Raw genomic sequence first — 57,671 nt, 5'->3', positions numbered from 1 at the left:
ATCACTAGCTGCTAATGTCAAAGCCAAACCTTTAGAGAAAGGCTGTGACCAAAGTTTGATTATTTGTAATGGTTCTCGCTTAAAAGGTCAAATTGGTATTAGTGTTGATGACCTGATTCGCAGTAGCACAGAGTTAGCTACTTTGTACAACGATCCAAAATTTTATCAAAGAGTTAACCGACTTTTAGAAAGTTCCGCCGCCGCCGCCACCAGTGTCGCCGCCCTCAGTCAAGATGCTAGAGGTTTAACAAAAGGCTTTCAAGGACAGCTAAATACATTTAGTGCAACCGCCAATTCTGTACAACGCGCCACAAATGAACTCACTGCATCTACCACTAAAACAGCTAATCAATTAAGCGTAACTGCTAGTCAGTTTGGTGCAACCGCCAAAGAATTTGCTTCAACCGCTACGACAGCCAATCGTTTGCTAACTAACTTGAATGATTTGGTCACTACTAATCGTTCATCTTTAGTCGGTGCTTTGAATAATATTACCGAAACTAGCAATCAATTACGCGCTACAGTCGCTAGTTTATCACCATCATTAAATCGCCTAACCCAAGGCGAAGTAATCAAAAATTTAGAAACACTGTCAGCTAATGCCGCCCAAGCTTCTGCTAATTTACGAGATGCCACAAAAACTTTAAATGACCCCAAGAATGTCTTATTACTACAACAAACATTAGATTCAGCCAGAGTCACTTTTGAAAATACCCAAAAAATCACCTCTGATTTAGATGAATTAACAGGTGATCCCAAATTTAGAGATAATCTCCGGCAATTAGTTAATGGTTTGAGTGGTTTAGTTTCTTCTACACAAGAAATGCAGCAACAAATTCAGTTTGCCACAACTTTAGATGCGATGAAACTAGCAGCAATTAAACAAAATATAGTATTTCCCACAGCAGTGGCATCTGAACCATCAACCTTAATTAATTCGACAAATCCTGTTATCAAAACTTTAGAAAAAGAACCTCAAACTACCACTTTAGAAACGCTGAATACCTCCCAAGAAAAGTTATTACAGCAGCTACGAGAACATAGTAAACAACAAGAACCAAAATAGGAAGTTAAGGTAGATCAGGACTTACGCAAAAATTCTCGAAAGGCTTAATTTATCGTAGACGCGAAGCGGCTTCCCGCAGGGTACCGCCAAGTCGCCGAGAACGCCAAGAAATCGTAGAGTCTGCGTAAGTCCTATAGATATAGCAGAAGGCAGTGGTTCGACTACGCTCACCAAACGGATGTAACTTCGCTCAACCCTTTTTTAGTAAGGCTACTGAGCATTGAGCGACTTGCCTTGAGCGTAGTCGTTCGCGTTAGCGTCTCCGCAGGAGAAAGGAGTCGAAATGCGTCTTATAAATAAATAATTGTGTCTACCTACTTACAACGTCTCTACAGCAACTTGATTAAATCTAGAAATTGTCAACCTCTCCACTGCTATACATCTCAAGATATAGAAGCAATATAATTTTTTGATTTAAATCTATTCTCAAGATAGTAGATATACTTGCGGCAACATTCTAATCTAGTTCTCGAAGCTATGAAACAACATACTTTTCTTTAAATTCGAGGGCATAAATTATGGCTAATGAAAAATTTAAAAAAGCAGTAGATTCATCCGAAAGAGCAGAAGTAGATACTTATGATAGAGGCATTATACCTGCTGAAACTGCTGCTCGGAAAGAAAGAGAAGGAGATTTATATAAAACATTACCCACAGAAGAAAGAGAAGCAGCAGCCTCTACTGATGACCAAACCGACGCAGAAAGTATCCACACTACAGACGGTTACACAGTAGATAAAGAAGGTTTATTAAATAACTACGCAGTTGAACCAGAAATGTATTACGAAGTTCCTGGTGATGCACGTCAAGAAGCCGCCGAAGATAGCACACAACGAATGAACGAACTTCAAGAAGTCAATGAAGATAAAGCAGGCGAATTAACAGAAAAAGGTGACAAACGCGGTAGAGGTCAAGGAATAATTTAAGTAAGTGGACATAATTATCTTAGAAGACGCATTTCGACTGACGCTACGCGAACGCTCAATGCTCAGTACGTAGTGGCGTGGCAAGGCTAAAGTAGTGCATTAGATTTGGATAAAAACGCAGATAAACGCTGATGAACACAGATAAAATCTATTTTTTAATGCAACATTTAAGGCTTGCCACGCCAGTAGGATGTATTAGCGACAGCGTAACGCATCTACGCAAAGTTTTCGGTGCGTTACGCCTTACTCTAAATCCTTGGCTCTCTTCGCGGTTTGTTTCTTAAGATTCTGTGCATCTTCATACAGAATTAGTATCACTTGCCAACTGTTTGATAAAACTCCATCAATAACCTCTCTTAAACTTTTTAAGAGAGGTTTTATTTCACAGCACTTTCAACTCAGCACTCAGCACTTTTATTAAGTACTGCTTTTCCTAAAGATTGACAAATCACATCATGTTGTGGTGTGTGAATACGACTGCACAAAACATCACGATAATGTCTTTCTAAAGGATTTTTCTTCATTAATCCAGGATTACCGATAAGTTCTAAACCAATTTCTACTGCACGAATTGAATTGGTGGTGCTGAGATATTTTACAGCTTGTGCTTGTAATTCTACATTAGGTTCAGACTCGCCTTTGTCGACTGCTTGGGCTAAGTTGTAAATTAGTTGGCGGTTAGCATACAGCAGTGCTTCGATTTCACCGACAGCTATTTGAAAGCGTGACAAACTAGCAAGTGGTGTTCCCAAATTTGACGGAGTGCGATCGCCCAGGTATTCTATTAACCAGTCTCGCCCAGCTGTGGCAACTCCCAAATACAAAGCACTCAATGTCAAGCTGTTCCACACGGCTGTCATCGGGTCTGGTGGTGATTTAATAGAGACAGGACGAATATCTAAAGCATATTCATCGGGAATTAGGACATTTTCTAAGATTAAATCATGACTCCCAGTTGCTCTCATTCCCAAATGATCCCAAGTTTCGACAATTCGCAACCCAGGTAAATCACAAGGAACTAAAAAATTACCAACTTGGGGTTCATCTTCATCTGTTTTTGCCCAAACCACAAAGTAGCTGAGAATTGGACTACCTGTGGTGTATTGTTTATGTCCAGTTAACAGCCAGCCTTGTGGTGTTTTTTGGGCGGTTGTTGCTGGTAAACCGCCTCTGGCTGGTGTACCTAACTCTGGTTCTACACGGGCGGCGTTGATGAGGGCGGAGTTGGCGATCGCTTCCCGACAAACTTTCTTGTATACTTCAGGATGCCAGGAACGACTACGATTAGCTTTAGCATGTTGTAAATAGTGCATATTCAACACTAAAGCCGTAGAAGCATCACCACTGGCTATCCCCTCAATAACTTGACAAATACTAGCCAGCCCTAAATCCTGTCCACCCAAATCACGGGGAATAGTTAAACCCAACAGTCTTGCTTGATGCAGCGCCGTAAAATTTTCAAAAGGAAATGAACCATCTTTATCATGCACTGCGGCGCGAGTCGCAAAATCTTGTGATAGGGTTTTAACTTGATCAAAAAGTGACAAAGAAGTTTCTAAGCCTTGATTTACAAAGGTTTCTAATACTACTTGCTTCATTTTAATGCCAGCCCAAAATGGACTTAAAATTACAGATATTAGTCAATAAATCGCAAATAACAAAGTTGATATTTCCTCACTCAGCATATCTGAGTGAGGAGCAAAAACAAGAATTGGATAGACGCTTAGAACTACATTGACAAAACCCAAACCGGGGTTCCAGTTGGGAACAGGTTAAACAGCGACTGGGTTTTTTAGGACTTACGCATAAAAACGAAAAATCAAGGGTTTTGGCGAGGGTGCAAGGGTACAGGGTATAGGGGTGTATATAAGTAACCACGCAAAATTAATTACAGTCATTGCGAGCGAAGCGAAGCAATCCCAGCCCTTGCGATTGCTTCATTTCGCTTCGCTCCATTCGCAATGACTTTGTGTAATTAATTATGTTTAACTACTTATCTAAAACCCTTAAGCCACACACCCTTACACCCTTACACCCAATCTTCATAGACAATCTTTGTGCGTAAGTCCTGTTTTTCTCAAAAATATATCAGTTAATAGTTGCAATTTATGACAAATATCTGAGAAAATGAGAAGAATATGAAAAACTCCTAGTAACAAAAATCTGCCTGTGAAACTTGACACTGCGCCTGTGGTTATTTCTGCGAAAGACCTGCCAGAATTAAAAGAAAACGCTAAATCTCAACTGGATGCTGCAAATATTGAGCCTCTGCAATCTGTAATTACGGAAAGTCCCAAAAAGCGAGAATCGACATTTGTTGTTTTCAGCACAACATTCATTACGATATTTCTCGCAGAAATTGGTGATAAAACCCAGCTATCAACCTTATTAATGAGTGCAGAATCTCACGCGCCTTGGGTAGTGTTTCTGGGGTCTGCTGCTGCATTAATCAGCACAAGTTTACTAGGTGTACTTTTGGGAAGTTGGATATCTAGCCGCCTCAGTCCCAAAACTGTAGAAAAATCAGCCGGAGTTATGTTGCTGTTAATTTCCGTCATGCTGTTTTGGGATATATTGCAAGGTTAATTTATATCCCTATTCCCCACTCACCATTCCCTACTCCTCTTAACATTATGGATTGGCATCTTTTAGGACTAAGTTTTATTACAGTTTTTTTATCAGAATTAGGTGACAAAAGCCAGTTAGCGGCGATCGCACTTTCTAGCCGTGGCCAGTCTCAAAAGGCGATATTTTTTGGCACAGCAGGCGCGTTATTATTAACCAGCCTTTTAGGCGCATTGGCTGGCGGTGCAGTTGCAGAGTTATTACCTACACGGATATTAAAAGCGATCGCGGCTGTAGGTTTTGCAATTCTGGCTGCAAGGTTATTATTTTTTAACAATGAAGAATCACCCGAATCGGAATAAACACCTTGAAGAAGCAGTCAGAATCAATTTAATAAATTTTGACTAAAAAATGAGAACCCCAGTTTTTCTAAAAAGCTGGGGTTTTTTTACCTTCAATTTTCACCGACGGATTAGTTTTTCAATTCAAAGACAATATTTGTAGCACTTTTGAAGTTAGTGAGGTACACCATGAGTAATAAGTAAATTTCTGACTCATTACTTTTTTCAATCAGTTGCTGTAACTCATAAACATCGAATCTGCTGTAGGTGAGTTTCCTGTTATCGACTCCCAATTCCCTATTATTCAGCCTGCATCCGCCAGCATTGACCTAACAATATTCCGCCAGTCAACAGCTTCACTGCATCCAATACCCAGTAACCACCATGTAATAAATCCATTGCTGCGGGAATTGTGGATGTTTCAAACAAATTGAGATGAACACCAGCCGCGCACATATTGGGAGTTAAAAAATAAGTTTCTAGAAGAGATACTGTGAGTAAAATAACCGCAAACACAATAGTGTTAGGATGCCAGTTATGTTGAGTTTTACTCAAAGCCAATACACCAGTTAAAATGATCGCCGCCGATAACAACTCTATGCGATTAAAATTCCAAAAAATTGCGTAGCCTGCTGTAGTAAAACCAGCTTCATTCATCATGCCAGAAAAATAAAGGGTAGGCATTATTACCCAATCTAAAATCAGACTAGCACTTAACCAAAAACCCAAGGTCAACATAATGGCGGGTTGCCAAATTGACCGCTTGAATGCAAATGTAGAAAGTGTATTCATAATACGAAATAATTACTGTGCTTTTACTCTTAGTTTCTAACTTTAAGAGTAACTTTGACAACAAATATCAATTAAATTTTGCAAAATAGTATTAACTAAGACCAGAAATAAGTAACAAAGATGTAATAAAAATATTTATGCTTGTGCTTGTTTAATGCTGAAGATGATGGCAATAATACAGGCACGACGCACTCAACTTACAATATAAATTAAGTAACCATCCCAAAAATTTATGCGTCCTAAAGTATTATTGGGTGCAGTGATCGCCAGCATAACCTTAATCAAGGGCTATCTCCTGCCAAGTTACGCCATTCAATTACAAGATGGCACAGTGTATTTTGCACAACCACCCCGGTTAGTTAATACCGTCACTACTTATAACGAGATTTACGCCTGGGGTGCGACATATTACTTTACAATCAGTTTGCCAGAAAATGCGGGTGAACCACTACAACGCCTAGCGATTAATCAGCATGAAGGTGTAGACAATATTACTTTTGATTTAAACGACAGTGTAGCTTTTGAAGGTAAACCTTCTGGTAAGGGACAAAAGGTAGCATTACAAACTGTAACAGGCGATCGCAAAACCAGGACAATCACCTTGACATTTGACCCGCCAGTGTCTCCCGGTAAAACCATTACCATTGGTTTAAAACCCTGGCAAAATCCCCGCAGTAGTGGTGTTTATCTGTTTGGAGTCACGGCTTTTCCTACAGGTGAAAAATCCCACGGACAATTTTTAGGTTATGGCAGATTACACTTTTACAATAGCGGTGACTCAGCTTGGCGGCCTGGTTTCTGGCGCTAAAAAATCGTCATCAATTAATAAATAAGCTTGATAATTTATGTTTAATTTACCAGCGATCGCCATCAGATATCTTTTGTGATTATGGAGGGCGATCGCTTTGGTAAAATAACAGACATTATCCGGCGTAAATCATTTAAATAATGACGAGATTTATTCATGATCAATTCTCCAAAGACTATTTAGAAGAACTACTAAAACCCTTCGGACAAGTCCAAGCACCAAGCCGAGTCGCAGCCGAAGTCAAAGAAATAGACGTGTTATTTACACCAATTCCCAACCAAACAGCTAACTTAAACACCTTGGGAATATTAGGCAGAATGGCGACAACACCAGCCATCTTTGAACCCTTTCGCAACCCAGTATCCATCGAAGAAATTAAAGATTGTCTTTCAAAATCATTAGAAGTAAACAAGGCAATTCAGCGAGAAGCAAATCGCAGCAAAAGCAAAATCTCAGACTCAGAAATTCCTCAACAATGGATACTCACACCCACTGCATCAGAGTCAATCCTTACTGGTTTTGGTGCAGTTCTCAAATCAGATTGGGTGGAGGGAGTATACTTTTTACCTGAATATTTGCGAACAGCTATAGTCGTAATTCATCAGTTACCATCTATTCCCGAAACACTATGGCTGAGAATCCTGGGGCGTGGGAAAGTGCAGCAACGAGCGATTGATGAATTAACAGCACTACCAGCAAATCACCCCTTTCAAAAAGTGACGCTAGAATTACTTTATAGCCTGCAACAAAATTTACGAATTAACCAAAATATCGAAACAGATGATCGGGAGTTAGTGATGAGATTAGCACCACTGTATCAGGAAGACAGAGAACGCGCTAGACAAGAAGGTTTAAAACAAGGCTTACAACAAGGCTTACAACAAGGAGAACAACAGCTAATTCTGCGGCTGTTAAATCGGCGTTTAGGAGAAATCGATCTATCTTTAATCGAGCAAATTCAAGGACTATCTATTGAACAATTAGAATCTCTGGGAGAAGCATTGTTAGATTTTGCCACAGTGGCAGATTTAGAAGCTTGGTTAAGCCAACACAAAGATAAAACGAATCAGTAAACCGATTGAAAAAAGTAATGAATAATGAGTAATGAGTTAGAAATTTACTTATTACTCACTATTTATTACTCATAGTGTGATTCACTTACTTCAAAAGTGCTGTAATACCTGATTGTAGAGAATTGTAGAGACGTTGTATACAACGTCTCTACAGTATTTAATAGTAGTCACATATATCAAATATGAGTCCTATATAACAATCCTAAATGATATGTGAGAGTTCAAAAAGCCTCAAACGCTTATAAAACAAGGATTTTTATCTACGTATTTTCTCACGTTTGGGGTAGGATTGCTATAGCAGTCATATTTGATTTCTGAAAAAAAATCAGTACACTCGGATCAGACTTCTTTCCTACTCCCTACTCCCCATTCCCTACTCCCTACTCCCCATTCCCTACTCCCTACCTACACAAATTCAGGAATCAAACCTTATTCCTATAAATTGCATCTGCTCATATTACACAAATAATTTTACTTTTCATTAAACGTCCAAACGCCGTCATCCCAATCGAAATCAGTTGGGGGTGATTGTAGCCAATGCTGACAACGCAAAAGATGTAACATTGCTGCTTTATCTTGGTTGTCAAATGCTAAAACTTTGGCAAATTCAGCCCTCGCATAAGTGAACTGACGCTTGAGATAATACTCACGTCCTTTGTGATAGTGTTCGATAACTTGCAATTTTTCACTGGGAATTGGGTCAGAACGTAAACCAACTAATTCATAGATAGATACTGGTTCGTTTCTACCTTTGACACGAATGTAATCTAATTCTCTCGCCCAAATATATTCTTGGCAGGGTTTAAATGTATTGTCACTCAGAATAATATCGCAACCATATTGTTTGCTGACGCTTTCTAAGCGAGAACCCAGGTTAACACCATCACCAATGGCGGTAAATTCCATCCGCTTACTTGAACCGATATTGCCACTAATCACGGTATCGGAATTAATGCCAATGCCAATATTAATTCTTGGTTTATTCGCAGCGTAACGACGTTGATTAAATTCGTGCAAGCGATGACGCATTTCTATGGATGTTTGTACCGCCATCCAAGCATGTTCTTCTAAAGGTAGAGGTGAACCAAACACGGCCATAATGGCATCACCGATGTATTTATCGAGAGTGCCTTTATGTTTAAAAACCGCTTCTACCATTGATTCAAAATATTCATTTAGCATACTCACCACTTCTTCTGCTTCTAGGTTTTCTGTCAAAGTGGTGTAGCCGCGAATATCCGAGAACAAGATGGAAACTTCTTTGCGATCGCCTCCTAATTTGGCATCATCTAACTTGAGTAATTCTTCCGCCAATTCCTGAGTCATGTAGCGGTACATAGTACTCTTGAGGCGTTTCTCATCGCTAATGTCTTCCATCACCACCAACGCACCCCGGACTTGCTGTTGGTCGTTGACATCGGCTATGGAGTTAATTGATAAATTAATACTGTGTTGTTCTTGTTCTGTACCAGTGCTGATGAGCGTGCGGTCTGGATAATATTGCTGACGGCGTTTGATATCATCTCCGTGTAGAGCGTCTTGAAACCATTTGCTAAAGTCGCCTTCTTTAATTGCGATCGCTTCATCAATTGATTTCCCTTCTAAACGTTCTTCGGCTTCTACACCTAGCAAGCGTTTCGCACTTTCATTGGCAGCAATAATACAACCTGATTTATCGGTAGAAATAACACCATTAGAAAGACTCCGCAAAATATCTCGCTGCATTTGTTCTTGTTGCTTAACTGTGGCAAACAATTGAGCATTTTGCAGCGCCACCCCCGCTTGAATATTAAAAGCTTCCATAAAATCTTCGTCGTTGCGGTCGAAGCTGGCTTGGAAGCATTCTGGCGCTTTTGGCCAAGTTGCAGGATTATAAGGCGGAAATTCACCCGATTTCTTTTTATTGACCAACTGTGTAACACCAATCAATTGTTGATCGGCGTTAAACACTGGCATACACAATAAGCTACAGGTACGGTAGCCATTTTGTTGGTCAAGTTTTTTGGCTGTTTCTGAGTCGGGATTATCGTACAAATCAAAGGGAATATTTAGGGTTTTGCCAGATGCAGCCACTATCCCCGCAAAACCTTTACCGATGGGTACACGTAATTCTCTTTTTGTCCCATCATCTTGAGTAATTTTCGTCCATAATTCATGGCGATCGCGATCAATTAACCACAAGGTACTGCGATCGGCGTTCATCAGTTCCTTAGCTTCGTCCATTACCCGCTTCAGGGTATCTTCTAAATCCAAACTGCTTTGGCTCAAAGATTTGATGGCTTTCATCAACGCCGCCGCCGCCCTTTGTTTTTGCGTCGCCATGTAAAAAGAGCGCGAAGATTCTAAAATCAGGCGAATTGATGGCGCAAATTCTTGAAATAACTGTTCGTCACTGCGTGTAAAACCTACTGTATCAATTCGCTCTGCTAATGGGGCGTTGATATCGTGGATAGACTTTAATTTGTTCAGTAACTGCACTACTGCTACTAACTGCCCTTGTTCATTTAACAGTGGCAAAGCCAGCATTGTATAGGTACGGTAGCCGGTCACTTTTTCTTGGGCTTGGGCAAAGATTGACCGGGGGTCGCTATAAAAATCAAACGGAATATTAACTACTTGTTTGAGGGTGGCGACTTCACCCGCAATGCCTTTATCGGCTGGGATGCGAATTTCTAAGGAGCGATCGCCTTCTCCCGCCGCTACAATTGACCATAATTCTTGTTTTTCTTCATCTAACAAAAATATAGTCGTCCGGTCTGCTCCTAATAATTCCCCAGTTTTTAAGGTAATGGACTGCAACATTTCTTGCAGGATTGTCTCAAACCCATGAGAATCTAGCATTGACAGGGTTTGGTGTACAATCTGTAACTTATGCTCAACTTCAGTCACCACTTGTTTAAAAGTGTCCTGAGTCAAAGGAGCCAGAAAAGTAGAAATAGTTCCTTTTCTTCTAGCAAGGGCACCCACAGGAGCTGAATTGGGTTGTAATTGTTGATTTTCTTGGTTGTGAACACCAATAATTAAATCAGCGGTCTCCCCAACACCACGTTGATGCACTGTCATAAGTAGTTTTTTTATAGCAAGAATTAGACTTTAGGAATAATTAACAATGTCATTAGTTTTATTTATGTATAGCTCAAAGCTATACAAGGATTGACATTACCCACAGTTTAATCGCTTGTTGAGCAAGCGTCATCCTGCTTTACCCCTGTCTTTGCCAATCCTCGGTTTGATGGAATTTGGGCGTAAACAAATATAGTGCTTTTTCTGGCCATGTTCTTTGCTGAAGATACGATAGCGAAAACTCAGCTGTCATGCGGAATTTTCGTGGATGAGACCAAATTCCGTCAGATGTGATTGATCTGGCAGACAATATCTATGAGACTAGTATTTTGATAATTCCCAAAGTTTTGGCTAAACTAACAGCCCTAGTTTTTGGAAAGATGGTAGTTCCCTGTAATACTTTAATTTTATCAATTTTTAGATTTTTCTGGAGTTGACTCAATTTTGTACAAATTGCCCAGTGGCGATGATACTGAGTTCGACAAGGTAGACAAGGTAAATTGTTGAAATTATCTGTAAAGGCGGGGAGTAGGTAGGGGCGGGTTTACTCAATCAATCTGTACATAAAATTCTTCATCAACCCGCCCTTACATAAGTAGGAAAGAGCATTTTATTAGAGATTTTTGATTTATCAAGCATAGAAACTAGCGTTGATTATTGAATAAATCTAGATATCTGTGAATTACTAGAAATCTATCTTTAGACAAATGAAATTTCCCCAAAATTTCGTATTAAGTTTAAATTACTTTTTAATTGCTTGTTAAAGAAATATAACATTATTGAGGTCTGTAACATCGCTCTAGACTGACTTTACAGCTAGGCTTTGCCGCCGCGAAAGAATCTCCAGCCTAATACCGTAGTTTAAAAGCTGAATAGATTAATTATTTGCGAATAAACATCACTATTTTAGGGGTTATTGTTGAGTAATTCCGGTAAATTTATCGGAATTAATGTCTTCAAAAAATGATAAAAACGTCTATTGACCCCTGAAAAATATCAGATTAATGTTGTAGGTAAGTCCGGCAAAGGACGCGATAAAAGCATCAAAAAATCAGGAGATTTTTCTTATGATGATGATGATGATGACTGAATCCATGACTGCGGAAATGCAAACCTGTATGAACGCTTGCATGGAATGTCAGAAAATGTGCATGGAAACTATGACTTACTGCATGAGTAAAGGCGGTATGTACATGGATATGGCTATGATGGGCATGATGCGTGATTGCTCTGAGATGTGCATGATGTGTATGAACATGATGATGGGTGGTTCCGAATTTATGGGACGCACTTGTATGTTGTGTGCTGAGATGTGCGATCGCTGTGCCATGACTTGTGAAAAAATGAGCGATGATGCCAAAATGATGGAATGTGCCGCAGCTTGCCGTAAATGCGCCGAAGCCTGCCGTTCTATGAACATGATGCCTGCTTAATTTAATTACTTCGCAGAAGTTTCTCTGCAACCTATTATTCAAACGCCCAGACTGATACAGCCTGGGCGTTTGAAGTTGTTTTGGAGCAGAAGTCAGAACTTGTCATACCAAATTTAAAAATGATTGCGACAAATGAATTGCCCAAAAGCTTATACCATTTCACGAAATTACTGATAGAAATCGCTTCCTCTGCAACTCTGCTTCTGGTCGCCGAGCGTTCGCGCAGCGTCTCCGTCAGGAGAAGTCGAGGCGCTACTTGCATATCCGTATCATTTTTAAAGTGAAATGGTATTACCAGTAAAGCCTGTCTCAATCCAAAATCTGTCTTGAAAAGTTTGCTCAAGTCGGGGAACCCGCCCACGCAACTTTTCGCAAAATCTAAAATCCAAAATGGTATAACCTGCTATAAATTGCGGAAATTGTTGTGGAAAAGTTGGAGCTATTATTTCTGGATAGTTTAAAAGATCAGATTCCCAGGAGTGAATTATGCAAATTCACAACAAGCAAATTCAGCAATGGATTTTGTCACCAATTTTGATGAGTTTAGTCGCAGCAGGAACAATTGCTTACCAAGTTCCAGTTAATGCTTCTGTAACTAACCAAGCGATCGCAAAACCAATAGTGACATTAGCACAAGCTTCAGGAGTTTACCGCAGCGATCGCTTTCGTTTTCGCTTTGGTTACTCCAACAAAGATTTTGTCATAGATAACAAGATATCAACTCCGAAAAATAATGTTGGTGAGCCTCTCGCAGCTATTGACATCTGGACTAAACAACACGCCCAAAAAATTCGCGCTGGAGCTTATGCAGGTGGTACAGAATATCCTGCTAATGTTCAAGTTGCTGTATACAATAATCCCCGCAAATTCTCTTTGCAGCAGTGGATAAAACAGAGTAACCAGTTTTCCGCAACCCGTGACTTTAAATCTGCGAAAATTGCCGGACAAACGGGCGTAAAATTTTATTCTAGTGGGTTATACGAAAACGAACACGTTGCTTTTATTAGTCCTAAAGATTCTCGAATTATTGTTGTGTCATTATCCAAAACTGGTTACGGTAACAATGATGCTGTTTACAGACGAGCATATCAACAAGTTGTAAACTCCTTCACGTTCCTGAAATAGATCAAAAGGGATAGGGATGTACTTGCTCAAAACCCTTACACTTCATACTCTTTCACCCTTACACTCATTCTTAAATAGGACTTATACCAATTTAATATGAAGACGCATATAAAAATCAATTACCCCCCTTAATCCCCCCTTTCCAAGGGGAGGGTTAGGGAGGGGTAAAATACTGTGCAGCTTTACATAAAATTGGTATTACGCATCAAAACGAAAAATCAATGGTTTTGGCGAGGGTGTAGGGGTATAGGGGTATAGGGTGTATTTATTCAAAATCCTTACACCTAATCTCCACAGATAATCTTTGTGCGTGAGTCTTGAATAAAAAACAGCAGGGGAAAGGTGAATCCATTTTCCTCTGCTGTTGAAAAAGTCTGTGATTTAATTAATTGCTAATAAGATTGAGTCGACGAATCATTCAAAGGCATTTGATGTTGTAGCCAATCTTTGCCTACTTGAATGCTGACATCAGAATATAGGCTACCAGTGCTTTCGACACGGACTTCGCCAATTCCTAGAAGATCCCGTATTGATTCCGCACTACTGCCGTCTCCTTGTTGAGCAACAATGTGGGTGACTTCTAATGGTTCAGTCCAAGGCTTGGCGATATAAACATTCCGATAACCAGCCCTTTCTAAAGCGCGAATTAAAGGACGTAGGGCGGCGCGATCGCTTCCTGTGCTATCTTGAATGGCAACGCGCACAGAACCAGGATCACTCGCTTGTGGCTCAGTATTTTCAGCCTCTGATTCTAAGCCGAATTGTTTAGCCATAAGCTTGGCAATGCCATTTTTGCTAGGCAACCAATAGCTGGCATCATACTCGCCTTTCTCGCTAAAGCGTCCTGGCAGCATTAACATCTCCATGTTGGAGCGATTAGTCCGCACACCAAAGCCTAATAAAGCAACTAATTCTTCTACCGTTAAGTTAGTGTCAATGTGTTCTTTGACTACATTCAGAACTTTGGGTAATTGCGCTAAGGTTGCAGGGTTGAGGCTTTGATCAGTTAAAGCTCGGATGACCATTTGCTGGCGTTGAATCCGACCAATATCACCTAATTCATCATGACGAAAACGCAGCAATTGTAGTGCTTGGTCGCCGTTGAGATGTTGCTTACCCGCTTTTAAATTAATATATAGATGTTGAGATTCATCTTTGTATTTCATGTCTTTGGGAACATAGACTGTAACGCCACCCAAAGCATCAATGAGTTTAGCAACTCCCAAAACATTAATCCGAATGTAGCGGTCAATACCAACACCACCCAAGAGATTGCTGACGGTTTTGGCTGTTAAAGCCGGGCCGCCTTCCACATTGGCGGCGTTAATTTTTCTTGTGCCATAGCCTTCGATTTCTGTGCGAGTATCTCTGGGAATCGAAAGCATGACTATTTTTTTGGTCTGTGGGTCAAATTTGACCAATAGCATGACATCCGAAAGACCATCAAAAGAGTTGACTTGGGGCAAGTAGCGGAGGTTTTTAGCTTCTTCGGGAGGATTTTGAACATCGGGGGGTAGTACGCTCATCCCCATGACTAAAAGATTCACCGGACGAGTTAATTCAGAAAAGCGCAACCCACCACCGGCGATCGCATCGCTGTCAAAGACGGCTTCTTCTTGGGGACTGAGATCGGCTTGCTGCAATGGCGTTCTAGTCAAAGAAACCGCCAATAAAGCACCAGCCATTGCTGATACCATTGCAATGCCGCTCATCCCCACCCAGAACCACAACCAACGTCCCGATTTAGGGTTTATCGACTTTCTACCCTTCATATTGGGGGTTTTTGAGTGGTTTTCTTCCGCCGAAGTTCTTTGAATGGTCACAGACTTCCTCACACTTGCTGATTAAATTCGGTAAATTTGCAGATTATCAGTATGCAAATAATCAACTCATAGTAGTTAACTCTTAATTAACCATGTTGACTTTTCGCTATTATGTCAACCACAACACTTATAGCAGGATTTTTATTTTTTGGGGCAAATCCTGATATGTTTTATTGAAGTATGACAACAATAAGTCACTTTGACTAGATCCGCTAGAAGATAATTTGTAATTAGATAAAAATTCAGTAAAAATACCGTCTAGAGATTGACAAAACAGCATCACGATAAATACTTGCCCAAGACTCGCTCGGCTAGGTAGCTCAACCCTGGTAAACGACTAGATTGACCGCGAATAATCCGAAAAATTAGCCAAATACTCACTAAAAAATAACCAGATGTCAGAAAGCTATTGAGTATTAATAAACGCAAGGCAAAAAATTCCGAAGATGCTGATCCAGTTGCTAATAAGAGATAAGCTAAAAGCCAAGCAAATGTCATAGTAACAGACTGGCGGCTAACTATTAGTTGTTCCCGACTTCCTTGACGACGGTAGAGAGTCCACAGAGATGGCAGCACCCCAATCACGGGAATAACATAAATCACTAAATTTATTTTATTGGGGCGGGAGTTTTGACTAAAAATCTCAGGTGAGGTAGGGTGATCCCTGTCCTCTCTCCCGAAAGAATCATGAATTGGGTCAAAATTTTCCATTTGGCTGAGTCTAATCCTAAACTAGAGGGATGAAAGACTGTAATGTAGTTAGAGATAATAGGCTTTAGAGAAAGATTTTATTTAGTTTTATCTCGCAAGCGGCTAAAGATGCAGACACGCAAGCTAATCGACTGGTGGCAGACCCTAACACCAATAGCGCGAATCGGAGCGATCGCTCTATTCGCACCAGTGCTAGTCCTCAATGGGTGGGCAATTTCCGCAATTTTTGATTATTTCCATTCTCTAATAGTTATTTTAGTCGGAGCCTCAGTACTGGCATTTCTCCTCAACTACCCTGTTAGCTGGATGGAACGCCACGGGGCAAAGCGAGAGCAAGTTGCTGTGCTGGTGTTTTTACTAGCATTATCAATTTTGTTAGCATTGGGCGTGACTCTGTTTCCCCTGGCCCTCACCCAAGCGCAACAACTGGTGGCGCGTATACCAGAGTTAATTGACTCTGGGCGATCGCAGTTGATGATGTTAAACGAAAAAGCAGAACTCCTCGGCTTACCAATTAACCTTGATGCACTTGTAGTCCAAATCAACGATCGCGTCAAGGGACAATTACAAGCGATCGCGGGACAAGTCCTCAACTTGGCTGTTGTCACCTTCACCAGCTTGCTCGATTTTCTGCTGACGATGGTTTTGACTTTTTATCTTTTGCAGCACGGTGATGAACTCTGGCAAAGTTTAGTAGAGTGGCTACCCAGCCGATTTCGGGAACCTTTCTCCCAAACAGTCCGCCTCAGTTTCCAAAACTTTTTTATCACCCAGCTAATTTTATCTACCTGTATGGCATCCGCCTTAATTCCTGCCTTTTTATGGCTCAAGGTGCCATTTGGGTTGTTATTTGGCTTGACAATCGGGATTATGGCGCTTGTCCCCTTTGGCGGTTCTGTGGGGATTATTCTCACGACTTCATTGGTGGCGTTGCAAGACTTTTGGATGGGAACCAGAGTTTTACTTGCAGCTGTAATTGTGCAGCAAATTTTAGAAAATTTAATTGCGCCCCGCATCTTGGGCAGTTTTACTGGCTTAAATCCAGTGTGGATACTAATTTCTGTCTTGACTGGTGCCAGAGTTGGCGGATTGTTGGGTGTAATTGTCGCTGTACCTACGGCTGTGATTGTCAAAACTGCATTAGTCGCCCTCCGTCCTGGGAAGTTTAGTGAAACCGATGACAGCACGGCAAAATGCGATAAACAAACCACCAGCGTAGTTGATGAATCACCCAAAGCTGAAGTCAACAACCCCCTCAGCTTTTCGGAACCGACTTTACCTTAATAATTCAGTTGGTTTTTAAAGGGTAAATAAAATTTATGTATTTTTGTGATGGCGATCGCATAAGTTGGGTGCGATCGCCATATTTTTATTTTACTGGCGTATTTTAGAGATAATTTCAGTTTATAAATGTCACCACGCACCTATATTGATCCAGAAGATAATGACTGGGTAACTGAGGAAGACTCAGGAGAAATAAGAGAAGCAACCCCAGAGGAAATTGACGAAACAATCCAGCAGTGGGAACAGTACGAACAAGATGGTAATGAAGCAAGCAAGCAAGGATGATTTGATTAGCGGTAAGCAAATCTACTTCCGTGGTTATATTTACAATGTGCTGTGGGTATCAGAGAGTAAAGTCAAAATTGTCTTACCCGGACATCACCCTAATTCCTGGGTTTCACCTTATCCGGCTGGGACATACACGATTCCTGCGTCTTGGGAATTACCAATAACACATCCTGAACTCTATGTGATGAACTAATACATTACAGTGGTAATTAACCGCAGATAAACGCAGACGGACGCAGATGATTATGGAACAACAACCGATACAAGTAATTGGAGGTGGACTAGCTGGAACAGAAGCAGCATGGCAAATTGCTCAAGCTGGAGTACCTGTCATTTTCCATGAAATGCGCCCTCAACGCTTCAGTCCTGCCCATCACACAGAACATTTGGCAGAGTTAGTTTGTAGTAATTCTTTTGGGGCGATGGCCAGCGATCGCGCGGCGGGATTACTGCACGAAGAACTGCGACAATTAAATTCTATTGTCATATCTAAAGCTGATGAACATGCAGTGCCGGCGGGTGGGGCGTTGGCTGTAGACAGAGGCCAATTTAGTCAAGATTTAACCGCAACTTTATCGAACCATCCTTTAGTAGAATTTCGGCGCGGTGAAGTCAAGGCTATTCCCGAAGGTATTGTGGTGTTAGCAACCGGGCCGTTAACTAGTCCTGAATTGGCAGAAGACTTGCACCGCTTCACGGGAATGGAGTACATGAGCTTTTTTGATGCGGCTAGTCCTATTATTGTTGGTGAGTCGATTAACCGTGATGTTGCTTTTATGGCATCGCGCTATGACAAGGGTGAAGCCGCCTATCTCAACTGCCCGATGAATAAAGAACAGTATTTGCAGTTTTGGCAAGCTTTGTGTCAAGCAGAACAAACAGAATTGAAAGATTTTGAACGGGAAACAGCCAAGTTTTTTGAAGCTTGTTTACCAATTGAAGAGTTAGCACAACGGGGCGAAGATACAATGCGTTACGGCCCCTTAAAACCAGTCGGTTTATCAGATAGCCGGACTGGGGAACGTCCCTATGCTGTGGTGCAGTTGCGTCAAGAAGATAAAGCTGGGCAACTGTGGAATATGGTAGGTTTCCAAACGAATCTGCGTTGGGGTGAACAAAAGCGAGTTTTTCAATTGATTCCAGGTTTGGAAAAAGCAGAATTTGTGCGGTTGGGAGTAATGCACCGCAACACTTTTATTAATGCACCCCAACTGATGCAGCCTACTTTGCAATTTAAGCAGCGTCCTACATTACTAGCGGCTGGACAGTTAATTGGTACGGAAGGTTACACGGCGGCGGCGGCTGGTGGTTGGTTGGCGGGAACTAATGCCGCCCGGTTGGCTTTGGGCAAAGAACCGTTGATTTTACCTCCTACGACAATGCTAGGGGCGTTATTAGAGTTTATTAGTTCAGCTTCACCGAAACATTTTCAACCAATGCCGCCTAATTTTGGAATTTTGCCAGATTTAGGTGTGAAAATTAAAAGTAAGCCAGAGCGTTATGGACGTTACCGCGATCGCTCTTTGGCAGACTTAGCTAACTGGAAAACTCAATTAGAGTGCTGAGTGCTGAGTAAAAATTCCCCTGCCCTCTTCAAGCACTCACTAACGACACCAGCACACCATTCAAATCGCGCACACGCGCAACTGTCTGTCCTCCTGGTATGGCTTTAGGTGCATCTAAGGGTTTTGCCCCTGCACCTATCGCTTTCATATAAGCTGTGCCAACATCCGATGTGACAAATGAAAGTTGCATTAGTGCTGGTGGTTGTGCAGGATCATGACTGCGAAAACCACTCGGAAATAATGTTTCCGCTTCACTGGTTGAGGAGAATGCTAAGATGGTTTCGCCAGTTTCCATTTCAGCCCAAATTGATTTATCTGTTTCTTTGAGAGTACGACGCACTAGCCCGAATGCTTTTTCGTAAAATTCCACGGTCTTAATGACATCGTTGACCCAAATAATTGTATAACCCAGTTTCATTGTTGATTCTCCTATCAGCACAGTAAGTAGTTGCCCAAAATTAAATTCATTAATTTAACTTCCTAAAATATTTCCGTCGGTGGCGAGGGTTTTCGCTGCTGTTTGCACTAAATTGATATCTGCTTGCGACCAAATGCGGGGTGCTTGACATTGATGCGCGACTAGCAGCCCCCATAAACCTTTGGGAACTAAAATCGGCACTACTAAATTGGCACGTACCTGGATGCTGTGGAGAAACTGACGGTGACAAGCTGGTAAAGGTTCAAGGTTAGTATCTGCGATCGCTCTCACTCTACCAGCTAAATATAAAGCTGCATATTCATTGGTAAAACAATTATCTGCCCCTGTGGAACCCAAAATCGAATATTTATCAGAACTTAAGGATTCAAATGTAACTTGGCCATGCCATTGCCAATAAAAGTAATATAAGACTACGCGATCAGCCTGGAGTGATTCTCTCAATTCATGAGTTGTTTGCCGAATCAAAGCATCGCGCTGCATTGTTCTGACAAGGCGCTCTAAAACTCTTCGTAACCCCTGCTCAACAGGCTGGTTTGATCTAGGATCAAATTCTGAGTGAGAATGAATTTGCACAGTTCTACTAATGACGAGTTAGGTCAAGTCTGTAGAAATTTTATAGTAATTTATCCAACATCTGAGAGTCGATTTCTAAAGTAAATATTAAGTATGTTATTTTACAGCTAAATCAGGATTAGCAGTCGAGTAACAGAGTTTTGGGTGCGTTAGATTAATGATAATTTAAGCTTTGCTAGATAAAGTATCTCTGAAATAAACAACCTTAAAACATACATCTTACTAATTTGATGTTAATCGAATTACCTATGGGAATAATATTTTATTCTGAAAAAATGTCAGTAGGGTATGTTAGGTGTAAGCCGTAACGCACCGAAAACTTTGCGTAGATGCCGTACTCTCGCCAATAAAACATCCTAAGTACATTTCAGAAATAAAATCATAGTTCTATATTACTTACCCAGCAGCATATTCAAGGAGAAGTCAGACCACATTATATGTGCATAATAAACAAAAATAAAGCTAAATTTCAATTATAAATTACAGATAAAATCTAGCATATCTAAAGGTTGATTCGGATTTTACGCAGTTTCATTTTTGCAAACATTGATAATTATTATCTTCTAGCAAATACCAACTTATACTAGTTAGCTATAAATTTAACAATCTCTGATTTTGAATATCATAAAAATTGCTCGGCTAGTTTTTATGATATTTTTCCTAGTACTCAAAATAACTGTTTTTTATTGATTTAAATGATATTTCTAGAAGAACCGCTTCACCTCTAGTGAAGTTGACAAATAACTGTTAACTCGCAGAATCACATTTCGATGCGTAAACCTAAAATTTTTAATAATCCAGAGCGTTTTATTGAGGGCTGGTATTGGGTAATGCCATCTCAAAATCTGCGAATAGGAGAGGTAAAGCCTGTTACTATTTTAGGAAGAAATTTAGTTGTTTATCGTGGTCAAGACAAAAGAGTAGTTATTTGTGATGCTTACTGCCCTCACATGGGCGCTCATCTTGCAGAAGGTAGAGTAGAAGGTAGCGAATTACGCTGTTTTTTCCATCATTGGAAATTTAATGAACAGGGGATTTGCGTAGAAATTCCTTGTTTAGATGAGCCATTACCGATTAAGTTAAAAACTTGGCCGACAGATGAAGAATATGGAATGATTTGGATTTGGACTGGAGAAACACCACAACACCGATTGCCATATATTCCAGATTTAGCAGCTTATGAATTTGATGTGGCTTTTGGGTTTCATTTTGTGAAAAACTGTCATCCGAATGTGGTGATGTTGAATGCTATTGATGCTCAACACTTTAATACAGTTCATCAACTAGGATTAGACATTGTTTTTGACAAACATGAATATCATCACAATGCCATCATTTTCACAAAAATTACAGACCCAAGGAGAGATTTTAACTTCACTAAACTGATTCGTGTTTTTTCTAAACACCCCATTACCTATAGTATTTGTTATTGGTATGGCAGTACTAACATAGTCACTCTTGGCCCTGATTTTTTAGGGTTTCATATTATGTTTGCTCTACGTCTGTTAGCAGAGGGCAAAACAGAAGGGCGAACTATTTTTATGATGAAAAAACGTCGGGGAATTTTGGGCAGGTTGTTTAATAAATTTGCGTTGTGGTTAGCCAAGCTTGTGGGTACACATTTTGTTAAAGGTGATAGTAAGATTTTCCAAACTATTCGCTTTGACTTAAAAACACCCATCAAAGCAGATCACTCTATTGTGCAGTTTATTAACCATGTTGAAAAACAAAAGCCATTGATGTGGGGAACTTGGCAATTAGCAAGAGTACGTGAGGCTGAACCTCCAGAAAATCTCAATAAATGGCGTGATGATTTGACTAATGATTAGGTAATGCGAAAAAGTGAAAAGTTAAATCAGACTTTTGACTTTTATATGGGATATGGCTCAAATAAAAAGAAGTGGCAGAGCCACTTCATCATTCCCAGGTAGAACCTAAAAATAAGTATAGCGATTTCCAAAATCAAAAATGGTATAAATAGACACTAATTAACTTGAGCTTCCGTTTTTTCTGTCGGTAAGCAATAAAATTTTCATTCCTACTAACGTGCCAGCGAAACTCCAAAAAATAAACATTCAATGTTCTGACTCAACAAGACTTATATCTCCCTTGTCTTCTTTGTCTCCCTTGTCCCCCTTGTCCACCTTGTCTTCTTTGTCTCCCTTGTCCCCCTTGTCCACCTTGTCTCCCTTATCTCCCTTATCCACCTTGTCCGTAAATGATGAAGTCCCTTAATACTGACTGGGGTTAAGTATGACAATCATCTCAGAAACTCTCATATCTAAAGGTTTCCAGTGAGAATTGCTAGAGGAAAAAGTGCTGTCACCGAGGACGGCTTGATAGTCTTGGGGGTATTTTTGGTCAGCATTAGGCGCAGAGTCTACGCGGAGGATGAGTTTACCTTGATAGCGGGATAGTTTACTGCTGTCTAGCAAAATCGTACCGCTATAGTCCCAACCCAATCCATAAAGCTTAAAGTTACCTAATTTTTGGCGTAACTCGCGCCACGGCGTACCCATACCAATACCTTCGCGGGTTTTCCACGCTGTACCTAAGTTACGCACATCTAGGGGTTTAGTGCGCGTGTTATCACTCCAGACTACCAAAAGCGATCGCTCTCGGCCTAAGTTTACCTGAGTAGCGGCAAAACGACCGATTCCTTCTGGGCCATAAATGGTTTTATCAGTTAAGCGCGATGTACCAAATAGCTTGACTAAATCTTTTTTGGTGGTTTTGCGGGTAATTAGCCCGACTCTTTCACCAGGCACAATTAAAGTATCGTTTAAAGGTTTTGATTGAGCAATGGTGAAATTATGAGTGTTACTTTGTGGTAATGCAATTGCAGGGTTGGCTGAGTAGCTAATTAATAAAGCTAACATAGCAGTTGTGATGTTTTTGATTGGTAGATTCACTTGATTTCTCTATTAAGTAGTAGGAGTTAAACTGACGACTTTTATAGCAGACAGTTCCCTGACTACTTCATAATTCTGGTGGCGTTAAAAATTGCCAGCAAGGCTACACCAACATCAGCAAATACAGCTTCCCACATGGTTGCGACACCTAAAATTCCTAAGCCAATAAATGCAATTTTAATTGCTAAGGCAAAACTAATATTTTGCCAAACTATTTGGCGAGTTTTTCTGGCAATTTGAATTGCTGTGGCTACCTTAGAAGGTGCATCTGTCATGATGACGATATCGGCAGTTTCAATTGCTGCATCTGAGCCTAACCCACCCATAGCCATACCAACATCGGCTCTAGCAATCACAGGTGCATCGTTAATACCATCACCAATAAAAGCGACTTTATTATGTTTAGGATTAGTGCTAATTAACTTTTCAATTGCCGAAACTTTTTCTTCTGGTAATAACTCGGCAATATAAGCATCTATACCAATTTGTTGAGCAATTCGAGCCGCGATCGCCTGATTATCTCCTGTTAACATAACTGTTCTTTCTACGCCGATTTTTTTGAGTGCTTGTATCGCTGCTTTCGCATCGGCTTTTAACTCATCTGCAATAATAATATATCCAGCGTAAATATTATCTACCGCTAGATGTACAACTGTACCTTCTACGTCGCAGGTATGATGGGTAATCTGCTCTTGATGGAGTAGGTGATCGCTTCCTGCTAATACTAGTTTATTGCCTACAGTTGCCTTAATTCCCTGTCCTGCTATTTCTTCATAATTTGACACTTCGGAAATATCAAAACTCTCAGTATATGCGGCTCGAATTGATTGGGCAATGGGGTGATTAGAATGAGCTTCTACTTTGGCTGCTAATTCTAGTATTTCTTGTTCGCTATAGCCATTATATGGTACAATTTCTACTACTTTAAATACCCCTTTTGTTAAAGTGCCTGTTTTGTCAAAAACTACTGTTTTAACTGTAGTTAAGGTATCCAAAAACATCGAGCCTTTAATCAAAATACCGCGTTTGGCTGCACCACCAATCCCCCCAAAATAACCCAGAGGTATACTGATTACCAATCCACAGGGGCAAGAGATTACTAATAATATCAAAGCCCGATAAACCCATTCAGAAGATGTCGCCCCAGGAATTAGTAAAGGTGGTAATATGGCGACTGCTAGAGAGATAAAAACAACTATGGGCGTGTAATAACGAGCAAATTTTGTAATGAATTTTTCGGTTTCTGCTTTTTTACTTCTGGCATTTTGTACCAAGTCTAAAATCTTGGCAATGGAAGATTCATTAAATAGTTTTGTGACTTGAATTTTGAGCAATCCAACTTGATTGATGGAACCAGCTAATACTGTATCGCCAACCCTAACGGTTTGTGGTACTGATTCTCCTGTTAAAGCTGATGTATCAATTTGGGAATTTCCTGTAATAATTTCCCCATCTAAAGGGATTTTTTCTCCTGGTTTAATAACTACGATGTCGCCAATTTTTACGGCTTCTGGAGATACTTTATTGATAGTACCTTCTGTTTCCAGATTAGCATAATCTGGGCGTACTTCTAATAAAGCTTTGATGGAGTTACGCGAACGGCTTACAGCTATATCTTGAAATAATTCGCCTATTTTGTAAAATAACATCACACCTACAGCTTCAGGTAATTTATGAATTGCTAAAGCTCCTAGTGTAGCGATTGTCATTAAAAATGTTTCATCAAAAATTCTGCCTTTGAGGATATTGCGTCCGGCTGTTTTTAACACAGTCCAACCACTCAAAAGGTAAGCAGGAATAAAAACTAAATATTCACCAATTGCATAAGGTGTGTTATGTAATTGTTGTTCAAAAATTAGCCCAGATATATACAAAACACCAATCACAATTAGAGAATATATCTCATTTTTTAAAATAAATTCTCCGTCGTGGTCATGGTTATGATTATCATCGTGATGATGCTCATGGTTATGGTTATGATTATCATGATGATCGTGACCGCAACAATCGGAATGGTCTGAATGTATTTTATGTTGCATTTTGGCGAAATCCCGGTTTATTTAATATATGAGCGTATATTCAAATTTATGAGAAATTGCTATTTTATGCAAGTTGAATTTTTTAAGAAAGAGAATCTTTATCAAATTCGGATGATTTGAATGTTATTAGTTAAAATATGGAAAATTACTGCAAATATGAAGGGGTGAAGTTGATGAAGTATATCCAGCAAAAAATTGCAGTTTTGGGAATTACAATTTTGTTTGGTGCAACACCTACACTTGTCTATGCAAATACACCAAATGATCAAACAAGTTTTCAAGTATCTTATCAACAAGGGGTACAGAAGTTAGAACAAGGCGATTTTCGTGCAGCGATCGCAGATTTTGATAAAGTAGTACAGCAGAATCCCAAATTTTACGAAGGTTTTTGTCTGCGGGGTTTAGCCAAATCACAAATTGGAGACTTAAGCGCCGCAATTACCGACTTTAACCAAGCACTCAAACTCAATCCCCAGCACATAGACGCTTATAATAGTCGTGGAACAGTTTATGCCCAAATGGGAAATTTACCAAAAGCAATTGCCGACTTTAACAGCACAATCAAAATTGATCCGCAGTCTGTAGATGCTTACTATAATCGGGGACTGGCTTACTTTAAACAACAAAATCCCCAAGCCGCAATTGCTGACTTTAATCAAGCAATTAGCTTGAATCCAAATTTAGCAGATGCTTACGGTAATCGCGGACTGGCTAAATATGCTTTAGGAGATCAGCGTAACGCGATCGCGGATTTACAGCAAGCCGCAACACTTTTCCGTCAGCAAGGCGACACCGTAAACTATCAACAAACACAAAACTTAATTCAACAGGTACAACCTTAGACTTGCCGTGTCAGCTTGACTGGTAATTGCGGTTTACTAGCTTCAGCCTCAAAAGGTATAATTTGACTAATTGGCGGTTCCGTAGTTAATTGCACCCTTGGTTGGGGTGACTGAGACAAACCCGCAGAGTGATGAAAGCCAACACTCATCAACCCAACCGCTCTACTAACGAGTAGATAAACCTTAAACTTTTTGATTTTCAGCATATATCCAGAAGCGGCTAGACTAGCTTTTTTAGCCCTAGGGATCGCCATCATTTTGATAGATTTTGTCATTAGTAGTCATAGTAGTAACCAAGGCTTACCCCATAATTTAGTCAACTTGACCCTAGAGTTACCACTTGTTATTGTCCGAAGCATGAAATACCATTAGGACAGTTAGGACAGCCTTAGTAATCTTAGAAGGTGAAGCCTTAATGGAGAATAGGAGACTCGAACCCCTGACCTCTGCGGTGCGATCGCAGCACTCTACCAACTGAGCTAATTCCCCTTAAAATAGTGCTGAGTGCTGAGTTGTGAGTGCTGAGTTAAGAAGAATATCAGCAATTTAATCAACGCTCTGCCACCAAATAACATTTTAACACTCACTTACCCTTGGCTGCGGTTCTTTGCCAGAAAACACGTTCTGGACTCGTTCGAGTTCTAAATCAGTCAAATAATCTACAGTCCAGTTACAGCAACGCTGAAGTATATGGAAAGGATAGGTATTGGCTACACCCACAACTTTCATGTTGGCTAGTTTTGCTGCTTGGATACCTGCGGGGGTGTCTTCAATGGCGATACATTCTTGGGGTTGCAAATTTAATTCGGGAGATTGTTGGTTGAAGCGTTCCACTGCTAACAGATAACCATCTGGTTGGGGTTTACTGGTGGTGATGTCGTCTCCTGCAACAATAACTGTAAAGTATTCTGCGAGTTTGGCGCGGTTGAGGACTAATTCTATTTCTTTACGGAGTGCGCCACTAACTAAACCTAAATAGAGATTTTGGGAACGTACTTGATAAATTAAATCTTCTACACCTGAATATATGGGCAGTTTTTCTAATTTTTCCAGTTCCAGCACATAAGCTTCAGCTTTGCGGTGAAGTAGCTGGTTGAGATACTCTTCCGTGACTACTCTACCGCGATTTGCCAGCAGTTCTTGAAAACAAGCGCGATCGCTCCTGCCCAAACAAGTCTGACGCTCTTGGGGTTTTTGGGGTTGGAGATTCTCATTCACGAGAATCTCATCGATTAATTGTAGGTGAATACGTTCATCGTTAATGATGACACCATTAAAATCAAACAGAACTGCCTTTAAACTCATGCCGTTATGCCAAATACTGGAGATTCTAAACCCTCCAAATCATTATTATCTATTGTGCTGTCTGTTGATCCCTGACTATGCTGGCGGACTGTGGCTTGCATAGCTGAACCTGTGATTAGAGTTGGTTTTATCCCGCTACTTATTTGATGTATCCACCAAACATCTTCGGTGCGTACTCCTTGAAACCCCGCCGCACCCAGCCGCGCATCTACACTGTCAGCAGCATACTCATGAATATAAGGTTCCTCAAAGATATTATTCAGCCAATCTAACTGACGCAGGGTTTTTTGATTGCCATCTAAAATTAAAACCTGTCCACCAGCTACTAATAACCGAAAGCTTTCTTGCAAAATTGCTTGGGTAACTGCACTTGGTGTTTCGTGAAATAGTAAAGACGCGGTAACTAAATCAAACGAAGCATCGGGGAAATCAGTTTGCGCGGCGTTGCCATGTCGCCAGATAATATTTAAATTGGTAGTTCTGGCTTTATCTTCTGCCCTCACCAGCATATATGGAGACAAGTCCAAACCAATCACTTCCGCTTGGGGGAAAGCTTGTTTTAACATCAAAGTTGTGGAACCCGTACCACAACCTAAATCAAGTATGCGCCTTGGTTGAACTTTCACCGCATCAATCAATGCTTGACGCACCCAAGTTTCATTCGGAGGTAAGACGTATTCCGTAATTGGGTCGTAACTTACCGCCGCACTAGAATTGAGATATCCGCCTTTGATACCGTGAAAATTTTGCTTGTAGTACGCAGGAATTGTAACATCGGCAGAACGAATTACATCGCCCTCTTTTTCCCAATCAATACTCAGTGCGTATCTTTGTAACTTCTCCTCATCAATCAAAAAACGCACTACCGGAGATAAAAAACGTTCCCAGATGGTATCTTGAGCCGTTGCCATAATATTTATTTAGTCATTTTCTTGACAAATTTTAATGTATCTTGCCAAATCCTGCTTTGCTCACCAAGCACCAGGATTGACATCCATCTATTTTTTGTACTACAAATATATTACAAGTGATATTATGCAGGTAATTTATCGAAACTCAATGCAAAACTTGATTTACAGCAGAATTATCACCATCCAATATATCTAAAACAACAAAATGCCTTACGAAAACTTAGAAATTAACACACAAACACCCGTTTTGTCTTGGGCAAATCATCCTTTAGCAAGTGATGAAACCAAGATGGCGCAGAATGTGGCATCACTACCATTTGTATTTAAACACGTCGCCTTAATGCCAGATGTACATTTAGGTAAAGGTGCTTTAGTTGGTTCTGTAATTGCTACTAAAGATGCCATCATTCCTGCTGCTGTGGGCGTGGATCTTGGTTGTGGTATGTGTGCTATCAAAATGCCATTTAATGGCGATAAATTAGAAGGCAAACTTAAAAAAATTCGCCTTGATATTGAAGCAGCAATTCCCACAGGTTTCAACGAAAATAAAGAGATTGAAAAATCAGTTACTAACTGGCAACGTTGGCATGATTTCCAAGATTTGCACCCTGGTGTGCAGGACTTAGAAAATAAATCTATGAAACAAATGGGTTCTCTTGGTGGGGGTGAAAGATTGCCCCTTACTGTAGTAATACAGTAATCAAAACTCGTCCAAATCGGTGAAGGCTGAGATTGCTAATACCGAGGGAAGCGGTAAAACGCCCCGTAGAGAGCAGAGGGACTTGGGCATCCTAAAGAGCTAATAATTTAGGATGAAGGTGTGCTCCGAACTATACCGAATAAGAAGGTATAGAATCAAGCAGAAATGACTTGATCGATTGCTACTTTTATTTATGATATTGTGGTTTTATGGAAACCACTAATATTACTCTTGAAAACCCCTATTATGCCTATTTATTTGGATTCATTCAAACTGATGGTCATCTATACAAAAATACTCGCGATCGCGGTCGTTTAAGTATAGAAATCAATAAACAGGATGAACATATACTTTGGGCATTCAAAAATCTCATACCATTTAACTCATCAATCACTGAACGTTTACGGACAACTAATTTCAGTAGCGATACAAAAACAGTGATTTGGAGAGTTTATGATAAGCGTTTTCGAGATTATCTTGAATTGTGGGGTTTACCGAATGGGAGTAAATCACAGTTAATCAAACTGCCTAGTTGTCAGTTCTCTAAAGTTGATTACTTTCGAGGGCTGATAGATGGAGACGGTTCTTTAGGGCTTACTTCAAAAGGATTTCCTTTTTTATCTCTGGTAACATCTAGCTCAAATATTGCTTTTGGGTATTTAGACTTGATTAACCAGATTACAGGTAAGGTCAAGACATCCACTAGAAACACTAGAGACAGCGTTTATAACATAGTGGTTTACAAAGAAGATGCTCAGGTATTAGTTAGACACTTGTACTATGATAATTGCCTAGCTTTATCTAGGAAACTCATCAAGGCTAGTGAAGTACTAAATTGGAGCCGTCCAACTGATATGAGAATGGTGAAAAATAGAAAACTATGGACACCCGAAGAAGATCAGTTCATTACTACCCATTCAATTGAGTGTTCAATGAAAGTGCTTAATAGAAGTCAAAATAGTGTAGAAATGAGGCTATGGAGACTTAATAAATTAAGCCAGCAATCAGTAACAAATTGAATCATTTTATTGAAGTGTGCCTCGATACAGAGAACCAAGTTTGGCTAATGTTACATTCTGGTTCACGTAACATTGGGAATAAATTAGCTCAATGTCACATTAATACAGCTAAAGAATTAGCCAAGATGGCAGGGAATAATTTACCTGACCCAGACTTAGCTTATTTTGTGGCAAATACACCAGAATTTCAAGCTTACTGGAATGATTTGCAATGGGCGCAAGACTATGCACGTTTCAACCGCGATGTCATGATGATGCGTTTTAAGCACATTATTGAAAAACATTTGGCGGGTGGAAAAGTGACTAAACCTTTATTGCAGGTAAATTGTCATCACAATTACGCCGAAAAAGAAGTACATTTTGGCGAGGATGTGTATGTCACTCGTAAAGGAGCAGTCCGCGCCCAGACAGAAGATTATGGGATTATTCCTGGTTCAATGGGAGCGAAATCTTTCATTGTCAAAGGTAAAGGTAATGCTCATAGTTTCTGTTCTTGTAGTCATGGTGCTGGCAGATTATTATCCAGAAATAAAGCCAAAAATGTCTACACTCTTGATGACTTAATTGAACAGACTAAAGGTGTAGAATGCCGCAAAGATAATGATGTTTTGGATGAAATTCCAGGCGCTTATAAACCAATTGAGCAAGTAATGGAAAATCAATCTGATTTAGTGGAAGTTGTGGCGACACTCAAGCAAGTTGTGTGTGTCAAGGGTTAAAGCAACCATAACAAGAAAGTGGTGGGTATGAATCCTCCACTTTTTTGACAAGTTTGGTGAGCAGAATTAATTTTTACCGATATCGTCGCACAGATGGCGATCGCAGCATATCTTACACATAGCCCCGACGGATGGAATTTGCGGCTATAAAACGTGGCGCACAAGCAGTGTTATCGCCGTGGGTAGGCTTCCTGACTCCCTCTCTGGTGTGCAACTTCAGTTGCTAGGTGCAAGATAAGCGTAAATAAACTTAATATATATGTGATTAAAAAGCTTCACAATGCTGAAGAAAAATTCCTGTAATATTACGACACATTAACGCTATTCAAATTTAGTAAACAGGTATACCACGGAAAATTGCAGCGTGCTAGATTAAGGTCAAGGTACAGAAAGGTTAAGTCTAAGTGAAGTTAGCAACTTGAGATTAGAGCTTGTACCTCCCGCTCTAAAATCTAAATGAGCGATCGCAAATCAAACATGGCATCCTATGGAAGTGTTTTCGCCTTAAGTCTATTGATTGATTTTGTTGGAGGTTTTTAAACATACAGCCAGAAATGCCTGCCTATTAGAATCAAGGATGCTGAAAGAAGTTTGAGAGTAACGATTGCGTTTGTCCACCTTATTTGAGTTAGTTCTTCTGTTTTTTCAATTTTTTCAGTCTTTTCGGACGACCCTTATATTTAATCAACCGCCTCAAGTTACAGACATTCATCGGTCTTAACTAAGGCGGTTAATATTTTTCAGCACAAATATTCCCAGGCTAAAATTTTATACTTCAGACTTCATTAAAGTAATCACCGTAACTTCAGGTGGACAAAACAAGCGTCCTGGTCTGTAAGTTCCTAAGCCACGATTAACGTATAACTGATTATTAGCTACTTTGTGAAATCCTTGCGCCCATTCCCAATATCTCACGACCTTTGAGCAATCGCCAAACCAAAATGGAACCCAACGCCGGAGTTTTTTTGGTAATTGTTTGAGTAACTTTTTATAATAAAACACCGCAGGGCCAAAACCAGGAATAACAATGTGACCACCATGCGTATGACCAGATAATTGTAAATCAACTCGCCACTGTTCTAAAATTTTGGCAGTATCGGGATTATGAGATAAAACAATGCGCGGTGTGAATGGGTCGAGTTGCTGCATAACTGGTATAGGATTAAACTCCCGCGACCAATAATCAGCTAAACCAACCACTGGTAATTCATCGCCAAAGGGATAGGCGATTTCATTCCACAGAACATGGACACCAATACTAGTAAAAGCCTTCGTCACTTCAGCTTGAGAATGATTGTAGTGTATGTCATGGTTGCCAAGTACAGCATAAACACCACAGCGACTTTGTAGATGTTTGAGTCGCATCACAAGTTGATGAATTGGGGAAGGATCATCAGTGACATAATCACCAGTTAACACTATTAAATCAGGTTCTACTTCATTAGTCACTGCGATCGCTTCTTGCAACATTTCCTCAGAAAGTCGCATACCATCATAGTGAAAATCTGATAACTGGACTAACTTTATCCCTTCTAAAGATTGTGGTAATTCGGCAATCTTAACCGTGATTTTATCTACACTTAAACGTCCCGTAAACAACCAGTGCATAGCGCCAAAAACACTCCTCATATTAGCGTTTACAGCTTACCAAATATCAAAATCCATCTTAAGAAATTGTAAAAAATATAGAAGAATGCAGAATACAGAAGCCAGAATCCAGAATCAATTAATCAAAGATTCTGTTTTGTTACTCACAACTAATTTATACTGCATTCTGACTCCTGGCTCCTGAATTCTTGACATCACAACTTATTCTCTTTCTAAGGTAATAACTGTTACTTCTGGCGGACAAAATAGCCTTCCGGGAGAATAAGTTCCTAAACCACGGTTGACATATAGCAGATTCCTTCCTACACGATGTAAACCCTGCGCCCATTCCCAATGACGGAGGACAAAGTTATCTCGGCGTAAATAGGGAAAACAACGCCGGATTCTGTGGGGTATTAGTTGCAGTATGCTTTGACGATAAGCAACCACCGCCCCCAGTCCGGGAATGACTATTTGACCACCATGAGTATGACCAGATAACTGCAAATCAACCCGCCAAGCTTGCAATATTTCCGCCGTGTCCGGGTTATGAGATAGCACAATGCGGGGTATATTTGGGTTTAACTGCTCCATAACAGGTGCAGGGTTAAATTCTGGTGAATACCTATCTGCGAGTCCGACTAATGCTAATTCATTCCCAAACGGATAAACGACTTCATTCCATAAAACACGCACGCCAATTTTAGTTAAAGCCTTGGTAATGTCCCTTTTTGAGTAGCGGTAATAAATATCATGATTACCCAGGACAGCATAAATACCTGCTTGAGTTTGCAATTGTTTGAGTTTTAAAACTAAGTCATTAATTGGTTGGGGACTTGTGGTAACATAATCGCCTGTTAATATGACTAAATCTGGTTTGACTTGGTTGCTCAGTGCGATCGCTTGTTCCAACATCTCATCAGATAAACCCGCACCATCATAATGAAAATCTGACATCTGCACCAACTTCTTACCTTGTAACGATGCAGGTAAACCCGCAATCTTCACCGTTAATTTTTCGACACTCAACGGCCCAGATAATAACCAGTGCATAATAGATTTATAAATTTCAATAATAGCGTTTAAAGTTTAACTAACAATCTGCCATTTGAAAGTTGCAAGTCAAACACTTTTGAGAAACTTGATAAATGTTAATTAAAATCTGAATTTTCTCTGCTGTAGTTAGTCTATAAATAAAATTGCAATAAACCCCATAAGACTGGAAGTTTGAGGGGTTTATATGCAGTATCTTATACCATTTCACTTTAAAAATAATACAGATATGAAAGCATCGCCTCGACTTCGCTCGGCAACCGGAAGCCGAGTTGCCGAGGAAGTGATTTGTATCAGTAATTTCGTGAATTGGTATTAGATGTTGTTTTAAAAGTGGTCGGTTGTGATTATTAGCACTTCTTGATCCCCCCTAACCCCCCTTAAAAAGGGGGGAAATACTTCAAAGTCCCCCTTTTTAAGGGGGATTTAGGGGGATCTAAAATGTTTTGCTACCAACAAGAAGACTTTTAAAACATCCTCTTACACCCATTTTCAACAGACAACCTTTGTAGGTAACTACTGGAATTATTCACAAGTTGGTGGAAGCATACTTACTTCCCTCCTCCGTTTGAAGTTTGTCCGTTTGGAGTTGGCTATGGCGGAGTTTGCCCTACCCCCCCATCTCCATTTTTATCTCCTTTATCTGCGTTCCAAGCACTTGCGCCTGCGCCGAAATTGCCATTTGCTAACCATTCTGCTTTGAGGAGTGACCACCAATCAGCTGTGAGTCCTTTAATAATGTAATCATAAGGCATCCAGCCGTAGCCACCTTGACCCCAAAGATTTCCCCAAGAGTTGCGAATTAGCAAAGCTCCTTCAAATCGCTCACCATCTTCATTTTCGATAATCTTGCGGTCATGATAGCCAACTGCAACGACAGTATGACCACCAATGACTTTATCTCGTTGGCTGGGCAAAGGGATATGTCCTCTACTGAAATTCACTTCATCGTAGACGGAATTATAAAGGGTGAATCCAAATATACAAGGAATTTCAGCAACTAGCAGCAATTTGACTTGCGAAAGGAGTGCATATTTAGAGATTTGACCATAGTCTAGGCGGAAATATTTGATTGTTTTGTAGTTCTCAGCAAAGGAATAACAAAAAGATGTTGGTTCTTCATTAAACTTATCTTCATTGTAAGGCCAATACTCTTCTGGGCAAACTCCAAATGCAACCATCGCCTTCATTGTGTCTCTTACAGAAGCGCCTGAATCGCCTTCTCGTTGCATCAAATTACGGGTAACTTGGTAGAGAAACAAAGGAGAAGCATCTGTGTAGCTACCGCTACTCTTTTTTTGTGCATACTCTATTAAGGCAATTCCGGCATAGGCTGTACAAGAATTTAAGGCACCTTGATCCTCTATAGGAGAACACCAATAGCTTAAATCTACAAATTCTGGTAAGCGTAAAAATACGCCTTGCTCATTAATTAGTTTCTTTATTGTCTTATCTATTTTTGCTTTTTCTATCTCTGTTTTAATCTGCTGACGGAGATTGCTACTAATCGGAAACAACAAACTATTGTTTAGTTTCTCTAAAGACTTTTTGCTGGTTTTATCAGCTTTTTTTTCTTGAAATCCCCCCCCTTCAAGTAACAATGATAGTTGAGAAGCACTAATTTGAAACAAAGGCTTTTTCAGGGGCTTATTGTTTAGGGAATTATTAGGAGTTGTAGGATTATACGCCTGTAATTTTTTGATTTCTGGAGAGAGATGCTCCTTACTACTTTCCAAGATAGATTCGATTTCTTTAGAGATAGAGTCAATTTTCTCTTGAAATTTTTTAGAATCCCATCCTTGCCAATCTATTTCACCATCACTCACGCTATAATCTTGGACTACTGTGACATTATATTCCCGCATCGTTTCTTGAATTATTTTTTTGATATTTTCATTATTGTCTGTTTCTTCACTCAAGAAAGACCAAATTTTCACTATTCCTGCTTCCACAGCTTTGCTTAAGTTATTATATTGACCTAATGGCATCAATATCTGTATTAAAATTTCATTTAATGATTGTAAATTTGGATGGCTGTTATTTTCTTTTAAAGATTTTACAAGTTGTTTTATATCCTTGCTTTCTTTTTCTATTTTTAGTCTCCCGTATAATTTATTTATAAATAATTTAACCTCTATTTCGGGAATTGGGGTCGATATAGGTATTTCTGTTTTTTGGAATAGAGATTCTGGGATTATTGGTGGACAAACTGTATAAAGCAATCCCATTAAATAATTAAGCTTCCTAATACTTGGTTCTATTATATTGGTAATATTGGTAATTATTGTATCTGGTTTGATATCACATTTCTTAATGGATTTTATTCCTAGATAGTCTATTATACCTTTATAATCTTTAATCTTAATATTTTTAAATTCTCTTAACTCATAATCACTAAACCCGATGCTTTTTAAGCCTTCTTCAAAATTGTCCATCAGAGATTGGAAACCTTTATTATCTTTAATAGCTAAGATAATGATTAAAATTTCTGCTATCCATTCGATTATTTTTCTGATAGAGGGCATTACTTCTTTATTTTTTATTTGTTGTGGTATAAAAGAATTCAGTTTTTCTTCTAATTGTTGTCTTATTAAATCTAAATTTTCAATTAATTCGAGTTTTTCTGCCATTCGTTCTAGGATAGAATTTAATTCTTCTGCTTCTGCAATTTGTTCTAGGATACAACCTAATTTTTCATTTTTAATTTTTTCTATTTCCGATTTTATGGACTTAAAGTTCTTTAAAATTATATGTAAGTATAATGCTAGTACACCTTGATAATGTTGGACTATTTTTATATTTTCTTCATTTGAATTATTTTTTTCGGTTTTTTGTAAAAAATCATTCTTATCAGGATTTTTTAAAAATGGCAGTAAATATTTATTGAAAATATATTTTTCACAGGATTTAGGTGGACATTTTTTTTGGCATCCAATAATTATTTTTTTGTATTCTTCAGCATTCGCGGCAATTAATTTCATAAATTCATTTTCTATATCACGAGTAATATCTGCACCTGATGCCAATATCTTTAAAGCGTCCATATCATATTTACCTATAGAACCATCATGTTCTTGAGAACAATACTGTTTTAATAAATATGGTTGAGGTTTTAAGACTTGTCTAACGGCTTCACAAGTCTGTGGATCAAGTGTGGTGTCGCTGATTACTGGTTCATAGGTAAAATTCTCATCTGCACGAAATACTTTCCATGTGGAAATAATGCGTTGTAAATAATTTTTTACCAATAAAACTTCCGAGTCAGACATTTTTTGTTTTAGAACATTATTCATTTCTACATTTACAAAACTAATTTCGCTTGAAAGCTGTTCTATTAGTGTATTTATATTTTTAGTATCATCTTCATTCTTATTTTGTTGCTGTGCAGTAATATTTTCTTGTTGCTGTGCAGTAATCTTTTCTTGATGCTGTGCAATAAATTTTAAAGCTTGACGCAGAGTATCAGCTAGGCTCTCAACATCAGCATTAGAGCCTTGAGTTTGAACTTTGTTCGATAAATTTTGAATTTCACTATTATCTAATGTGAAGTCTCTAACATCGGGATAATCGGGAATCCAGCCTGTTCCTTTCTTTATCATTTTCTTACTCCTTATAAAAACAAAATTGAGTTTAATTACAGAATTTTTGTGAAACTTCTGGGTGAGTTTTGAGGTAATCATGTATCTGTTGACATCCTTGTTTCAACAACCTCTGCAAACTTAAATCAGATACATTCCAAAGCAATACCAATTTGTCTTTTCCAGCAGAGGCTAAAAATTGTCCATCGGGACTGAAATTCACAGCGTTGACTTCCGACTGATGTCCCCTCAAAGTTGTGATTAAAGTTCCATCTAGTTGCCAAAGTTTGATAGTTTTGTCACTACTAGCAGAAGCTATCGCTTTTCCATCGGGACTGAAGCTAATATAAAGAACCGCCGCCGTATGTCCCTTTAGGGTTTTGATCAGTTCTCCCTCTAAACTCCACATTTTGATTGTCCCGTCCGCACTAGCAGAGGCGATGGTTTTTCCATCGGGGCTAAATTTGACATTCCAAACGCGGTCTGTGTGTCCCTTTAAAGTTCTCAGTTCTTTACCATCAACTCCCCACAGTTTCACTGTCTGATCATCACTGCTAGTAGCGATGATTGTGCCATTAGGGCTAAAGCTGACACCTAAAACTCTACCCTTGTGGCCTTTAAGAGTTGTCAGTTCTTGACCTTCTATTCTCCAAAGTTTAGCTGTTTGATCATCACTAGCAGAGGCGATTTTCTCACCATCTCGGCTGAAACTGACATTATTAACGCTATCCTTATGACCTCGTAATATTCTTAATGCTTTCCCGTTGGCATCCCAGAGTCGGATAGTATTGTCATCACCAGCAGAGGCGATTTTCTCACCATCTCGGCTGAAACTAATACCATACACACTGCGTTGGTTTGTGTTGGCGGTAGAGAGTAAATTACCCTTTAGACTCCAGAAGTATAGAAAATTGCCAATACCAGCACTGACTACTTGCTTCCCATTAGGGTGAAAATTGACAGTAATCGCCGCATCTTGATGTCCATTCAGAACAGTCAGCCACCGGCGATGGACTTGCCAGAGCTTGGTAATGTTATCGTTACCAGTTGTGGCGAGAGTTTGTCCATCAGGGCTAAAGGTCAAGCTAGGAATTGCGCCATCATGAGCTGCCCATGTATCTAATAGTTTGCCATCTTGCGTCCACAGCCTGACATTTCCGTCAACACTACCAGAGGCAATCTGTCCATCTTTACTGAAACTAACACTATATAGTTGTTCTGGATGGGAAAGGCTTTTGATTAGTTTCCCATCGGAACTCCAAAGTTTAACTGTTTTATCTAGGCTGGCAGTTGCTAACATTTTTTCATCTGGGCTGAAAGCTGCACTCATCACAGTGTCAGTATGTCCAGTCAGGGTTTGCAGTAGTTTGCCATTTTGTGTCCAAAGTTTGATAGTGTTGTCACCACTAGTAGTAACAATCTGATTGGTTTTGGGATGAAAAAGCACCTGCATCACCCATGAGCTATGTCCATTGAGGGGATTAATGGGATTAATTTTTGTACCGTCAATACGCCATAGTTTGGCTGTATAATCATTGCTCCCAGCAGCAATAGTCTTACCATCCGGGCTGAATTTTACACTTAACAACCAGCTTTTATGAGCATTAATCGTCCTGAGTAGATTACCATTGCGATCCCACAGTTTGACTGTGCCATCGTGGCTGGCTGAAGCCAGCATATCCCCCTTGGGGCTAAAACTCACACTCCTGACTGGTTGGGTATGCCCCTCTAGAGTTTTGATCAGTTTACCGTCTGCTTGCCATAGCTTGATTGTGTTATCGTAGCTGGCGGTGGCAATCATTTGGCCATCGGGGCTAAAACTCACACTTTGAACAATACTTTGATGTCCTTGCAGACGGTTGCGTTCTCTTGACCAGTAGACTGCTTCACTTAAATTGTCTTTTATTTCTGTTTGCAATTGTGGATTAGTGTTGCTTAAAATCAGCGACAGCGATTGATAGCGTTTGGCAGCATCTAAACCACTTAATAGAGCATCAAACTCAGCTTTATCAGGAGCTGAAAGCCCTTTGGAAGCTAGAGCCAAGGCATTAATTTGTCCGATTTCGGCTCTAAAATACTGAATCCCGGCAAAAATTGCGAATAATGACACCACAGTAGAAAAAGACAAGAGTCCGATCATGTTGCGGCGGCGTTGACGATCGCGTCTTTTGACACTAGCATCAATAAACTCGGCAGTTTTTTCACTAAATTTACCCAATGCTGGGTTCAAAGCTGGGTTTTGTCGCAGTTCTACAACTTTTGCTAACTTTGATCCACTCCACAGTTCATCGTCATTCTTCAAAGTCTGCCAATGTGCAACATCATCATTAAGTCGGTTAAAAAGTGCGATCGCCTGACGATTTTCCTCAATCCAGGTGTTGAGTGTTGTCCAAGATGTTAACAAGATTTCATGGGCAATTTCTACTGTAGATACTGGCGCTGTTGTCAGGCGATCGTGTAGGGTTTCTTGAGGCGCATTGCTTACCAATAGATTTTCATCGATCAACTTCCTCAATACACTTTGCTCTAGTTCCTCGCTAAACTCAAAACGATTAGCCCGTCTGCGAACTGGCTTCCAATCGCTACTTGATTCTGAATCTCCACCAATATCTACCAATTTGAGGAAAATTTTCTGAGTTGCTAATTGTTCTGGTTGAGAAAACGCACCATAGATTTTATCTATATGTTCTTGCAGCGCACCTCTCACCCCACCTAACATCCGGTAAGTATTCAAATTTAAAGTCCGGTCATTAATACTACCAGTTTTAACTTCCGTCTCCCACAAGAGATTGAGAGTGTACTGCAATAAAGGTAGATATCCAGCTTGTCCTTGAACATCTTTAATGATTTCCTCTACCAAGCCCGTTTCAAACACTACCCCATGATGAGCCGCAGGTTGTTCAATTGCCAAACGCAACTCATCTTGTTGCATCTCTGCAATTATAGGACGATGGTTATCTGTAGCTTTTACTAAGGCGGGATAAGGGCTGAATCTGTCAAGAAAATCAGCCCGCATAGTTGCTACAATTTTGACATTAGAAACGTTAATTTTACTTAACTGCACTAAGCTAGAGATAAACTTATTCCGCTTTTCTGGCTGAGTTGTAGTAAATAATTCTTCAAACTGGTCAATTAAAATAAACCAGTAATCATCAGGCTGCTTGAGCCTATTGACTACTTCTGTTAAGGTGTCAGTTTCAGCCTCTCGCGCCATCTGGACTGCTGATTGCTTATATTTACTCAGCAAACTTGCATAGAAAGATTCAAAGGGATCAATATCTGGCGTAAAAGTCAGTTTGACCAATTTTGTTCCCCATTTTTGTGATAACCAGGGAATTAAACCAGCACGCACTACTGATGATTTACCACTCCCAGATGCGCCTAAAAGCAAAATTAAATTGGTTTGTTGTAATTGATTGACTATACCTGTGAGAAACTGGTCACGACCAAAAAAAATGTCTTTATCTTCTGGCTCAAATTTCTTTAAGCCTTTATAGGGTGAAGTCGCTCTAAATTCACGGGTTTTAATCTCAGCCACAGAAACTTGCAAAATCTGAGTTTGATTAAAGGTGACAACATTGCTGTCACCGATTGAAACATTACTAATATTTTGCTTCGTTTCATACTGATTATTAGTCGATTGGTTGCTCATATACCAACCCACACTCTAGCAACTAAAGGAGCTAGTTTCATCACAGGATCAGCTAGTTCCGCAACTCCTACTAAACCTTTTTTCAAGGCTTCTATACCTTGTTCTACTAAATTTTTATCTGGCTTTGGTTTCTTCAATTCTCCTTCAATTGTTTGTAGTGGCACTTCTAAAGTTTTCTTTTCAATCGAATTCAAAGTATTATTTGTATTAATATCCTGTTTTAATTTCTCTAGTAATTTCAGTGCTTCTTGTATCTCAGCATTCTGAATTTTTACCTCAGTCTGACTTTGACTGATATTACTTCCCCGGTCTGCTTGCAGTTGATTAAAGGCAATACCAGAGTTACCATTCCCAATATTAATCCCCTCAATATTCTGAGAATGAGACTCCACTGGTTTAGCCGCAGTCAGCATATTTCCTAACACGCTAGGTAGAGACTGTTGTAATTCTAATTTTTCTTCAACTGTCAGATTTTTGATAATTTCTAAAACTTCATTAACGCTATATTTTGGCATAAGGCGTGCATCCCATTTCTGTTGCAATGTCACTAAATTCACATACAAATTGTAGAATTTCGGATTATTTTCACCACAATTTTTTTGTACAGTGAAAAATTAAATTTAGTGGAGACATATTGCTGCCATCCACATTCGCCTTACCCACTTCAAGTTTGCAACAATTTGTGTTATTTGAGCCTAGAATTTCCTTGTGCTGCTTCTCGACTGAAGGCTAGAGAGTTCAGGCTTTACACCTATTGATGAACGTAATTTGGTATGGCGACACATAACAAGTCACCGCACATCAGATCAGGCATGAAGTTAAATCGCTAATTCATACCTCTTCAGTTATTTAGTTATCTGCAAAAATAGTACTTAAATACTGTTTTTGTCGTTTCTATATATACAAGAACGTCTATAGTTCATCGAACAGCACTGAAAGATATAGTATCAGACTCTACAAATAAAAACTATAGGACTTTGATTTTATTTATAAATAAAACTGCAAGATAATACAGGAAAATCACAATACCATTGGCAAAATCAGAGGGTGAAGCCGTAGGTACTTTCATAGTAGACAGGACTTATTTAGAGACAAAGTAAAATATTATACGCGCTTTTTTGCCATAAAACTTACGCAATTGGCATATTTTTTCTGTAGGGTGTGTGACGCAACTAGAAGATGTGAACGTAGTTATCAGATTGATAGTGTCACGCACCAACCACCAATTGTGATACTTACGTAAGTAAGTCCTGGACAATATTCTGGCTCCTAGATATTATACAAGATCAAGTATTAAGACCTCAGTTGACAATAGTTAAAATTAGCAAAATTAAATTATAAAATACAACAAAGAATGAATTTTTGTTTAGAGAAAATAGTGCATACACAAATCATTCTAGACTTTGAAAGTAATGAAATAATCAAAACTATACTTTGAGATTGAGCTTATAGTCAGATAACAGTATAACTTTGCTGTTATCAGTTTGATGGTGTGATTTTGGGCTGAAATTAACCAAATTCATAGCATTTAATCAGATTTTTCAAGTGTTAGCTAACTCTGGTAGTGAGTGAAATTATTTCACGTTTGCAGTGTTCAAAAATATGGGTAAAAGTAAGCGTATAGGCATTCTAACTAGTGGCGGAGATTGCTCTGGTTTGAATGCAGTCATCCGAGCAGTTGTTCATTGTGCTAATGGTAAAGGTTGGGAAGTCTTAGGTATTCGACAAGCAACTCTAGGATTAATGGCAAGACCACCACAAGTTACTAAATTAGAAATCGAGCAAGTTGATCCGTTATTAACTTCTGGTGGCACAATGTTAGGCACTACTAATAAAGGTGATCCTTTTGCTTTTCCGATGGCTGATGGTAGTTTTTGCGATCGCTCATCAGAAATTATTGCAGGCTATCATCAATTAGATTTAGATGCGTTGATTGGCATTGGCGGGGATGGTAGTTTAGCAATTCTGCGTCGTTTAGCACAACAAGGCGGAATTAACTTAGTCGGTATCCCGAAAACCATTGATAATGATATCGGTATTACTGAACACGCCATTGGCTTTGATACAGCCGTTAATATTGCAACCGAAGCACTGGATAAATTACATTTCACCGCCGCTTCCCATAGTCGAGTCATGATCTTAGAAGTCATGGGTCGTGATGCGGGACACATCGCTTTAGCTGCGGGAATTGCTGGGGGTGCAGATGTGATTTTAATTCCCGAAATCCTCTACAGTATGGATGATATTTGTTATCACATTAAAAACCGTCAAGAAGACGGCAAAAACTATTGTTTAGTGATTGTCTCCGAAGCTGTGCGGACTCAAGAAGGGGAAACTCGCACCTTAACTAATCGCCTGGGTCAATCACGATATGGGGGAATTGGGGAATATCTAGCCGACCAAATTAGCGATCGCATCGGTGCAGAAACAAGAGTCACTGTCTTAGGACACATCCAACGCGGTGGTACAGCCTCACCCCTAGACCGATTAGTCGCCTCGGCTTTTGGTGTAGCCGCAGTTAATCTAATTGAGGAAGGTAAATATGATTACATGGTTGCTTGGCAAAATCGCCAAGTGATCACCGTACCAATCGAAGAAGCGATCGCACAGTACAAAGCCGTCAACCCAGAAGATACTTTGGTTCAAACTGCTCGCGGTTTAGGCATTTATTTAGGAGAATAGGCAAATTATCGTCGGGTGTGTTAGGCGCAGATTGTGATGAATTACTCACAATCTGCGCCTAACACACCAATACTAAAGCGATCGCTATTGTACCTCAATAGAATGAGAATCATTATAATAATTCGTTATTTATTATTATTAATATGTATACCAAACATTTCCCCTAATCTTATTTATCATATCAAGTTGTAATGCCAAACTATGCAACAAAATAAAAACAATAGTCGAGAACTATATGATGCTGTTGTTAAAGGTGATATTGATACAATTAATAGTTTAACCGCCAAGACTTTTCATTTAAATCATTGGGCTTTTCAAGAGTGGGATGAATCTTTATGTAAATTTCTGTGTCCTCTTGAAAAGGCTATTGAAATCGGGAACCAAGAACTTATAGAAATACTGCTCCAGTCTCCAAACGATGATCGGAACTCAAAAAAAGAATTTATTTTACGTGCGATCATTTTTACAACATTTTTGAATCAACCTAAAATGCTCCAACTTTTGATTCATCATTTGGGAGGCAAAGTAGACGATGAATATATTCTATTAAGTGGATTACATCACGCCTGTGAAGAAGGTGAAGCTGAGATTGTCAGGATGTTTCTAGAACTAGGAGCAAATGTTGATGGATTATGGGAAAGGGGTACACCTCTGATGATTGCAGCGCAAGTTGGCAATCTTGACGTTATTAAAGTATTAATTGAGTTTGGAGCTAATATTGATAAAATTGCTACTCATTATGACCTTGATGATAGTGCAATAAGAATTGCTGTTATGAATGAACACTGGGAAATTGTGGAATATATGATTCCATTTGTTCAAAATTTAACTGATAAAAGATTTGCCAAACGACAATTAGCTAAAATTAAAGGTAAGGCAAAAGGGTAAGAATTCAGGGTAAAAATAATTCACTCAACATAAAAAGAGTGTAAAAAGTAAATAAGAGACAATCTTGCGAATAGGCTATCATTTAAAATGATGGATAAAAGATGTTGTCAGGTAGATATTTGATTATTTATATCAAATATTGAATCAGAATATTATATATGTTTTATTAAGTTTCGCTAGTTTTTATCTAAATGCTCTTTTATGGGGAAAGTATATAAATAATAGACATCTTGTATAAATCAGAGTATGCCTAATAACCAAGTGAATTTTCCGTAAATCTTTGCGTCTTTGCGCCTTTGCGTGAGGCTTAAAATTTGTGTTTTATAACATTCGTGCAGTCTATTGATGAAAAAAATGTGAAGCATAGAGCATGGCGAAGACGCTCTCATGGTAAATTACTAAGACTTGGAGTTGGGAAACTCCGGTGAAATTCCGGGACTGTGCCGCAGCTGTGAAGGGAAATCCCAAGTCAGAATGCCAACTCCGGGTGTGTCTATAAGACATGATGATCTACTCTCTGCGTTGCACAGAGAAGGAGTTGAGACGTTGGTTTCGGGATTTACAGCCTGTCCGGGGTTATTCTACGCTACATCTGCTCAAGATGGAATTTTATCTCGCCTGAGAATACCAGGAGGGATACTTAATAGTAAACAATGTCAGGCGATCGCACAGATCGCAGATATGCAAGGTGGTGGTTATGTGGATGTCACAAATCGCGCCAACCTGCAAATCAGAGAAATTAGCCAGGGTATCAGCAGCGAAGTTTTACAACACCTGCAAAATTTGGGTATAGGGTCTCACAATTCGGCTATAGACCACATCCGTAATATTATGACTAGCCCAACAGCAGGTATCGACCCAGAAGAATTAATCGATACTCGCCCTTTAATTCAAAGCTGGGATGCTTATTTAGCAGCACATTCGGAACTATCAGCACTCTCAGCTAAGTTTAGCGTTTGCTTTGATGGCGGTGGGAAAGTTTCGGTAAGCGATCGCCTCAATGATATCCTGTTGAGGGCTGAGTTAATCGACACTCAAGTTTACTTCCGCTTATATCTAAGTTTCATCAAAAGCCAACCACCCATCAATACAGGAATTATATTGTTACCTGAACAATGTTTGTCTGTTTTGGCAGCTTTAGCAGATGTTTATTTAAAGCATACTGATATTCAACTTAGGCGCAAGCCACGGTTACAAGCAGTTATCAACAGTTTGGGATGGGAAAATTATCTTCAGCAAGTTGAACAGCGTTTAAGTTTTACTTTGCAGCGTTCTCAACCTTCCCCAACAATAAAGGAAGCAGGTTTCTGGCATATTGGGATTCATCCCCAACGCCAAGAAAATTTGTTTTATATTGGTGTCGTCTTACCCCTTGGTCGGTTAACAAGTCAGCAGTTGCGGCGTTTGGGCAATTTAGCAGCAAAATATGGTAGTGGAACCCTCAGACTCACACCTTGGCAAAATTTACTCATCACTGATATTCCCCAGGAGTGTGTGATTGATGTTCAAAATCACCTAACTGACTTAGGCTTAGATTTCACCGTCACTAATATTCAAAGTACATTAGTTGCTTGTTCTGGTAAACGCGGTTGTGCGGCTTCGGCTACCGATACTAAAAGTCATGCTTTAGCATTAGCCGATTATCTCAAAAATCGTGTTCAGCTAAATCGCCCGATTAACATTCACTTTAGCGGCTGTGCAAAATCTTGCGCCCAACCTCACACAGGTGACATCACTTTACTGGGTGTGAGCGATCGCAACATAGAAAGTTATCACATTTATGTCGGCGATCGTGATAGTCTCGAACAATTCGGTCAGAAAATCTATCAAGATGTGAGTTTTATAGAATTACCTGCACGGATAGAACAAATGCTCACAGTGTATAAAAATCACCGCCTGCACCATGACGAATCTTTTACAGAATTTGTCAATCGATACGAGACTACCCAACTAAAACAGTTATTTAAGATTTCCAACATCTGTGTTCATCTGCGCTCATCTGTGGTTGTTAATTGAAAATGTCCGACTATATCCGCAACGCTAACGAAATTTACCGTAATTCTTTTTCGATCATTCGGTCAGAAGCTAACTTAGATGCCCTGCCACCAGATGTAGCAAAAGTAGCTGTACGTCTAATTCATGCCTGTGGAATGACGGATATTGTAACTGACTTGGGATATTCACCCACAGCAGTACAATCAGCACGCGCCGCCCTCAAAGCTGGCGCACCAATTTTATGCGATTGTCGGATGGTGGCGGAAGGAGTTACGCGGCGGCGACTACCAGCCAATAACGAAGTTATCTGCACCCTGAATTATCCCGAAGTCCCAGAACTCGCCCAAAAACTTGGTAATACAAGGTCAGCCGCCGCTTTAGAATTATGGCGATCGCATCTAGAAAATTCAGTTATAGCCATTGGTAATGCACCCACCGCATTATTTAGGTTACTCGAAATGCTGGATGAAGGAGCGCCGAAACCTGCCGTGATTTTGGGTTTCCCTGTGGGATTTGTTGGTGCAGCCGAATCAAAAGCCGCCTTAGCAGCAGATAGCCGGAATGTACCATTTATGACATTATATGGTCGGAGAGGTGGCAGTGCGATCGCCGCCGCCGCAGTTAACGCCTTGGCAACGGAGGAAGAATAATCATGACAACCAAAGGCCGTTTGTATGGAGTTGGTGTCGGCCCTGGCGACCCCGAACTGTTGACGATTAAAGCACTGCGGTTATTGCAGACTGCACCTGTAATTGCCTATCAATCAGCCACCGATAAAGAAAGTATAGCGCGGGCGATCGTTTCCCAATATTTAACAGGCAACCAAATCGAAGTCCCCTTCCACCTCCCCCGCGCCCTAGAACCAGAAAAAGCCAAAGCCATTTACGACCAAGAAGTTGAACCAATAGCCCAACACCTCGCGGCTGGACGTGATGTTGTCGTGCTGTGTGAAGGCGATCCGTTTTTCTACGGTTCATTTATGTATGTATACACACGCTTATCTGAGCATTACCATACAGAAGTTGTTCCTGGCGTTTCCTCTCTTATGGCTTGTCCCGTGGCTTTAGGCGTACCCTTCACCTACTACAACGATATTCTGACAGTTTTACCAGCCCCACTCCCAGCCGAAGAACTCATCACCCAACTACTAGCCACCGATGCCGCCGCAATTATGAAACTAGGCCGCCACTTTACCAAAGTACGCAATATCTTACATCAATTAGGACTGGCATCACGCGCACTATATATTGAACGGGCAACCATGACACAGCAAAGAATCGTCCCCCTAGATGAAGTTAATCCGGCGGAAGTACCTTATTTTGCTATGATTGTTATCCCCAGTAAAAATCGCCTATAGAACTGGCATTAATTATCACAGTTTTTTTACGGAAATTAACGCAACACTTCCCACAATTGAGGAAATTATTAGTTACGATTGTCTGGATTTTACAGCTGGTGGGGTATGAATCTCTGTGTGGCGTAAGTATAGTTTTATTACTAGTGTGAGTCTTAGTCTCGCTTTATTAGTTACTGGTTGTGAAAATAAAACCTCCCAATGTCAGCGACTAATTCAAGTCGTGAACGAAGGAAATGCTCTTATTGATCAAAATAAAGGTAAGCAAGCAGTTACTAGCTTACAACTATCTAAAGATTTAGAAGCGATTAATACATCTTTAGAAGAATTAAAATTGGCAGATCCCAAACTCAAAGAATATCAAAGTCGTTTTCAAAAGGTATTTGATAACCTTAGTAATGGTATTGCTAAGGCTGCTAAAGCTTTGGCTGCTGCGAAAACAGCCGAAGCTTCACCAACTGGTAGAGAAAAAATCAAAAAAGCCAGAACTGACATTGATACCGCTTTAAGCGCAGTTGCTAAAACTGCTGGTAAAGAATCAGATACTTTAATGAATGATCTGAATAAATACTGTAGCCAGTCGGAATAAGAGGGAACAGAGAGAAGAGGACAAGGAGCAGGGAGCGGGGAGCAAGGGGGAAAATATTTCCTCAATTCCCCCTCCCTCTTTTGATATTTCAGACTTTTTATAACTTTTTATACAGAAATATCCTGAAGAACACCAAAAAACTTTGTCAAAAGAAATATTGGTGTTAGTCAACAGATATACCATGAGCGACCTAAGTCTACTGATGCTAGGCGTATTGACAGCCGGGCAAACATCTCCACCCAACAATTTACCAGAACCGCCTGTAGTTCAGTCAGACACAGAAATACAGCAGCTAAAAACCGAGAATTTATCAGAAATTTCTCCACCTGCGGAAATTACTCCACCGGAATTTATGCCGCCGGATAGTACTTCCGAGGCTATGACTGCGCCTGTAAATCAGCAGTATCAAAATCTACTGAATAAAATCCCTCAAAATACTAGTTCCCAAGATTCGCAAATTCCAGTAGAAACTCCACCAGAAATTTCACCAGCAGTTCAACTCCCAATTTCTCCAGAATCTCCCGCAGCACCAGAGTTTTCTGACACTGCTGAATCAGATGATCAGATGTCTCAAGTAACATCGGTATCGCAATTAGATGATGTCCAACCAAATGACTGGGCTTTTAGTGCTTTACAGTCTTTAGTTGAGCGTTATGGCTGTATTGCAGGAAATAGCAACAGCAAGTATTTGGGTAATAGTGCTGTCAATCGTTATGAATTTGCTCATAGTTTAAATATTTGTCTGAATCAAATTCAAGAATTAATTGCTAAAACTCAAAGTAATACTATTAGTCAAGCAGACTTAGACCAAATCCAAAGATTACAAAGTGAATTTCAAAAAGAGTTACAGGAAATAGCGCAACGTGTTGATGTTTTAGAAAATAAAAATATTGAATTAAAAGCTCATCAGTTTTCTACTACAACTCGATTATTTGGTCAAGCTATTTTTAGTATTCAAGGCACAAATACAACTAATGTGGATTTGTTTCCTAGAGATGGTGTGCCAGAACGGCAAGGTAAAACTAATCTAACTTTTACAAATAGTGTCCAGTTAACTTTAGCAACATCATTCACCGGAAAAGATTTATTAATTACAGGGCTATCGGCAGGAAATTTAGGTTCTAATGCCTCGTTAATTTCTCATAATATGGGGCGCTTGAGTTTTGAGTCGAATACTGAAAATAGAGTAGTTATTAATGATTTATCTTATCGATTTTTACTGGCAGATAATTTAGGAGTTGTGGTGGGTTCGACTGGGGTGAATGCTGCTACAACTTTTCGTGGAATTAACCCGTTAGAAGGTTCTGGAGATGGGGCAATTTCACAATTTGGTCAGCGAAATCCGATTTTAAATATTGGGAATGGGACTGGTGGTATAGGTTTTGACTGGGAAATTAGCGATCGCATCAGTCTTCAAGGCGTGTACAGTTCCGAAATCCCCAGTTTTCCCGGAAATGCCAATTTAGCTGGCTTATTTGGTGGTAGATATAGCGCAGGCGCACAACTCACTCTCGCACCCACCGACAATCTAGATGTCGGCGTACATTACATATATTCCCACTCCCCCAATGATTTACTCGGTACTGGCATTGGTGACGCGCAATTAATTTCGCCATTTGCACCCACTACAGCTTTTAATACCCATGCGGTTGGTGCAACTGTGGCATGGCGTTTAAATGATAATTTACAGTTGGGCGGTTGGGGTGGTTTTTCTACTTCAAAACCAGCTAACCTCTCTGGTAGTGTAGAAACTACTAATTGGATGGTATTTGCAGCCTTACCAAATTTAGGTAAAGCGGGAAATCTCGGTGGTATTTTAGTGGGACAACCACCCAAAATTACTGCTAGTAACTTACCCGATGGCTACAATTTTCCCAACTTTTCAAATGGGGGAACGCCAGGGGGACGTAGCGATACATCACTGCATGTAGAACTTTTTTATCGCGCCCAACTCAATGACCGTCTTTCCCTCACACCGGGCTTATTAGTTGTTTTTAATCCTGATCATAATGCTGCTAACGACACTTTGATAGTGGGCGCATTAAGAGCAGCTTTCCGGTTTTAATTCCGTAACCATGTAAATGTAATCACAAGGGGCGAAACCCCCTGCTGTGTTGTCTTACTACCTTTGACTGTCAGCAATCTTCCCACATATCCAAATTTATATTTCGACTTTTTGATCACGCAGTAGAAGCCTAATGCGTGTTGTTTTTGATCAGGAAATAAGGAGCAAATTTTTCATGCAATTCAATTCATCAGCAAAAAAGATTAGCTGTGCAGTTGTAGGTAGTGGTAGTTTAGCCGCAGTTTTGCTTGGGTTGACTGGTGGCGGTGCTTCTGCTCAAATTACCATTCAAAGCACTGGTAGAATTTCAGGAACCTTGGAACTACCGAGTTTCAACCCTAACTTTAATAGTAGGGTGACTCGCATTGATACGGACTCTCAAGGTGTGTATCAACGTAATATCGGTTCTCAAAGCAATCCTAATTACGTGCCAGTTTATAAGTCAGATTATGTCAAAGTTGAAACTCGCACAGATGGCAGTTTACATTACTTTGTGGATTTTAAAGGCATTCCGGTGATTTCTTTTAATGGGGTTTTGACTTCGCCGGCGCTGTCTGGTGGTCAATTGACACCCTTTACTTATCAAGGCAAAATCCCCAATGTTTCCTTTCAAGGTGTCATACAAGATGAATTTGGGTTTGCCAAAGCTTTCTATACGGGGATTGTCACCGACCCCCAAACAGGTAAACAATATCAAGGTACTTTTCAGTTAAACGGCCAAGGGCCAAGATATAGCGATCGCAATGGTGGCGAAAGTCCCACAGTCTTTGATTATAAGTCTGATATTCCCGGTACTAAGCCAGATCCAACACCTTACGAAATGAAAAATACTCCTTTGGTGAGGTTGACAATTACCGTACCGGCTGACGCTACCCTGATTAATTCTGGTGGTGGGACGACTCCCACAACTCCCACTCCACCCAGCGTCAATAACCCTTCAATGTCTACACCCAGTACACCAATTTCTGTATCAGTAGATAGTGGTGCGATCGCCACGACTCCCATAACATCTAATCTTGGTGGGACATCTGGTCAATCTAGTCCATCGCCTTCCACTGACTCCAATATGGAATTCAGCAGTGGTTCTTCTCCCACAGCTAATCCTGTCAGTTTAGAAGTTTCTCCTGTCGCCCCTAAGATTTGTCACGATGATTCTACGAATTGTCGCCCCCAAGTAACTGCAACTAAACAAGCAATTGGCCCCCGCAGTCGCGTTTTAGTGCGTTAGTTGCTGGTATGGTAGGGGAGCAGAAGGCAGAAGGCACACTTCGACTGCGCTCAGTGACCAGGAGGCAGGAGGTAAAAGCAAAATGTCCTAACCTCTGCGACTACCGCTCTAAATTAGGACTTGAGAAATCAAGGGTTTGAGGTAGGGGTGTTCAAAACCCGTATACCCCTATACCCTCAGACCCTTACACCCATTCTGAACAGATAATTTTTTGCGTAAGTTCTGTAAATATTAAGTTTTCCATTTTTCGGGAATTGGCTCAGGGGAGATTGTATCTAAACCACGACTACAAAAATACGACCTCCTAGAGCAAAAACTATACTGGGAGTTTGAGCGGCAGTTTTGCGGCTCATACTTCCAGATTTCTGCTAAATATGCCCTTAATAATTTTCTGGTTATACTGGTACAAAAAGTGTGAACTCTGATATGGGTCAACCTGGATAAACAGCACCCAAGCCATTAATCAGGGATGGTAAGTTTATCTATCCACTGTCAGATTTTCACAACCTGACAAAGAACATACAAAAAATTACCCCGCTTATTTCTACCCAACTGATCAGTCAACCACAGTAGTTAATGCTATACAACAAAACTACATCAATCACACATCTGGCAAGCGAGCATTTATGAAACAGGAATTGATTGAATTGATAGTCAGGGTTTTACAGGTCTTGCGAATCAACATGAATTGGATGACGTGGAACCTGTTTCTGGCTTTCATACCTTTGGCTTTAAGTGTTTGGTTGTTCCGTACTCACAAGGGACGTTCTTGGGTTTGGTGGTTGGGATTTATCGTATTTTATGCTTTCTTGCCAAATGCGCCTTATTTATTAACCGATATTATTCACCTGATCGACGATATTCGGACAATTCAATCAGTGTGGATGATTACTTTAGTACTAATTCCCGTTTATTTTTTGGTAATTTTTGCCGGGTTTGAAGCTTACGTCATCTCTTTAATTAATTTGGGATACTATTTACACCGCATTGGCAAAAGTCACTGGATTTTTAGAGTTGAGTTAATTACTCATGCTCTTTGTGCTATCGGGATTTATTGGGGAAGATTTCTGCGTTTCAACAGTTGGGATTTTATTACCCAACCGGATGCTTTATTAACTAAAGGTGTAGAAGAACTTGTGGGTAAACAGCCTTTAGTGATTATCACTATTACATTTGTGATTCTGCTGGGGTTGCACTGGCTGATGAAACGAGTGAGTTTGGGTTTTGTGAATCAAACACCACAAAGAATGGTAGTTAACTCAAATTCAGCTAATACTGATACACCGAATGTTGGATAAGCAGAAACTTTAGTTCAAATATTTACATAACAATTTTAATTAATACGTCAGAAAATGGCGTATTTTTTTTAGATCCCCGACTTCTCAAAGAAGTCGGGGATCTTTTTGTTCACGAACGATTTAGGACTGCTATATCTCTCTCAAGAATGGTGGGTTTGGAGGTATTTTTTATCAAAAGAAAGATGAAATTTTTAGTGTCTAGTTCTGAAATAAATCTAGATGATGCAATTTAGATTTCTGTGGATAGGAGTTTTATAATATGGCACTATTATCTATTGATGAGCTAAAAATTTTAACTGAACATACTCATAAGCCCTGTATTTCTCTATATATGCCGATGCAAAAAGCCGGGCCAGAGATTCGACAAAATCCAATTCGCTTTAAAAATCTCATCCGGGAAGCACAAAGCCGTTTAGAAGCAATGGAAATGAACGAAGGCGAGGCTAATGAGTTGCTTCAGCCAGCAATGGAACTGGATACAGGGGAATTTTGGGAAAATCAAGACCAAGGTTTAGCGATTTTGATTGCACCAGGAGTATTTCGTTATTATCAGTTACCAACGGAGTTTCCAGAATTGGTAGTTGTGAGCGATCGCTTCCATATCAAGCCATTACTACCTTTAATTAATCATGATGGTAAATTCTATGTTCTGGCTTTAAGCCAACAAGATTTGAAATTTTTTGCAGGTACGCGCTCTGGCTTGCAGGAGGTAGAAATCGAAAATCTGCCCAAAAGTCTTGATGAAGCTCTGTTATACGACGAAACCTCTAAAGAAGGTCAGTTTCGCATCGCTACAAAAAAAGGTAGCAGCTCAAATCCTTTCTCCCGTTCCCAACCAGGTGCATTCCACGGCCAAGGAAGCCCAGACCGAGATCAACACCAAGAAGGTATCCTGCAATACTTTCATCTAGTCGATGCAGAACTGCACGAAAAACTCCGAGAAGAAACAGCACCACTAATTTTGGCGGGAGTAGATTATCTGCATCCCATTTATCGCCAAGCTAACAGTTATCACAATTTACTAGAACAAGGTATCACCCGCAGACCAGAGCTTTTCCAAGTTGAGGAATTACACGCGGATGCGTGGGAAATTGTCGAGCCGCTATTTTATGAGTCGGAACAGCAAGCAATGGAGCTTTTTCAACAACTGTTGGGGGAAGGAACGGGTACAGCTTCTAGTGATCTCAAGGAAATTTTGGCTGCGGCTTATTACCAAAGAGTTGATTCTTTGTTTGTTCCTGTAGGACAACAAATTTGGGGTAAGTTTGACCCAGAAACGATGAATTTAGATATCCACCCAGAACCAGACGCAGATGATCAAGATTTGTTAGATTTTGCTGCGATTCATACGATTATTAACGGTGGTAGGGTTTATGCGATGGAACCAGAAAAAATGCCAAGTCAGTTACAAGTAGCGGCAATTTTCCGATATTGATGATTTTTGTAGTGTTGTATAAAGTTGAACAAGCTATATACAACACTTATGCTGAAGAATTTTCGCGCTGTGCTGAGTCCATCTTTGATCGGTTTAGCTGTTTTAAGTCAAATTGCTGTAGTCACCCAGCCTAGTAGTGCTGCAACTATTGTTGGGGAATCAGGTAATGTGCGTGCAGAAATCTCTTATGAGAAACCAGAGGAATATCAATATAAAAATGTGCGTTTGCAAATTAGCCGCGCAGGTAAAGTGGTTTTAGATCAAAAACTGCCCCAAGAAAGTGAATATGATCGTCCTGTTGGCGGGATATATGAGAAAGAAGAGAAGTTACCCATACTAGATTTAGACGGTGACAAAGAACCAGAGGTAATTGCCGATTTCTTTACAGGTGGCGCACATTGTTGTACTTATTCGTTGATTTACCGCTACGACAAAAAATCTCAAAAGTATACTCAAATTCGCCAAGACTGGGGTAATGGGGCGTATCGGTTTCAGGATTTTGATAAAGATGGCATTATCGAACTTGAGAGTCGAGACGATCGCTTTGCATACTCTTTTACAGCTTATGCTGCTTCTGCTTATCCGTTGCAAATTTGGCAATATCGCCAAGGCAAAATGGTTGATGTGACTCGTCGCTATCCCAAGTTAATTTACAGTCACGCTTCTGAGTTATGGAAAACTTACACCGAGATTCGCCAGCAAGGTGATGACGGTAGAGGATTTTTAGCTGCGTATTTGGCTGATAAATATTTGCTGGGTCAAGGAGAAGATGGTTGGAAACGAGTCCGACAAGCTTATACAAAAAGCGATCGCACTCAATATTTTGCCGATTTACGCAAGTTTCTGCGCGAAACCGGATATGTGAAGTAATTTTACAGCGTTTCTTGGTTGAGTGCAGTACAAGTTGATAGAGGCTAGAGGCTAGGGTTCATAGCTTTCAATGAATTGTTCGCCGTGCTGCTCCTAAAATTAACCGATGTTCAGCACGGGCGATCGCATAATGTGTTCGTTCCACTGCTTCTGGTTCGACGGAAATTGAGGTAATGCCCCATTCTACTAGTTTGTCGATGATTTCAGGATACAATGCTGGTGCTTGACCGCAGATTGCACAGGGGATGTCGGCATTTTTCGCCATTTGGATTAATTGAGCGATCGCACCCATCACGGCTGGGTGGCGTTCATCAAAGATTTTTGTGAGTTGTCCTTGTTCTCGATCTACGCCTAACAACAGTTGTGTTAAGTCATTTGTCCCAATGGAAATTCCGGCTACTCCAGCTTTGACATATTCTGGCAGTAAAAATAATACACTAGGCACTTCTGCCATAATCCACAATTGAAACTGCGACATTTGGGTTAAGCCGATTTGCTCAACTTTCTGGCGACAAAAGCTAAACTCAGCCACACTCCGCACAAAGGGTAACAATAACCGCAGATTGCTATAACCTGCTTTTTGGACATTCAGTAACGCTGTGAGTTCCAAATCAAAAACGGCAGGGTTGTTAATATAACTCAATGTGCCGCGATCGCCCAAAATCGAATGGGTTGCAGATGCTGGATTATATGTTGATGAAAACTCCGAAAATCGCCAATCAAGGGAGCGATAAAATACCGGACGGGGCGTAAAAGCACGTACAAAATTAATAACCTGCTGTGTCCACAACTCCAACAATTCTGAGCGACGACCACTCATAATCCAATTATGGGGGTCTTGTCCTTCCAAAATATTCAACAGCATTAATTCCGAGCGTAACAATCCTACACCATCGACAGGTAAGGTCTGCGATCGCTCGATTAAATTAGGCTGACTCAGATTCACCATTAGTTGAGTAGCAATCATGGGCGGCTGCGAACTAAGATGTGAATGATTGGGTGAAACAGAAGGAACAGGAAAACTAATTTCTGGATTTTCTTGATTTTTGGCTTTGCTGTCTCTGAGGCGATAAATTTCTCCCCTATCGCCATCTACTAGCAATTTTTCTCCGGTTTGAATTAAGACTGTAGCATCTTTTGCACTCACAACTGCGGGAATGCCTAATTCTCTGGATAATATTGCGGCATGACTAGTCAAACCACCTTGCACTGTCACAATCGCCACAACTTTTTGCATTAACGCTAACCAATCAGGTGCGATCGTCGGGACGACAAGCACGACTCCTTCGGGTATTTGTTCAGGTTTTTGGAGAGAATTAATCACATAAGCACTAGCCGTGACTTTACCTGTGGCTGCACCCAAACCTTTGATTAACTTTAAGTGAGGAACTGGTGCTAAGGGAGTATTAACTTCGGTGATTTGGAGATGGGAAACTGTATCGATTTCCGTAATACTCCACTGGACAGTAAAAGTTTTTCCCAGTTCACTGACCAACTGATTTCCCAAAGCGATGATCTGTGGCACACTCGCCTCTGGCAAAGCATATTGTTTTTGTGATTCTTCAGAAAGTAAATAAGCAACTAAACTGTTGTTTTCATCAGTGAGTATTGATTGGAGTTGTGGTTGCGTAGTTGCACTTATCTCATCATCTAGACGATAAGCCAGCAGTTTATTTCCTAAATGTCGTTCTAGAACAATACCTGTTTCTGGCTGAACGTAGTAAACATCCGGCAAAACTTCTCCTCTGGTGAGGGCTACTCCTAATCCCCAAGTAGCTTCAATTGTCCATCCAGAGGCGTTAGCATGAAGTGAACCACTGGCGATCGCATTTTGCATTGGTTGTACTAACACCGCCAAATTCACATTTTGCAGATCAATTCCCTGGCGTTGCCAATACAATAAGCTTCTAGCGCGAAATAACTGATTCCAAACTCGCTTCAATCCTAAAGCGATCGCATCTTCATCACAACCACAAAAGATTGGCTCTAGTAACCCAGATATATTTCCGATATCTTGGCTAACATTGAAAACTGATAATGTGGGTTGCAAAATCAAATATTTAGTTTGCCATTCTTTTGTCGCAGCAAAAATTGTACTTACCCACTGTGATGGTACATTTGCCGCAATGATTTCTTGACGCAAACGACTAGCCACCTGCTGAAGTTGTCGCCAATTAGCTACATCAAGGTGCAATGAAGAATCAGGTAAGTCTGCAACTAAAGATTCTGAACTGTTGATAGTTTCTAAAAATTGCCGCAAAACTTCTGCTGAAATCACAAAACCAGGCACCACAGGGTAGCCACGCTGCATCATTTTGCTTAAATAAAATGCTTTGTCGCCTACTTTGGCGCGGTCTTGTAGTTTAATTTGGTCAAGCCAGTAGACTTTTTCCACTCACTTCATTTTTAATGATTTGTCAATTTGCCACTACAGGCTTTGCTCTCGGTAAATACTTCCAGGCTATTGCATAAATTATCTGCCGAGAGAGATTCTTTCCATTTGATTATTGAAAATTAGTTTGACTTAGTTATGAGTTTAAGTTCTCATTCAATGCTGTTTGGCAATCATCTCACCCCTTGGTTAGTTAATATTTCTTGTTTTACATCTTGCACACCAAACCCTTGATTTTAAGTTAGTCCGCGTAGGTGGTCACTGAGCTTGTCGAAGTGCGGACTTCGTTTTTATAGCCGCGAATTCCATTCGTCGGGTCTAGGTGCTTATTCGTCTGTTTTAACACTCAAATAGCTAGTCCATCACTTGGAACACTACACTGTTAGTCTAGTTTATTAATATTGCCATAAATTTTCCTCACAATTCCATATTATCTGCCTCAAACTACACTAAGCTAAATGCAGTTTATCATCGATAATTACCATGATTAGCGGATCAATTTACTATTATCTGGTTTGATTTCTGAAATTACCTGTACAGGCTGGGAGTAGGTAATAGGGAGAGAGGAAAGAGTATTTTTGGTGTGTACTGTTTTTTCCGAAATTAAATATTAGTTCTATCTTTGCATAAAATAATTTATCCTCAGCACCTTTCCCTGATATAAATACCTATTAAGTTATGAC

At 40.0% G+C, this 57,671-nt stretch carries 46 protein-coding genes, 1 tRNA gene, 2 pseudogenes and 1 riboswitch (1 of these 50 only partly in view); of the genes and pseudogenes, 29 read left to right on the top strand and 20 right to left on the bottom strand.

Going from position 1 to position 57,671, the window contains the following annotated elements; genetic code table 11:
• Both H6G79_RS02690 and H6G79_RS02685 read left to right on the top strand, forming a co-directional pair.
• Nucleotides 1-1,066, top strand: the 3' portion of a protein-coding gene (locus H6G79_RS02690; RefSeq protein ID WP_190591869.1) for an MlaD family protein. Its footprint begins 371 nt before the window's first position; only the last 1,066 of its 1,437 coding nucleotides appear in the window; its start codon lies off the left edge, out of view; the stop codon is at nt 1,064-1,066.
• 518 nt (nt 1,067-1,584) lie between these two features.
• Nucleotides 1,585-1,992 carry a hypothetical protein gene (locus H6G79_RS02685; RefSeq protein ID WP_190591868.1) on the top strand — a complete coding sequence of 136 codons (408 nt, stop codon included), beginning with the start codon at nt 1,585-1,587 and terminating at the stop codon, nt 1,990-1,992.
• Nucleotides 1,993-2,390: 398 nt separating this feature from the next.
• Here H6G79_RS02685 and H6G79_RS02680 read toward each other — a convergent pair whose 3' ends face one another.
• Nucleotides 2,391-3,590, bottom strand: a complete 1,200-nt coding sequence (locus H6G79_RS02680; protein ID WP_190591867.1) for an acyl-CoA dehydrogenase family protein — start codon at nt 3,588-3,590, stop codon at nt 2,391-2,393.
• Between the two features lie 571 nt (nt 3,591-4,161).
• Here H6G79_RS02680 and H6G79_RS02675 point away from each other — a divergent pair.
• Together H6G79_RS02675 and H6G79_RS02670 are read left to right on the top strand one after the other, a co-directional pair.
• Nucleotides 4,162-4,578 (top strand): TMEM165/GDT1 family protein, encoded by a 417-nt coding sequence (locus H6G79_RS02675; protein WP_190591866.1) that lies wholly within the window; start codon nt 4,162-4,164, stop codon nt 4,576-4,578.
• Between the two features lie 47 nt (nt 4,579-4,625).
• Nucleotides 4,626-4,919, top strand: a complete 294-nt coding sequence (locus H6G79_RS02670) for a TMEM165/GDT1 family protein (RefSeq protein ID WP_190591865.1) — start codon at nt 4,626-4,628, stop codon at nt 4,917-4,919.
• A gap of 279 nt (nt 4,920-5,198) precedes the next feature.
• On the opposite strand, the gene H6G79_RS02665 is transcribed toward H6G79_RS02670, so the two are convergent.
• Complete coding sequence (locus tag H6G79_RS02665) at nt 5,199-5,690, bottom strand: DUF4149 domain-containing protein (RefSeq protein WP_190591864.1); 492 nt, start codon at nt 5,688-5,690, stop codon at nt 5,199-5,201.
• Between the two features lie 232 nt (nt 5,691-5,922).
• Here H6G79_RS02665 and H6G79_RS02660 point away from each other — a divergent pair, with 232 nt between their 5' ends.
• The 3 genes from H6G79_RS02660 to H6G79_RS02655 are packed head-to-tail and all read left to right on the top strand — an operon-like array spanning nt 5,923 to nt 7,571.
• Nucleotides 5,923-6,498 carry a DUF2808 domain-containing protein gene (locus H6G79_RS02660; RefSeq protein ID WP_190591863.1) on the top strand — a complete coding sequence of 192 codons (576 nt, stop codon included), beginning with the start codon at nt 5,923-5,925 and terminating at the stop codon, nt 6,496-6,498.
• Nucleotides 6,474-6,602 (top strand): hypothetical protein, encoded by a 129-nt coding sequence (locus H6G79_RS37230; protein ID WP_277877201.1) that lies wholly within the window; start codon nt 6,474-6,476, stop codon nt 6,600-6,602. Before H6G79_RS02660 ends, H6G79_RS37230 begins: the two co-directional genes overlap by 25 nt.
• Before the next feature lie 36 nt (nt 6,603-6,638).
• A complete protein-coding gene (locus tag H6G79_RS02655; protein ID WP_190591862.1) occupies nt 6,639-7,571 on the top strand; it encodes a DUF4351 domain-containing protein in 933 nt (310 codons plus the stop codon).
• Between the two features lie 471 nt (nt 7,572-8,042).
• Here the strand turns inward: H6G79_RS02655 and H6G79_RS02650 are convergent, their stop codons facing one another.
• Nucleotides 8,043-10,634: a GAF domain-containing protein gene (locus H6G79_RS02650; protein WP_190591861.1), complete on the bottom strand. Its 2,592-nt coding sequence runs from the start codon at nt 10,632-10,634 to the stop codon at nt 8,043-8,045.
• Nucleotides 10,635-11,704: 1,070 nt separating this feature from the next.
• On the opposite strand from H6G79_RS02650, the gene H6G79_RS36580 reads away from it, so the two are divergent.
• On the top strand, nt 11,705-12,067 hold the full coding sequence (locus H6G79_RS36580; protein WP_242048189.1) for a four-helix bundle copper-binding protein: 363 nt from the start codon (nt 11,705-11,707) through the stop codon (nt 12,065-12,067).
• 34 nt (nt 12,068-12,101) lie between these two features.
• Here the strand turns inward: H6G79_RS36580 and H6G79_RS02640 are convergent, their stop codons facing one another.
• On the bottom strand, nt 12,102-12,329 hold the full coding sequence (locus tag H6G79_RS02640) for a hypothetical protein (protein ID WP_190674079.1): 228 nt from the start codon (nt 12,327-12,329) through the stop codon (nt 12,102-12,104).
• A gap of 224 nt (nt 12,330-12,553) precedes the next feature.
• On the opposite strand from H6G79_RS02640, the gene H6G79_RS02635 reads away from it, so the two are divergent.
• A complete protein-coding gene (locus tag H6G79_RS02635) occupies nt 12,554-13,192 on the top strand; it encodes a hypothetical protein (RefSeq protein WP_190591859.1) in 639 nt (212 codons plus the stop codon).
• Nucleotides 13,193-13,584: 392 nt separating this feature from the next.
• On the opposite strand, the gene H6G79_RS02630 is transcribed toward H6G79_RS02635, so the two are convergent.
• Both H6G79_RS02630 and H6G79_RS02625 read right to left on the bottom strand, forming a co-directional pair.
• The gene (locus H6G79_RS02630; protein ID WP_190591858.1) at nt 13,585-15,015 is read right to left on the bottom strand and encodes an LCP family protein; all 1,431 of its coding nucleotides are present in this window, start codon (nt 15,013-15,015) and stop codon (nt 13,585-13,587) included.
• Nucleotides 15,016-15,294: 279 nt separating this feature from the next.
• Nucleotides 15,295-15,726 carry a hypothetical protein gene (locus H6G79_RS02625; RefSeq protein WP_190591857.1) on the bottom strand — a complete coding sequence of 144 codons (432 nt, stop codon included), beginning with the start codon at nt 15,724-15,726 and terminating at the stop codon, nt 15,295-15,297.
• A gap of 108 nt (nt 15,727-15,834) precedes the next feature.
• On the opposite strand from H6G79_RS02625, the gene H6G79_RS02620 reads away from it, so the two are divergent.
• The 4 genes from H6G79_RS02620 to trmFO all read left to right on the top strand — a co-directional run bounded on the left by H6G79_RS02620 (nt 15,835) and on the right by trmFO (nt 18,863).
• Entirely contained in the window at nt 15,835-17,010 is a 1,176-nt protein-coding gene (locus H6G79_RS02620; protein ID WP_190591856.1) for an AI-2E family transporter, read from the top strand.
• Nucleotides 17,011-17,136: 126 nt separating this feature from the next.
• Nucleotides 17,137-17,295, top strand: coding sequence for a hypothetical protein (locus H6G79_RS02615; RefSeq protein WP_190591855.1), 159 nt, complete (start codon nt 17,137-17,139; stop codon nt 17,293-17,295).
• On the top strand, nt 17,273-17,491 hold the full coding sequence (locus H6G79_RS02610) for a hypothetical protein (RefSeq protein WP_190591854.1): 219 nt from the start codon (nt 17,273-17,275) through the stop codon (nt 17,489-17,491). Before H6G79_RS02615 ends, H6G79_RS02610 begins: the two co-directional genes overlap by 23 nt.
• A 52-nt stretch (nt 17,492-17,543) precedes the next feature.
• A complete protein-coding gene (trmFO, locus tag H6G79_RS02605; RefSeq protein ID WP_190591853.1) occupies nt 17,544-18,863 on the top strand; it encodes an FADH(2)-oxidizing methylenetetrahydrofolate--tRNA-(uracil(54)-C(5))-methyltransferase TrmFO in 1,320 nt (439 codons plus the stop codon).
• 28 nt (nt 18,864-18,891) lie between these two features.
• On the opposite strand, the gene H6G79_RS02600 is transcribed toward trmFO, so the two are convergent.
• The gene (locus H6G79_RS02600) at nt 18,892-19,281 is read right to left on the bottom strand and encodes a VOC family protein (RefSeq protein WP_190591852.1); all 390 of its coding nucleotides are present in this window, start codon (nt 19,279-19,281) and stop codon (nt 18,892-18,894) included.
• A gap of 54 nt (nt 19,282-19,335) precedes the next feature.
• Nucleotides 19,336-19,875, bottom strand: a complete 540-nt coding sequence (locus H6G79_RS02595) for a GAF domain-containing protein (protein WP_190591851.1) — start codon at nt 19,873-19,875, stop codon at nt 19,336-19,338.
• 740 nt (nt 19,876-20,615) lie between these two features.
• Here H6G79_RS02595 and H6G79_RS02590 point away from each other — a divergent pair.
• Nucleotides 20,616-21,704 carry a Rieske 2Fe-2S domain-containing protein gene (locus tag H6G79_RS02590; RefSeq protein ID WP_190591888.1) on the top strand — a complete coding sequence of 363 codons (1,089 nt, stop codon included), beginning with the start codon at nt 20,616-20,618 and terminating at the stop codon, nt 21,702-21,704.
• Nucleotides 21,705-22,106: 402 nt separating this feature from the next.
• Here the strand turns inward: H6G79_RS02590 and H6G79_RS02585 are convergent, their stop codons facing one another.
• Together H6G79_RS02585 and H6G79_RS02580 are read right to left on the bottom strand one after the other, a co-directional pair.
• Entirely contained in the window at nt 22,107-22,787 is a 681-nt protein-coding gene (locus H6G79_RS02585) for a hypothetical protein (protein ID WP_313933874.1), read from the bottom strand.
• 62 nt (nt 22,788-22,849) lie between these two features.
• On the bottom strand, nt 22,850-24,826 hold the full coding sequence (locus H6G79_RS02580; RefSeq protein WP_190591850.1) for a heavy metal translocating P-type ATPase: 1,977 nt from the start codon (nt 24,824-24,826) through the stop codon (nt 22,850-22,852).
• Between the two features lie 173 nt (nt 24,827-24,999).
• Here H6G79_RS02580 and H6G79_RS02575 point away from each other — a divergent pair, with 173 nt between their 5' ends.
• A complete protein-coding gene (locus tag H6G79_RS02575) occupies nt 25,000-25,668 on the top strand; it encodes a tetratricopeptide repeat protein (RefSeq protein ID WP_190591886.1) in 669 nt (222 codons plus the stop codon).
• On the opposite strand, the gene H6G79_RS02570 is transcribed toward H6G79_RS02575, so the two are convergent.
• The 4 genes from H6G79_RS02570 to H6G79_RS02555 form a co-directional block, all read right to left on the bottom strand.
• Complete coding sequence (locus tag H6G79_RS02570) at nt 25,665-25,943, bottom strand: hypothetical protein (protein ID WP_190591849.1); 279 nt, start codon at nt 25,941-25,943, stop codon at nt 25,665-25,667. The two genes, H6G79_RS02575 and H6G79_RS02570, sit on opposite strands and share 4 nt — an antisense overlap.
• Nucleotides 25,944-26,084: 141 nt before the next feature.
• Nucleotides 26,085-26,157: transfer RNA gene (locus H6G79_RS02565), tRNA-Ala, on the bottom strand.
• A gap of 87 nt (nt 26,158-26,244) precedes the next feature.
• Nucleotides 26,245-26,973 carry an HAD family phosphatase gene (locus tag H6G79_RS02560; protein ID WP_190591848.1) on the bottom strand — a complete coding sequence of 243 codons (729 nt, stop codon included), beginning with the start codon at nt 26,971-26,973 and terminating at the stop codon, nt 26,245-26,247.
• A complete protein-coding gene (locus tag H6G79_RS02555; protein WP_190591847.1) occupies nt 26,970-27,884 on the bottom strand; it encodes a class I SAM-dependent methyltransferase in 915 nt (304 codons plus the stop codon). The genes H6G79_RS02560 and H6G79_RS02555 overlap by 4 nt, the downstream gene beginning before the upstream one ends.
• A 205-nt stretch (nt 27,885-28,089) precedes the next feature.
• Between H6G79_RS02555 and H6G79_RS02550 the strand changes: the two are divergent.
• From H6G79_RS02550 to H6G79_RS02540, 3 genes and pseudogenes are all read left to right on the top strand, one after another.
• Nucleotides 28,090-28,551 (top strand): annotated as a pseudogene (locus H6G79_RS02550) (RtcB family protein); the annotation flags it as partial.
• A gap of 242 nt (nt 28,552-28,793) precedes the next feature.
• Nucleotides 28,794-29,603 (top strand): hypothetical protein, encoded by an 810-nt coding sequence (locus H6G79_RS02545; protein ID WP_190591846.1) that lies wholly within the window; start codon nt 28,794-28,796, stop codon nt 29,601-29,603.
• Nucleotides 29,603-30,322 (top strand): annotated as a pseudogene (locus H6G79_RS02540) (RtcB family protein); the annotation flags it as partial. The gene H6G79_RS02545 and the pseudogene H6G79_RS02540, both read left to right, overlap by 1 nt.
• A 768-nt stretch (nt 30,323-31,090) precedes the next feature.
• Here H6G79_RS02540 and H6G79_RS02535 read toward each other — a convergent pair.
• From H6G79_RS02535 to H6G79_RS02515, 5 genes are all read right to left on the bottom strand, one after another.
• Nucleotides 31,091-31,930: a metallophosphoesterase gene (locus H6G79_RS02535; RefSeq protein WP_190591845.1), complete on the bottom strand. Its 840-nt coding sequence runs from the start codon at nt 31,928-31,930 to the stop codon at nt 31,091-31,093.
• Nucleotides 31,931-32,131: 201 nt separating this feature from the next.
• A complete protein-coding gene (locus H6G79_RS02530) occupies nt 32,132-32,962 on the bottom strand; it encodes a metallophosphoesterase (protein ID WP_190591844.1) in 831 nt (276 codons plus the stop codon).
• 593 nt (nt 32,963-33,555) lie between these two features.
• The gene (locus H6G79_RS36305; RefSeq protein ID WP_199334015.1) at nt 33,556-36,561 is read right to left on the bottom strand and encodes a C1 family peptidase; all 3,006 of its coding nucleotides are present in this window, start codon (nt 36,559-36,561) and stop codon (nt 33,556-33,558) included.
• Nucleotides 36,562-36,592: 31 nt separating this feature from the next.
• Entirely contained in the window at nt 36,593-40,192 is a 3,600-nt protein-coding gene (locus H6G79_RS02520) for a WD40 repeat domain-containing protein (protein ID WP_190591843.1), read from the bottom strand.
• Nucleotides 40,189-40,749, bottom strand: coding sequence for a hypothetical protein (locus H6G79_RS02515; RefSeq protein WP_313933873.1), 561 nt, complete (start codon nt 40,747-40,749; stop codon nt 40,189-40,191). The genes H6G79_RS02520 and H6G79_RS02515 overlap by 4 nt, the downstream gene beginning before the upstream one ends.
• A 1,045-nt stretch (nt 40,750-41,794) precedes the next feature.
• Here H6G79_RS02515 and H6G79_RS02510 point away from each other — a divergent pair.
• From H6G79_RS02510 to H6G79_RS02460, 11 genes are all read left to right on the top strand, one after another.
• Nucleotides 41,795-42,874 carry an ATP-dependent 6-phosphofructokinase gene (locus H6G79_RS02510; RefSeq protein WP_190591842.1) on the top strand — a complete coding sequence of 360 codons (1,080 nt, stop codon included), beginning with the start codon at nt 41,795-41,797 and terminating at the stop codon, nt 42,872-42,874.
• A gap of 201 nt (nt 42,875-43,075) precedes the next feature.
• Nucleotides 43,076-43,762, top strand: a complete 687-nt coding sequence (locus H6G79_RS02505; RefSeq protein ID WP_190591841.1) for an ankyrin repeat domain-containing protein — start codon at nt 43,076-43,078, stop codon at nt 43,760-43,762.
• 371 nt (nt 43,763-44,133) lie between these two features.
• Nucleotides 44,134-44,263, top strand: a riboswitch (cobalamin riboswitch).
• Nucleotides 44,252-45,778 (top strand): precorrin-3B synthase, encoded by a 1,527-nt coding sequence (gene cobG, locus H6G79_RS02500; protein WP_313933872.1) that lies wholly within the window; start codon nt 44,252-44,254, stop codon nt 45,776-45,778. It overlaps the preceding riboswitch by 12 nt.
• 2 nt (nt 45,779-45,780) lie before the next feature.
• Nucleotides 45,781-46,407, top strand: a complete 627-nt coding sequence (locus H6G79_RS02495) for a precorrin-8X methylmutase (protein WP_190591839.1) — start codon at nt 45,781-45,783, stop codon at nt 46,405-46,407.
• Between the two features lie 2 nt (nt 46,408-46,409).
• Complete coding sequence (locus H6G79_RS02490) at nt 46,410-47,114, top strand: precorrin-2 C(20)-methyltransferase (protein ID WP_190591838.1); 705 nt, start codon at nt 46,410-46,412, stop codon at nt 47,112-47,114.
• Nucleotides 47,115-47,223: 109 nt separating this feature from the next.
• Nucleotides 47,224-47,700: a hypothetical protein gene (locus tag H6G79_RS02485; protein ID WP_190591883.1), complete on the top strand. Its 477-nt coding sequence runs from the start codon at nt 47,224-47,226 to the stop codon at nt 47,698-47,700.
• Between the two features lie 181 nt (nt 47,701-47,881).
• Nucleotides 47,882-49,765 carry an iron uptake porin gene (locus H6G79_RS02480; RefSeq protein ID WP_190591837.1) on the top strand — a complete coding sequence of 628 codons (1,884 nt, stop codon included), beginning with the start codon at nt 47,882-47,884 and terminating at the stop codon, nt 49,763-49,765.
• Nucleotides 49,766-49,940: 175 nt separating this feature from the next.
• Nucleotides 49,941-50,993, top strand: a complete 1,053-nt coding sequence (locus H6G79_RS02475) for a hypothetical protein (protein WP_190591836.1) — start codon at nt 49,941-49,943, stop codon at nt 50,991-50,993.
• A 626-nt stretch (nt 50,994-51,619) separates the two neighbouring features.
• A complete protein-coding gene (locus H6G79_RS02470; RefSeq protein ID WP_190591835.1) occupies nt 51,620-52,291 on the top strand; it encodes a DUF1361 domain-containing protein in 672 nt (223 codons plus the stop codon).
• Nucleotides 52,292-52,550: 259 nt separating this feature from the next.
• On the top strand, nt 52,551-53,726 hold the full coding sequence (locus H6G79_RS02465) for a hypothetical protein (RefSeq protein WP_190591834.1): 1,176 nt from the start codon (nt 52,551-52,553) through the stop codon (nt 53,724-53,726).
• 48 nt (nt 53,727-53,774) lie between these two features.
• Complete coding sequence (locus H6G79_RS02460; RefSeq protein ID WP_190591833.1) at nt 53,775-54,596, top strand: hypothetical protein; 822 nt, start codon at nt 53,775-53,777, stop codon at nt 54,594-54,596.
• A 67-nt stretch (nt 54,597-54,663) separates the two neighbouring features.
• Here H6G79_RS02460 and H6G79_RS02455 read toward each other — a convergent pair whose 3' ends face one another.
• Nucleotides 54,664-56,991: a putative PEP-binding protein gene (locus H6G79_RS02455; RefSeq protein WP_190591832.1), complete on the bottom strand. Its 2,328-nt coding sequence runs from the start codon at nt 56,989-56,991 to the stop codon at nt 54,664-54,666.
• Nucleotides 56,992-57,671 lie beyond the last annotated feature (680 nt).

The sequence above is a fragment of the Anabaena sp. FACHB-83 genome, from assembly GCF_014697485.1.
GTDB lineage: Bacteria > Cyanobacteriota > Cyanobacteriia > Cyanobacteriales > Nostocaceae > Nostoc_B.
Note: the sequence above shows the minus strand (reverse complement) of the source record. Positions and strands in the feature narration are given on the sequence as shown.

What these genes read in the sequence shown, in the direction of transcription:
- H6G79_RS02545 (WP_190591846.1), top strand. Translation starts at nt 28,794, where the DNA reads ATGGAAACCACTAATATTACTCTTGAAAACCCCTATTATGCCTATTTA.
- H6G79_RS02610 (WP_190591854.1), top strand. Translation starts at nt 17,273, where the DNA reads ATGAAGCAAGCAAGCAAGGATGATTTGATTAGCGGTAAGCAAATCTAC.
- H6G79_RS02670 (WP_190591865.1), top strand. Translation starts at nt 4,626, where the DNA reads ATGGATTGGCATCTTTTAGGACTAAGTTTTATTACAGTTTTTTTATCA.
- H6G79_RS02680 (WP_190591867.1), bottom strand. Translation starts at nt 3,590, where the DNA reads ATGAAGCAAGTAGTATTAGAAACCTTTGTAAATCAAGGCTTAGAAACT.
- H6G79_RS02460 (WP_190591833.1), top strand. Translation starts at nt 53,775, where the DNA reads ATGCTGAAGAATTTTCGCGCTGTGCTGAGTCCATCTTTGATCGGTTTA.
- H6G79_RS02600 (WP_190591852.1), bottom strand. Translation starts at nt 19,281, where the DNA reads ATGAAACTGGGTTATACAATTATTTGGGTCAACGATGTCATTAAGACC.
- H6G79_RS02640 (WP_190674079.1), bottom strand. Translation starts at nt 12,329, where the DNA reads ATGCAAGTAGCGCCTCGACTTCTCCTGACGGAGACGCTGCGCGAACGC.
- H6G79_RS02560 (WP_190591848.1), bottom strand. Translation starts at nt 26,973, where the DNA reads ATGAGTTTAAAGGCAGTTCTGTTTGATTTTAATGGTGTCATCATTAAC.
- H6G79_RS02625 (WP_190591857.1), bottom strand. Translation starts at nt 15,726, where the DNA reads ATGGAAAATTTTGACCCAATTCATGATTCTTTCGGGAGAGAGGACAGG.
- H6G79_RS02480 (WP_190591837.1), top strand. Translation starts at nt 47,882, where the DNA reads ATGAGCGACCTAAGTCTACTGATGCTAGGCGTATTGACAGCCGGGCAA.
- H6G79_RS02685 (WP_190591868.1), top strand. Translation starts at nt 1,585, where the DNA reads ATGGCTAATGAAAAATTTAAAAAAGCAGTAGATTCATCCGAAAGAGCA.
- H6G79_RS02650 (WP_190591861.1), bottom strand. Translation starts at nt 10,634, where the DNA reads ATGACAGTGCATCAACGTGGTGTTGGGGAGACCGCTGATTTAATTATT.
- H6G79_RS02465 (WP_190591834.1), top strand. Translation starts at nt 52,551, where the DNA reads ATGGCACTATTATCTATTGATGAGCTAAAAATTTTAACTGAACATACT.
- H6G79_RS02470 (WP_190591835.1), top strand. Translation starts at nt 51,620, where the DNA reads ATGAAACAGGAATTGATTGAATTGATAGTCAGGGTTTTACAGGTCTTG.
- H6G79_RS02505 (WP_190591841.1), top strand. Translation starts at nt 43,076, where the DNA reads ATGCAACAAAATAAAAACAATAGTCGAGAACTATATGATGCTGTTGTT.
- H6G79_RS02475 (WP_190591836.1), top strand. Translation starts at nt 49,941, where the DNA reads ATGCAATTCAATTCATCAGCAAAAAAGATTAGCTGTGCAGTTGTAGGT.
- H6G79_RS02665 (WP_190591864.1), bottom strand. Translation starts at nt 5,690, where the DNA reads ATGAATACACTTTCTACATTTGCATTCAAGCGGTCAATTTGGCAACCC.
- H6G79_RS36580 (WP_242048189.1), top strand. Translation starts at nt 11,705, where the DNA reads ATGATGATGATGATGACTGAATCCATGACTGCGGAAATGCAAACCTGT.
- H6G79_RS02615 (WP_190591855.1), top strand. Translation starts at nt 17,137, where the DNA reads ATGTCACCACGCACCTATATTGATCCAGAAGATAATGACTGGGTAACT.
- H6G79_RS02520 (WP_190591843.1), bottom strand. Translation starts at nt 40,192, where the DNA reads ATGAGCAACCAATCGACTAATAATCAGTATGAAACGAAGCAAAATATT.
- H6G79_RS02510 (WP_190591842.1), top strand. Translation starts at nt 41,795, where the DNA reads ATGGGTAAAAGTAAGCGTATAGGCATTCTAACTAGTGGCGGAGATTGC.
- H6G79_RS02570 (WP_190591849.1), bottom strand. Translation starts at nt 25,943, where the DNA reads ATGACAAAATCTATCAAAATGATGGCGATCCCTAGGGCTAAAAAAGCT.
- H6G79_RS02660 (WP_190591863.1), top strand. Translation starts at nt 5,923, where the DNA reads ATGCGTCCTAAAGTATTATTGGGTGCAGTGATCGCCAGCATAACCTTA.
- H6G79_RS02575 (WP_190591886.1), top strand. Translation starts at nt 25,000, where the DNA reads ATGAAGTATATCCAGCAAAAAATTGCAGTTTTGGGAATTACAATTTTG.
- trmFO (WP_190591853.1), top strand. Translation starts at nt 17,544, where the DNA reads ATGGAACAACAACCGATACAAGTAATTGGAGGTGGACTAGCTGGAACA.
- H6G79_RS02535 (WP_190591845.1), bottom strand. Translation starts at nt 31,930, where the DNA reads ATGCACTGGTTGTTTACGGGACGTTTAAGTGTAGATAAAATCACGGTT.
- H6G79_RS36305 (WP_199334015.1), bottom strand. Translation starts at nt 36,561, where the DNA reads ATGATAAAGAAAGGAACAGGCTGGATTCCCGATTATCCCGATGTTAGA.
- H6G79_RS02655 (WP_190591862.1), top strand. Translation starts at nt 6,639, where the DNA reads ATGACGAGATTTATTCATGATCAATTCTCCAAAGACTATTTAGAAGAA.
- H6G79_RS02530 (WP_190591844.1), bottom strand. Translation starts at nt 32,962, where the DNA reads ATGCACTGGTTATTATCTGGGCCGTTGAGTGTCGAAAAATTAACGGTG.
- H6G79_RS02580 (WP_190591850.1), bottom strand. Translation starts at nt 24,826, where the DNA reads ATGCAACATAAAATACATTCAGACCATTCCGATTGTTGCGGTCACGAT.
- H6G79_RS02495 (WP_190591839.1), top strand. Translation starts at nt 45,781, where the DNA reads ATGTCCGACTATATCCGCAACGCTAACGAAATTTACCGTAATTCTTTT.
- H6G79_RS02635 (WP_190591859.1), top strand. Translation starts at nt 12,554, where the DNA reads ATGCAAATTCACAACAAGCAAATTCAGCAATGGATTTTGTCACCAATT.
- H6G79_RS02620 (WP_190591856.1), top strand. Translation starts at nt 15,835, where the DNA reads ATGCAGACACGCAAGCTAATCGACTGGTGGCAGACCCTAACACCAATA.
- H6G79_RS02555 (WP_190591847.1), bottom strand. Translation starts at nt 27,884, where the DNA reads ATGGCAACGGCTCAAGATACCATCTGGGAACGTTTTTTATCTCCGGTA.
- H6G79_RS02490 (WP_190591838.1), top strand. Translation starts at nt 46,410, where the DNA reads ATGACAACCAAAGGCCGTTTGTATGGAGTTGGTGTCGGCCCTGGCGAC.